This is a genomic window from Roseateles asaccharophilus, from assembly GCF_031458115.1.
GTDB classification, from domain to species: domain Bacteria; phylum Pseudomonadota; class Gammaproteobacteria; order Burkholderiales; family Burkholderiaceae_C; genus Pelomonas; species Pelomonas asaccharophilus_A.
Map to the genome: position 1 here is coordinate 57,079 of NZ_JAVDXV010000002.1, position 55,965 is coordinate 113,043.

General features: G+C 69.7%; 47 protein-coding genes, 1 tRNA gene and 1 pseudogene (2 of these 49 cut by a window edge). 19 read left to right on the plus strand and 30 right to left on the minus strand.

What is annotated here, in order from left to right:
* The 3 genes in view from serB to mfd are tightly spaced (at most 59 nt apart) and all read right to left on the minus strand, a layout consistent with a single transcriptional unit that may run on beyond the window.
* A protein-coding gene (gene serB, locus J2X21_RS04800) for a phosphoserine phosphatase SerB (RefSeq protein WP_310325584.1) crosses the window boundary here: on the minus strand, positions 1–551 show its 5' portion. Its footprint begins 157 nt before the window's first position; the window shows 551 of its 708 coding nt (coding positions 1–551); the start codon lies at positions 549–551; the stop codon falls past the left edge of the window.
* Between the two features lie 50 nt (positions 552–601).
* The gene (locus tag J2X21_RS04805) at positions 602–1,135 is read right to left on the minus strand and encodes a PEP-CTERM sorting domain-containing protein (protein ID WP_310325587.1); all 534 of its coding nucleotides are present in this window, start codon (positions 1,133–1,135) and stop codon (positions 602–604) included.
* Between the two features lie 59 nt (positions 1,136–1,194).
* Complete coding sequence (gene mfd, locus J2X21_RS04810; RefSeq protein ID WP_310325590.1) at positions 1,195–4,662, minus strand: transcription-repair coupling factor; 3,468 nt, start codon at positions 4,660–4,662, stop codon at positions 1,195–1,197.
* 128 nt (positions 4,663–4,790) lie between these two features.
* Here mfd and J2X21_RS04815 point away from each other — a divergent pair, with 128 nt between their 5' ends.
* The 4 genes from J2X21_RS04815 to J2X21_RS04830 all read left to right on the plus strand — a co-directional run bounded on the left by J2X21_RS04815 (position 4,791) and on the right by J2X21_RS04830 (position 8,207).
* The gene (locus J2X21_RS04815; RefSeq protein ID WP_310325593.1) at positions 4,791–6,566 is read left to right on the plus strand and encodes a DUF885 domain-containing protein; all 1,776 of its coding nucleotides are present in this window, start codon (positions 4,791–4,793) and stop codon (positions 6,564–6,566) included.
* Between the two features lie 54 nt (positions 6,567–6,620).
* Positions 6,621–7,244, plus strand: a complete 624-nt coding sequence (locus J2X21_RS04820) for a TetR/AcrR family transcriptional regulator (RefSeq protein WP_310325595.1) — start codon at positions 6,621–6,623, stop codon at positions 7,242–7,244.
* Positions 7,245–7,256: 12 nt separating this feature from the next.
* Positions 7,257–7,556 carry a YciI family protein gene (locus tag J2X21_RS04825; protein WP_310325598.1) on the plus strand — a complete coding sequence of 100 codons (300 nt, stop codon included), beginning with the start codon at positions 7,257–7,259 and terminating at the stop codon, positions 7,554–7,556.
* A 126-nt stretch (positions 7,557–7,682) separates the two neighbouring features.
* A complete protein-coding gene (locus tag J2X21_RS04830) occupies positions 7,683–8,207 on the plus strand; it encodes a hypothetical protein (RefSeq protein WP_310325600.1) in 525 nt (174 codons plus the stop codon).
* Here J2X21_RS04830 and J2X21_RS04835 read toward each other — a convergent pair.
* The 6 genes from J2X21_RS04835 to J2X21_RS04860 all read right to left on the minus strand — a co-directional run bounded on the left by J2X21_RS04835 (position 8,204) and on the right by J2X21_RS04860 (position 16,061).
* Positions 8,204–11,311 carry an efflux RND transporter permease subunit gene (locus tag J2X21_RS04835; protein ID WP_310325602.1) on the minus strand — a complete coding sequence of 1,036 codons (3,108 nt, stop codon included), beginning with the start codon at positions 11,309–11,311 and terminating at the stop codon, positions 8,204–8,206. The two genes, J2X21_RS04830 and J2X21_RS04835, sit on opposite strands and share 4 nt — an antisense overlap.
* Positions 11,312–11,320: 9 nt before the next feature.
* On the minus strand, positions 11,321–12,625 hold the full coding sequence (locus J2X21_RS04840; RefSeq protein ID WP_310325604.1) for an efflux RND transporter periplasmic adaptor subunit: 1,305 nt from the start codon (positions 12,623–12,625) through the stop codon (positions 11,321–11,323).
* A 3-nt stretch (positions 12,626–12,628) separates the two neighbouring features.
* Entirely contained in the window at positions 12,629–13,840 is a 1,212-nt protein-coding gene (locus J2X21_RS04845; RefSeq protein ID WP_310325606.1) for a TolC family protein, read from the minus strand.
* Positions 13,841–13,947: 107 nt separating this feature from the next.
* Complete coding sequence (locus tag J2X21_RS04850; RefSeq protein WP_310325609.1) at positions 13,948–14,277, minus strand: hypothetical protein; 330 nt, start codon at positions 14,275–14,277, stop codon at positions 13,948–13,950.
* Between the two features lie 46 nt (positions 14,278–14,323).
* On the minus strand, positions 14,324–14,917 hold the full coding sequence (locus J2X21_RS04855; protein WP_310325612.1) for a chalcone isomerase family protein: 594 nt from the start codon (positions 14,915–14,917) through the stop codon (positions 14,324–14,326).
* 103 nt (positions 14,918–15,020) lie between these two features.
* Positions 15,021–16,061, minus strand: a complete 1,041-nt coding sequence (locus J2X21_RS04860; protein WP_310325615.1) for an RNA methyltransferase — start codon at positions 16,059–16,061, stop codon at positions 15,021–15,023.
* Between the two features lie 71 nt (positions 16,062–16,132).
* On the opposite strand from J2X21_RS04860, the gene J2X21_RS04865 reads away from it, so the two are divergent.
* Together J2X21_RS04865 and ispD are read left to right on the plus strand one after the other, a co-directional pair.
* A complete protein-coding gene (locus J2X21_RS04865) occupies positions 16,133–16,912 on the plus strand; it encodes a class II aldolase/adducin family protein (RefSeq protein WP_310325618.1) in 780 nt (259 codons plus the stop codon).
* A 19-nt stretch (positions 16,913–16,931) separates the two neighbouring features.
* The gene (gene ispD / locus J2X21_RS04870; RefSeq protein WP_310325621.1) at positions 16,932–17,645 is read left to right on the plus strand and encodes a 2-C-methyl-D-erythritol 4-phosphate cytidylyltransferase; all 714 of its coding nucleotides are present in this window, start codon (positions 16,932–16,934) and stop codon (positions 17,643–17,645) included.
* Here ispD and J2X21_RS04875 read toward each other — a convergent pair.
* The 7 genes from J2X21_RS04875 to J2X21_RS04905 form a co-directional block, all read right to left on the minus strand.
* Positions 17,611–20,658, minus strand: coding sequence for a hypothetical protein (locus J2X21_RS04875; RefSeq protein WP_310325623.1), 3,048 nt, complete (start codon positions 20,656–20,658; stop codon positions 17,611–17,613). The genes ispD and J2X21_RS04875 overlap by 35 nt on opposite strands.
* A 23-nt stretch (positions 20,659–20,681) precedes the next feature.
* On the minus strand, positions 20,682–21,521 hold the full coding sequence (locus J2X21_RS04880; RefSeq protein WP_310325625.1) for a fimbrial biogenesis chaperone: 840 nt from the start codon (positions 21,519–21,521) through the stop codon (positions 20,682–20,684).
* Between the two features lie 78 nt (positions 21,522–21,599).
* Positions 21,600–22,061, minus strand: a complete 462-nt coding sequence (locus J2X21_RS04885) for a DUF4402 domain-containing protein (protein WP_310325628.1) — start codon at positions 22,059–22,061, stop codon at positions 21,600–21,602.
* Between the two features lie 16 nt (positions 22,062–22,077).
* On the minus strand, positions 22,078–22,518 hold the full coding sequence (locus tag J2X21_RS04890) for a hypothetical protein (RefSeq protein WP_310325631.1): 441 nt from the start codon (positions 22,516–22,518) through the stop codon (positions 22,078–22,080).
* A 34-nt stretch (positions 22,519–22,552) separates the two neighbouring features.
* Positions 22,553–23,122, minus strand: coding sequence for a DUF4402 domain-containing protein (locus J2X21_RS04895; RefSeq protein WP_310325634.1), 570 nt, complete (start codon positions 23,120–23,122; stop codon positions 22,553–22,555).
* Between the two features lie 110 nt (positions 23,123–23,232).
* Complete coding sequence (locus J2X21_RS04900) at positions 23,233–25,431, minus strand: patatin-like phospholipase family protein (RefSeq protein ID WP_310325637.1); 2,199 nt, start codon at positions 25,429–25,431, stop codon at positions 23,233–23,235.
* Between the two features lie 91 nt (positions 25,432–25,522).
* The gene (locus J2X21_RS04905; protein WP_310325638.1) at positions 25,523–26,221 is read right to left on the minus strand and encodes a substrate-binding periplasmic protein; all 699 of its coding nucleotides are present in this window, start codon (positions 26,219–26,221) and stop codon (positions 25,523–25,525) included.
* A 69-nt stretch (positions 26,222–26,290) separates the two neighbouring features.
* Between J2X21_RS04905 and ispF the strand changes: the two genes are divergently transcribed.
* Positions 26,291–26,782: a 2-C-methyl-D-erythritol 2,4-cyclodiphosphate synthase gene (ispF, locus tag J2X21_RS04910; RefSeq protein WP_310325641.1), complete on the plus strand. Its 492-nt coding sequence runs from the start codon at positions 26,291–26,293 to the stop codon at positions 26,780–26,782.
* On the opposite strand, the gene J2X21_RS04915 is transcribed toward ispF, so the two are convergent.
* The 4 genes from J2X21_RS04915 to ompR form a co-directional block, all read right to left on the minus strand.
* A complete protein-coding gene (locus J2X21_RS04915) occupies positions 26,771–27,469 on the minus strand; it encodes a substrate-binding periplasmic protein (protein ID WP_310325644.1) in 699 nt (232 codons plus the stop codon). The two genes, ispF and J2X21_RS04915, sit on opposite strands and share 12 nt — an antisense overlap.
* Positions 27,470–27,479: 10 nt before the next feature.
* Entirely contained in the window at positions 27,480–28,190 is a 711-nt protein-coding gene (locus J2X21_RS04920; RefSeq protein ID WP_310325647.1) for a substrate-binding periplasmic protein, read from the minus strand.
* Positions 28,191–28,204: 14 nt separating this feature from the next.
* Positions 28,205–29,524: an ATP-binding protein gene (locus J2X21_RS04925; RefSeq protein ID WP_310325649.1), complete on the minus strand. Its 1,320-nt coding sequence runs from the start codon at positions 29,522–29,524 to the stop codon at positions 28,205–28,207.
* Positions 29,525–29,589: 65 nt separating this feature from the next.
* Positions 29,590–30,324 carry an osmolarity response regulator transcription factor OmpR gene (gene ompR / locus J2X21_RS04930; protein ID WP_310325651.1) on the minus strand — a complete coding sequence of 245 codons (735 nt, stop codon included), beginning with the start codon at positions 30,322–30,324 and terminating at the stop codon, positions 29,590–29,592.
* Positions 30,325–30,471: 147 nt separating this feature from the next.
* On the opposite strand from ompR, the gene J2X21_RS04935 reads away from it, so the two are divergent.
* The gene (locus J2X21_RS04935) at positions 30,472–31,161 is read left to right on the plus strand and encodes an SIMPL domain-containing protein (RefSeq protein ID WP_310325653.1); all 690 of its coding nucleotides are present in this window, start codon (positions 30,472–30,474) and stop codon (positions 31,159–31,161) included.
* Between the two features lie 56 nt (positions 31,162–31,217).
* Here J2X21_RS04935 and J2X21_RS04940 read toward each other — a convergent pair whose 3' ends face one another.
* Positions 31,218–31,988, minus strand: a complete 771-nt coding sequence (locus tag J2X21_RS04940; RefSeq protein WP_310325654.1) for a 3-hydroxybutyrate dehydrogenase — start codon at positions 31,986–31,988, stop codon at positions 31,218–31,220.
* A 45-nt stretch (positions 31,989–32,033) separates the two neighbouring features.
* Between J2X21_RS04940 and J2X21_RS04945 the strand changes: the two genes are divergently transcribed.
* The 3 genes from J2X21_RS04945 to J2X21_RS04955 all read left to right on the plus strand — a co-directional run bounded on the left by J2X21_RS04945 (position 32,034) and on the right by J2X21_RS04955 (position 35,295).
* Positions 32,034–32,915, plus strand: coding sequence for an alpha/beta hydrolase (locus J2X21_RS04945; protein ID WP_310325657.1), 882 nt, complete (start codon positions 32,034–32,036; stop codon positions 32,913–32,915).
* Positions 32,912–35,173 carry a RelA/SpoT family protein gene (locus tag J2X21_RS04950; RefSeq protein WP_310325659.1) on the plus strand — a complete coding sequence of 754 codons (2,262 nt, stop codon included), beginning with the start codon at positions 32,912–32,914 and terminating at the stop codon, positions 35,171–35,173. Before J2X21_RS04945 ends, J2X21_RS04950 begins: the two co-directional genes overlap by 4 nt.
* A 45-nt stretch (positions 35,174–35,218) precedes the next feature.
* A tRNA-Val gene (locus J2X21_RS04955) sits at positions 35,219–35,295 on the plus strand.
* 82 nt (positions 35,296–35,377) lie between these two features.
* Here J2X21_RS04955 and J2X21_RS04960 read toward each other — a convergent pair.
* Entirely contained in the window at positions 35,378–36,373 is a 996-nt protein-coding gene (locus J2X21_RS04960) for a substrate-binding domain-containing protein (protein WP_310325662.1), read from the minus strand.
* 267 nt (positions 36,374–36,640) lie between these two features.
* Here J2X21_RS04960 and J2X21_RS04965 point away from each other — a divergent pair, with 267 nt between their 5' ends.
* The 3 genes from J2X21_RS04965 to treF are packed head-to-tail and all read left to right on the plus strand — an operon-like array spanning position 36,641 to position 42,029.
* Positions 36,641–39,160 carry a TonB-dependent receptor gene (locus tag J2X21_RS04965; RefSeq protein ID WP_310325665.1) on the plus strand — a complete coding sequence of 840 codons (2,520 nt, stop codon included), beginning with the start codon at positions 36,641–36,643 and terminating at the stop codon, positions 39,158–39,160.
* A gap of 41 nt (positions 39,161–39,201) precedes the next feature.
* On the plus strand, positions 39,202–40,455 hold the full coding sequence (locus J2X21_RS04970) for an MFS transporter (RefSeq protein WP_310325667.1): 1,254 nt from the start codon (positions 39,202–39,204) through the stop codon (positions 40,453–40,455).
* A complete protein-coding gene (gene treF / locus J2X21_RS04975) occupies positions 40,452–42,029 on the plus strand; it encodes an alpha,alpha-trehalase TreF (RefSeq protein ID WP_310325668.1) in 1,578 nt (525 codons plus the stop codon). The genes J2X21_RS04970 and treF overlap by 4 nt, the downstream gene beginning before the upstream one ends.
* 17 nt (positions 42,030–42,046) lie before the next feature.
* Here treF and J2X21_RS04980 read toward each other — a convergent pair whose 3' ends face one another.
* From J2X21_RS04980 to J2X21_RS05005, 6 genes and pseudogenes are all read right to left on the minus strand, one after another.
* Entirely contained in the window at positions 42,047–43,501 is a 1,455-nt protein-coding gene (locus J2X21_RS04980; protein WP_310327206.1) for an aldehyde dehydrogenase, read from the minus strand.
* Between the two features lie 267 nt (positions 43,502–43,768).
* Positions 43,769–44,260, minus strand: a pseudogene (locus tag J2X21_RS04985) (ABC transporter ATP-binding protein); the annotation flags it as partial.
* Complete coding sequence (locus tag J2X21_RS04990) at positions 44,257–45,003, minus strand: ABC transporter ATP-binding protein (protein ID WP_310325671.1); 747 nt, start codon at positions 45,001–45,003, stop codon at positions 44,257–44,259. The gene J2X21_RS04990 and the pseudogene J2X21_RS04985, both read right to left, overlap by 4 nt.
* Positions 45,000–45,905 (minus strand): branched-chain amino acid ABC transporter permease, encoded by a 906-nt coding sequence (locus tag J2X21_RS04995; protein WP_310325674.1) that lies wholly within the window; start codon positions 45,903–45,905, stop codon positions 45,000–45,002. The genes J2X21_RS04990 and J2X21_RS04995 overlap by 4 nt, the downstream gene beginning before the upstream one ends.
* A gap of 1 nt (position 45,906) precedes the next feature.
* Positions 45,907–46,785 (minus strand): branched-chain amino acid ABC transporter permease, encoded by an 879-nt coding sequence (locus tag J2X21_RS05000; protein WP_310325677.1) that lies wholly within the window; start codon positions 46,783–46,785, stop codon positions 45,907–45,909.
* A 4-nt stretch (positions 46,786–46,789) separates the two neighbouring features.
* On the minus strand, positions 46,790–47,983 hold the full coding sequence (locus J2X21_RS05005; protein ID WP_310325680.1) for an amino acid ABC transporter substrate-binding protein: 1,194 nt from the start codon (positions 47,981–47,983) through the stop codon (positions 46,790–46,792).
* Between the two features lie 189 nt (positions 47,984–48,172).
* Here J2X21_RS05005 and J2X21_RS05010 point away from each other — a divergent pair, with 189 nt between their 5' ends.
* The 5 genes from J2X21_RS05010 to J2X21_RS05030 all read left to right on the plus strand — a co-directional run bounded on the left by J2X21_RS05010 (position 48,173) and on the right by J2X21_RS05030 (position 53,392).
* Entirely contained in the window at positions 48,173–49,132 is a 960-nt protein-coding gene (locus J2X21_RS05010; protein ID WP_310325682.1) for an AraC-like ligand-binding domain-containing protein, read from the plus strand.
* A gap of 221 nt (positions 49,133–49,353) precedes the next feature.
* Positions 49,354–49,845: a Csu type fimbrial protein gene (locus tag J2X21_RS05015; RefSeq protein ID WP_310325684.1), complete on the plus strand. Its 492-nt coding sequence runs from the start codon at positions 49,354–49,356 to the stop codon at positions 49,843–49,845.
* 12 nt (positions 49,846–49,857) lie between these two features.
* Positions 49,858–50,595 (plus strand): fimbrial biogenesis chaperone, encoded by a 738-nt coding sequence (locus J2X21_RS05020; protein WP_310325686.1) that lies wholly within the window; start codon positions 49,858–49,860, stop codon positions 50,593–50,595.
* 116 nt (positions 50,596–50,711) lie between these two features.
* Positions 50,712–52,901 carry a fimbria/pilus outer membrane usher protein gene (locus tag J2X21_RS05025; RefSeq protein WP_310325688.1) on the plus strand — a complete coding sequence of 730 codons (2,190 nt, stop codon included), beginning with the start codon at positions 50,712–50,714 and terminating at the stop codon, positions 52,899–52,901.
* Positions 52,898–53,392, plus strand: a complete 495-nt coding sequence (locus J2X21_RS05030; protein ID WP_310325690.1) for a Csu type fimbrial protein — start codon at positions 52,898–52,900, stop codon at positions 53,390–53,392. Before J2X21_RS05025 ends, J2X21_RS05030 begins: the two co-directional genes overlap by 4 nt.
* Here the strand turns inward: J2X21_RS05030 and J2X21_RS05035 are convergent.
* Positions 53,367–54,539 carry an alginate lyase family protein gene (locus J2X21_RS05035; protein ID WP_310325691.1) on the minus strand — a complete coding sequence of 391 codons (1,173 nt, stop codon included), beginning with the start codon at positions 54,537–54,539 and terminating at the stop codon, positions 53,367–53,369. The two genes, J2X21_RS05030 and J2X21_RS05035, sit on opposite strands and share 26 nt — an antisense overlap.
* 2 nt (positions 54,540–54,541) lie before the next feature.
* On the minus strand, positions 54,542–55,965 hold the 3' portion of the coding sequence (locus J2X21_RS05040) for a TonB-dependent receptor (protein ID WP_310325694.1). Its footprint extends 1,153 nt past the window's final position; the window shows 1,424 of its 2,577 coding nt (coding positions 1,154–2,577); the start codon falls outside the window, past its right edge; it ends in the stop codon at positions 54,542–54,544.

Here is a 55,965-nt window from a genome sequence, read left to right on the forward strand (position 1 = left end):
TCAGGTGTGCAGCCGATCGCTTCGCAGCAGGCCAGCAGCATCAGCCGCTTTTGCTCGCCGTCGCAGATGTCGCCCCAGTCCTGCATGAGGACGCGGCCGGTGAGGGCGCCGCCTTCGATCTCCAGCTCGTTGCTGCGCACGAAGTCCATGCCCAGCTCGGCGGCGACAAACCGCGTGAAGAACGTGAAGCCGCCGGAGACCAGCACCAGCTTCAGGCCGGCGGCCTTCAGCGCCGCGCACAGCTCGCGGGCACCGGGGTTGAACGTGAGGCGCTCGGCCAGCACGCGGTCAAGCACCGTGGCCGGCACGCCGGCCAGGATGGCCAGCCGGCGGCGCAGGCTGTCGCGGAAGTCGGTGATCTCGCCTCGCATCGCGGCCTCGGTGATGGCGGCGACTTCTTCACCCTTGCCAGCCAGCGCGGCGATCTCGTCGATGCACTCGATGCTGATCAGCGTCGAGTCCATGTCGAACGCGGCCAGCTTGAAGTGGGACAGCGGGGGCAGGGCGGGGCCGTCGCGCAGGACGAGGCCGTCTGGAAGGGAAGCAGTCACGGGATCGGGAGTCAGGGCCGGTGGAGGCCCTGATTATCCCGTTGCAGCTCTCAGCGGCGGCGCCGCCGCCGGGCCGCCAGCAAGGCCAGGCCGCCCAGCAGCAGCGCGGCACTGGCGGGCTCGGGCACCGGCGCGGTCTGCAGGCTCAGCTCGAAGAAGGCCTCGCTGCCGACCGACAGATCGCGCATGTCCACCTGCACGCCGTGCGACGTGAACGTCAGGCGAGATGCGGTCAGCCCGGCGATGTTGGTGGCGAGGTCCACGCCGGTGATGGCCACGTCGCCGCCGTACAGCGACTGGAAGCTGAAGCGGTTGACGGGCGTGTCGGTGAAGTCGGTGCCCGCACCGACGTAGAAGTAGCGGATGCTGTTGTCGCCGATGTCCACGGTCTGCGCCGGCACCGTCAGCGCGCTGCACAGCTGCGCGGTGCCAGGGCAGCTCAGCTCGGCGCCGGCACCGACGAGCACGCTGTCCAGCGTGCTCAGCGAGTCCAGGTGGTAGTTCACGCTCACCGTCGTGCCCAGCAAGCCGGCGGCGCTGGCGAACGTGGGCAGCAGGGTGGCGGCGAAAGCCAGCTTCTTCATCGCGGGTCTCCGGTCGGCAGGTGGCGCAGTCTAGGAAGGCGCCGAACGATGCGCAGTCCCTAGCTTTCCTTCACCGGCTGACCCAGCAGACGCAGCACCTCGCGCACCGCCTGCGCGCGGTCCTGCGGGCTGGACAGCGCCTTCTCCACGCGCAACTTCTCGTTGCCGACCAGCTTGATGTTGCGGTTCTTCTGCACCAGCTCGATGACACGCATGGGGTCTATGGGCGGGTTGGGGCGGAAGTTGATGTTGATGATGCTGGGCGCGGCGTCGACCTTGATGACGCCGTAGGGCTTGGCCAGCACGCGCAGGCGGTGCAGGTCGAACAGGTTCTGGCCCTGCGCAGGCAGCTTGCCGAAGCGGTCGGTGATCTCCTCCAGCATGGTGTCGATCTGCTCGGACTTCTCGGCCGTGGCCAGGCGCTTGTAGAGACTCAGGCGCACCTGCACGTCGCCGCAGTAGGCGTCGGGCAGCAGCGCGGGGGCATGCAGGTTGATCTCGGTGTTGGTGGAGAACGCGCCGGTTGGCGACAGCAGGTCGGGCTCGCGGCCGCTCTTCAGCGCGCGCACGGCTTCGCTGAGCATGTCGTTGTAGAGCTGGAAGCCCACCTCCATCATGTTGCCGCTCTGGTTGTCGCCCAGCACCTCGCCGGCGCCGCGGATCTCCAGGTCGTGCATCGCGAGGTAGAAGCCGGAGCCCAGTTCCTCCATCGCCTGAATGGCGTCCAGCCGCTGCGTGGCCTGTTTCGTCAGACCTTGCAGGTCGGGCACCATCAGGTACGCATAGGCCTGGTGGTGGGACCGGCCCACGCGGCCGCGCAGCTGGTGCAGCTGCGCCAGGCCGAACTTGTCGGCGCGGGCAATGATGATGGTGTTGGCGCTCGGCACGTCGATGCCGGTCTCGATGATGGTGGAGCACAGCAGCAGGTTGTGCTTGCCGGCCACGAACTCGCGCATGACACGCTCCAGCTCGCGCTCGGGCATCTGTCCGTGGGCGATGACGATGCGCGCCTCGGGTACCAGCTCCTCCAGCTTCTGGCGCCGGTTCTCTATGGTCTCGACCTCGTTGTGCAGGAAGTAGACCTGCCCGCCGCGCTTCAGCTCGCGCAGCACGGCCTCGCGGATGGTGCCGCTGCTCTCGGCGCGGACGAAGGTCTTGATGGCCAGGCGGCGCTGCGGCGCGGTGGCGATGACCGACAGGTCGCGCAGCCCCTCCAGCGCCATGCCGAGCGTGCGGGGAATGGGCGTGGCGGTCAGCGTCAGCACGTCCACCTCGGCGCGCATGGCCTTCATCGCCTCCTTGTGGCGCACACCGAAGCGGTGTTCCTCGTCGATGACGAGCAGGCCCAGGCGGTTGAACTTGACCTCGGCGGACAGCAGCTTGTGCGTGCCGACGACGATGTCGATGGTGCCGTCGGCAATGCCTTCCATCGCCGCCTTGATCTCCTTGGCGGAGCGGAAGCGGCTCATCTCGGCCACCTTCACCGGCCAGGCGCCGAAGCGGTCGGCGATGTTCTGGTAGTGCTGTTCGGCCAGCAGCGTGGTGGGCGCCAGGATGGCGACCTGCTTGCCGCCCATGACGGCGACGAAGGCCGCGCGCAGCGCCACTTCGGTCTTGCCGAAGCCCACGTCGCCGCAGACCAGGCGGTCCATGGGCTTGGGGCTGATCATGTCCTGGATGACCGCGTGGATGGCGGCGCGCTGGTCGGGCGTTTCCTCGAAGCCGAAGCTCGCGGCGAAGGCCTCGTAGTCGTGACCCGAGTAGCGGAATGCATGGCCTTCGCGCGCGGCGCGGCGGGCGTAGAGGTTCAGCAGCTCGGCGGCCGTGTCGCGCACCTGCTCGGCGGCCTTGCGCTTGGCCTTTTCCCACTGGCCCGAGCCCAGCTTGTGCAGCGGCGCTTCCTCCGGGCTGACGCCGGTGTAGCGGCCGATCAGGTGCAACTGCGCGACGGGCACGTACAGCGTCGCCTTGTCGGCGTACTCCAGGTGCAGGAACTCGCTCTTCTGGCCGTCGCCGACGTCGATGTTGACGAGGCCGCAGTAGCGCCCGATGCCGTGGTTGATGTGCACGACCGGGTCGCCCACCTTCAGTTCGGACAGGTCCTTGATCAGCGCGTTGACGTCGCTGACCTGCTCCTGCTTGCGGCGCCGGCGCGTGGTGGGCGTCGTCGCGAACAGCTCGGTCTCGGTGATGAGCTGGACCGGCCGCTCCGCATCGACCCAGAAGAAGCCGGCAGCCAGCGGCGCGGCCGTGATGGCGTACTTCTCGTCGCCTTCCCAGAACTCTGCCAGGCTTGAAACAGACGGCGTGTCGATCTTGTGGTCGCGCAGCTGCTCCAGCAGGCTTTCGCGCCGGCCTTCGCTTTCGGCCAGCAGCAGCACACGGTGTGGCGTGGCCTTCAGGTGGGCTTCCAGCCGCGCCAGCGGTTCCTGCGCGCCGCGCTCCACGCTGACGTCCGGCAGCGGGCGGGCGAAGTCCACCGGCTCATGGCCGCGCATGGCCAGCACCGCATGCGGCTTGGTCAGGCCGAAGAAGTCCTCGCTGGTCAGGAAGATCTCGGCCGGCGGCAGGATGGGCCGCTCTGGGTCGTGCTGCAGGAAGCGGTGGCGCTCCTTGGTGTCGGTCCAGAAGCGCTGGATGGCCTCGTCCACCTCGCCGTGCAGCACCAGCGCGGCGGTGTCGCCCAGATAGTCGAACACGGAGGCCGTCTGCTCGAAGAACACCGGCAGGTAGTACTCGATGCCGCCCGACGCGACGCCCTCGCCGATGTCGCGGTAGATGCGCGCCTTGGTCGGGTCGCCGTCCATCTTCTCGCGCCAGCGGTTGCGGAAGGCCTTGCGCGCCGCCTCGTCCATCGGGAACTCGCGGCCGGGCAGCAGGCGAACGTCGGGCACGGGGTAGAGGCTGCGCTGGCTGTCGGGGTCGAAGGTGCGGATGGAGTCGACCTCGTCGCCGAACAGGTCCACGCGGTAAGGCACGGCCGAGCCCATCGGGAACAGGTCGATCAGCCCGCCGCGCACGGCGTACTCGCCGGGCTGCACGACCTGGCTGACGTTGTTGTAGCCGGCCAGCGTCAGCTGCGCGCGCAGCGAGGCCTCGTCCAGTCGCTGCTTCTGCTTGAAGTTGAACGTCGTCGCGGCCAGGAAGCTGGGCGGCGCGAGCCGCACGAGGGCCGTCGATGCCGGCATCAGCACGACGTCGATGCTCTTGGTCTTCTTGGCCTGCAGCAGCTCCCACAACGTGGCCAGGCGTTCGGAGATCAGGTCCTGGTGCGGGCTGAAGCTGTCGTAGGGCAGCGTCTCCCAGTCGGGGAACACGGCCACCTTCAGCTCGGGCGCGAAGAACTTCAGCTCGTCTTCCAGCCGCTGCGTGTCACCGGGCTCGGCCGTGAAGATGGCGGCCATGCGACCCGCGTCGCGCTGCTGCTGCACAAAGCGGGCGAGCAGCAGGGCATCGGCGGAGCCCAAGGGGCGGGCGTGGGTGAACTTCTTGCCCGGTTGGATCACCGGCAGCGAGGACAACGTCATACGGACCTACAAACGACAACAGCCCCGAAGCGGGGCTTGGCGGGATTCTAGGGAGCCCTGCCTGCCCCTGCCTTTTGGCCTGGTGACAACGGCATGGCAGCATCGCGCCTCTTCCTACCGGAGATTCCATGCGCCGTCGTCACGCCCTGAGCCTGCTGGCCACCAGCCTTGCCCTCAGCCTTCCTGCCTTTGCCGCTTCTTCTGAGAGCCAACGCTTCCATCAATGGCTGGATGCCGAATGGGAGCTGGTGCTGCAGCGCCAGCCCGTGCTGGCCACGTCGCTGGGCGACCCGCGCTACAACGACCGCCTTGTCGACACCACCACGGCCGCCTACCGCGCCCAGGCCAAGCGCGACCTGCAAGGCCAGCTGAAGGCGCTGGCCGGTTTCGACAAGGCCAAGCTGGAGCCCAAGGACCGCGTGTCGTACGCGATGCTGAAGCTGGATCTGGAGCAGAACCTCGCGGCCGAGCGCTTCCCCGAGTGGATGCAGCCCATCAGCCAGATCGGCGGCATGCCCAGCTTCCTGGCGCAGATGGGCACGGGCCAGTCCATCCAGCCGTTCAAGACCACCAAGGACTACGACGACTGGCTCAAGCGCCTCGCGCTGGCCGTGCCCATCTTCGACGGCAGCATCGCCAACATGCGCTACGGCCTGAAGGCCGGCGTGACCCAGCCCCGCGCCGTGATGGACAAAGTGCTGCCGCAGCTGACCGCGCTGGCCGTCACCGACCCCGAGCAAAGCCTGTTCTGGGGCCCGATCAAGAACTTCCCCGACGCCGTGCCGGCCGCCGACCGCGAGCGCATCACCGCCGCGATGCGTGAGCTGCTGTCTTCGAAGGTGCTGCCCGCCTACGCCCGCCTGCTGGCCTTCGTTCGCGACGAGTACACGCCCAAGGCGCGCACCAGCACGGCCTGGTCGGCGCTGCCGGACGGCAAGGCCTGGTACGCGCACCGCGTGCGCCAGTCCACGACCGTGGCGTTGTCGGCCGACGAAATCCACGCCATCGGCCTGAAGGAGGTCGCGCGCATCCTGGGCGAGATGGAGGGCGTGCGCAGGCAGGTGGGCTTCCAGGGCGACCTGAAGGCCTTCTTCAAGCACCTGCAGGACGACCCCAAGTACTACTTCACCAAGCCCGAGGACCTGCTGGCCGGCTACCGCGACCTGCAGAAGAAGATCAACAGCCTGACGCCCAAGCTGTTCGACATCTCGCCCAAGGCCGACTACGAGGTGCGCGAGGTCGAGGCCTTCCGCGCCGAGAGCGCGGCGGGCGCCTCGTACCAGAGCCCGTCCACCGACGGCTCGCGCCCCGGCGTGTTCTACGTGAACACCTTCAACCTGAAGGCCCAGCCCATCTTCGGCATGGAGACGCTGTCGCTGCACGAGGCGTCACCGGGCCATCACTTCCAGGTCGCCATCGCGCAGGAAGACCAGAACCTGCCCAAGTTCCGCCGCTACGGCAGCTTCTACGTGGCCTATGTGGAAGGCTGGGCGCTGTACGCCGAGAGCCTGGGCAAGGAGCTGGGCCTGTTCACCGACCCCTACCAGTGGTATGGGCGCCTGTCGGATGAGCAACTGCGTGCGATGCGGCTGGTGGTGGACACCGGCCTGCACCACAAGGGCTGGACCCGCGAGCAGGCCATCAAGTACATGCTGGACAACTCGTCCATGGCCGAGAGCGATGTCATCTCCGAGGTCGAGCGCTACATCGTCTGGCCCGGCCAGGCGCTGGGCTACAAGATCGGGCAGCTGGAGATCACCAAGCTGCGCGCTGAGGCCGAAAAGGCGCTGGGCAGCAAGTTCGACATCAAGGGCTTCCACCGCGTCGTGCTGACGGCGGGGCAGGTGCCCATGCCCGTGCTGCGCGAGCTGGTCATGGAGTGGGTCGCCCAGCGCAGGCGTTGACGCCTCTAGGTCGCCTGTCCTACGATGCTAGGACAGATGACCTAGGAGTCGCGCATGCCGCGCAGCAAAGCCGCCTCGGTGCCCGCACCCGAAGCCACCACGCGGGATCACATCGTCGAAGTGGCCGACGCGCTGTTCTACCAGCGCGGCTTCGACCGCACGTCGTTTGCCGACATCGCCGCGCAGGTGCAGATCTCGCGCGGCAACTTCTATTACCACTTCAAGAGCAAGGACGACATCCTTGCGGCCGTCATCGAGCGGCGCGCTGCGGGTACGCAGGCGATGCTGGAAGCCTGGGCCGGCGAGTCCGATGAGCCGCTGGAGCGTCTGCGCTGCTTCGCGCGGATGCTGATCGTCAACCGCAAGGACATCCAGCGCTACGGCTGCCCGGTGGGCAGTCTGTGCACCGAACTGGCCAAGCTGGAGCACCCGGCGCAAGGGCAGGCCGGCATGATCTTCGGCCAGTTCCGCGACTGGCTGCGCGAGCAGTTCGAGGCGCTGGGCCATGCAGACGACGCCCACGCGCTGGCGCTGCACCTGCTGTCGCGCAGCCAGGGCGTCGCCACGCTGGCCAATGCGTTCCGTGACGAAGCCTTCATCCGCCACGAGGTGGCGCTCATCGACGCCTGGCTGGCGTCGCTCGTACCACCCGCGCGCGCGCGTCGGCGCGCATCTTGACCTGGAGTCCGCATGTACATCGTCTTCCTTCGATTCGGCGCCCAGCGCGCGCAGGCCGGCCAGTGGATGGCCCAGCATGGCCAGTGGCTGAAGCAGGGCCTGGACGACGGCGTGTTCCTGATGGCGGGATCTTTGGGCGAGGGGCAGGGCGGCGTCGTGCTGGCGCGTGGCCCTGACCGCGACAGTCTGCTCGCGCGCGTGGCGCAGGATCCCTTCGTCGAGCACGGCGTGGTTGACGCCGAGGTGCACGCCGTGTCGCCATCGCGCTGGGCACCGGGTATGGCTGAACTGTTTGCGCCTGCCGCCGCCTGAAGGCCGGCGTCGCTGCTTCTGTCGGCGTTCGCTGCGGCCTGTCCGTGCCGTCGTGCAGACTGTCGCCCGCGAGTGGGCGAGGCTAGGCGCGCCTCTTAGGCTGCGGTCTTCGACAAGGAGATTGCGATGAACAACGCGAGAACGACGCGCGCAGCCTGGTTGCTGGCTGCAGGGCTGCTGGCCGTACCGGCCTGGGCCGGTGACGACGCCAAGAGCTTCAGCATCGGCTTTGAAGGCAAGGAGCGCGCATCGCTGGCCGATCTGGGCCTGCCGGCCTACCCCGGCGCCACGCCCTACAGCGAGAGCCAGGGCGACAAGTCGGCCGTGACGCTGGGCGCCTGGGCCGGGTCGTTTGGGCTGCGCGTCAGCGCGATGAAGTTCCAGGTGGCCGACTCGCCCGCCCGCGTGGCGGCTTTCTATGCCCAGGCCTTGAAGCAGCACGGCACGGTGCTGGACTGCCGCGAGCCGGCCGCCCGGGTCAAGCCACCCCAGGGTGACAAGACGGAGCGGCTGAGCTGCGAGGAAGGCGCGTTGCCGACCGGTGTCTACGAGTTCCGCGTCGGCACCAGCAAGCGTTTTCGCGTCGTGAAGGTGACGCCGCACGGCGACGGCGCCCGCTTTGACATGGCGCGCGTTGCCTTGGGGAACTAGCCTGCGCGCCGGTGCGCCCACCGGTACAGCAGCGGCAGCACCAGCAACGTCAGCGCGGTCGACGACAGGATGCCGCCAATGACCACCGTTGCCAGCGGCCGCTGCACCTCGGCCCCGGTGCCGGTGGCCAGCGCCATCGGCACGAAGCCCAGCGACGCCACCAGTGCCGTCATCAGCACCGGCCGCAGCCTTGAGACGGCGCCGTCGCGCACCGCATCAGCCAGCCGCTTGCCCTCGTCGCGCAGCGCGCGGATGAAGGCCAGCATCACCAGCCCGTTCAGCACCGCCACGCCCGACAGCGCGATGAAGCCCACGCCCGCCGAGATGGACAGCGGGATGCCGCGCAGCCACAGCGCCACGATGCCGCCGGTCAGCGCGAACGGCACGCCGGTGAACACCAGCAGCCCGTCGCGCACGTTGCCGAACATCGCGAACAGCAGCACGAACACCAGCCCCAGCGCCACCGGCACGACGACCTTCAGCCGCGCGGTGGCGGACTGCAGTTGCTCGAAGCTGCCGCCCCACTGCATCCAGTAGCCGGCGGGCACCTTCACGCGCTCGGCGAGCTGGCCTTGCGCCTCGGCCACGAACGAGCCCACGTCGCGCCCGCGCACATTGGCCGTCACGACGACGCGGCGCTTGCCGTTCTCGCGGCTGACCTGGTTGGCGCCGGGCTGCAGGTCGAAGGTGGCCACTTCGCCCAGCTGCACATGGCCGCCCGAGGGCAGTTTCAGCGGCAACCGCTTCAGCGCGTCCAGGTCACCGCGCAGGCTTTCCGGCAGCCGCACCAGCAGGTCGAAGCGCCGGTCACCCTGGTACACAGCACCGGCCTCCTGCCCGGCGATGGCCGTGGACACGGTCTGCTGCACGTCCGCCAGGCTCAGGCCCAGCCGCGCGATGCGGTCGCGGGCGATGTCCATCGTCAGCACCGGCAGGCCAGTGGTCTGCTCCACCTTCACGTCGGCGGCGCCGGGCACGTCCTGCAGCACCTTGGCGATCTGTGCGGCGGTGCCTTCCATCGTCGCCATGTCGTCGCCGAACACCTTCACCGCCACGTCGGCCCGCACGCCCGAGATCAGCTCGTTGAAGCGCATCTGGATGGGTTGCGTGAACTCGTAGTTGTTGCCGGGCAGCTTCGCGGCCAGCTCCTGCAGGTCGGCCATCACCGCGTCGGTGGTCTTCTTCGGGTCGGGCCACTCGGCGCGCGGCTTGAACATCACATACGTGTCGGCCACGTTGGGCGGCATGGGGTCGGTGGCAACCTCGGCCGTGCCGATCTTGGAGAACACGCGTGCCACCTCCGGTGCCTGCAGCAGCGTACGCTCCAGCTCGCGCTGCATCTCCACCGCCTGGCCCAGCGCCGTGCCGGGGATGCGCATCGCGTGCAGCGCCACGTCGCCTTCGTCCAGGCTGGGAATGAACTCGCTGCCCATGCGCGTGGCCATCAGCGCGCTCAAGCCGACGGTCACGCCGGCGATGGTCATCACCAGCGCGGGGTTGGCGAAGGTCCAGTCCAGCAGTGGCGTGTAGCCGCGCCTTGCGGCGGCCATCAGCCGGTTGTCCTTCTCCTCGACCTTGCCGGTGACGAGCATCGCCACGGCCGCCGGCACGAAGGTGACGGACAGCAGCATGGCGCCCAGCAGCGCGATGACGACCGTGAACGCCATCGGGTGGAACATCTTTCCTTCCACGCCGCTCAACGCAAAGATGGGCAGGTAGACCACCATGATGATGAGCTGCCCGAACAGCAGCGGCCGGCGCGCCTCGCGGGCGGCGGCGAACACCTCGGCAAAGCGCTCCTTGCGCGTCAGCAAACGGCCGGCCGATGCCTGCGCATGCCCCAGCCGGCGCAGGCAGTTCTCGACGATGACGACGGCGCCGTCCACGATGATGCCGAAGTCCAGCGCGCCCAGGCTCATCAGGTTGGCGCTCACCTTGTTGGCCACCATGCCGCTGAACGTGAACAGCATGGACAGCGGGATCACCGCCGCCGTGATGACGGCCGCGCGCAGGTTGCCCAGGAAGGCGAACAGCACCGCGATCACCAGCAGCGCGCCTTCAATCAGGTTGGTGCGCACGGTCTTGATCGCCTTGTCGATCAACGTCGTGCGGTCGTACACCGTCTGCGCGATGACGCCAGCAGGCAGGCTGCGGTTGATCTCTTCCAGGCGCTTGTCCACGGCCAGCGACACCTGCCGGCTGTTCTCGCCCATCAGCATGAACACCGTGCCCAGCACCACCTCGCGGCCGTTCTCGGTGGCCGCGCCCGTGCGCAGCTCCTGGCCGAAGCCCACATCCGCCACGTCGCGCACGCGCACCGGCGCGCCCTGCGTGGTGGTGACGACGATGTCGGCGATGTCGTCCAGGCTCTTCACCTGGCCCGGCGCGCGTATCAGCACCTGCTCGCCGCGCCGCTCGATGTAGCCGGCGCCAACGTTGGCGTTGTTGCGCTCCAGCGCGTTCACGACGTCGGCCAGCGTCAGGCCGCGCGCGGCCAGGCGGTCGGGCCAGGGCGAGACCTGGTACTCCCGCGCAAAGCCGCCGATGGTGTTGATCTCGGTTACGCCGGGCACCGTGCGCAGCTGCGGCTTGACGATCCAGTCCTGGATCTCGCGCAGGTCCGTCGGCGTGTACGGCGTGCCGTCGGGCTTCAGTGCGCCGGGCTTGGCCTCCACGGTCCACATGTAGATCTCGCCGAGACCCGTGGAGATGGGGCCCAGCGTCGGCGTCAGGCCGGCCGGCAGCGCTTCGCGCGCCTGCTGAATGCGCTCGCCGACGAGCTGGCGGGCGAAGTAGATATCGGTGCCCTCCTTGAAAACGACGGTGACCTGCGACAAGCCGTAGCGCGACAGCGAGCGCGTCTGCTCCAGACGGGGCAGGCCGGCCATGGCCGTCTCGATCGCATACGTGACGCGCTGTTCGGCTTCCAGCGGCGAGTAGCCCGGCGCCTCGGTGTTGATCTGCACCTGCACGTTGGTGATGTCGGGCACGGCGTCGATGGGCAGGCGCTGGTAGGCGAACACCCCCAGCACCGCCATGCCGAACACAGCGAGCAATACCAGCCAGCGCTGCGCGATGGCGAAGCGGATGAGTTTTTCGAACATCTCGCCTCCTCAGTGCTCGTGCGCCGCTTCGCTCTTGCCGAGCTCGGCCTTCACGATGAAGCTGTTCTTCGCCGCATAGCGCTCGCCCGCGGGCAGACCTTGCACGATCTCGATGTGCTTGTCGTCGGCACGGCCGGTCTTCACCACCACGGTCTCGAACTGCTGCGCGCGCCTGACGAACACGACCGAGCGGCCTTCCAGCGTCTGCACCGCATCCAGCGTGACGGCCACCGGCACGTCCACCTCTCCGTGCGTCAGCGTCACGCTGACCGGCAGGCCCGGCCGCCACACGCCCTGCGGGTTGGCCAGCACCACGCGCGCCGTCGCGCTGCGGCTTTGTTCGCCCACCAGCGCGCCTACGTAGCTGAGCTTGCCTGGGGCCTCGGCATCGAACGCCGTGGCTTTCACGCGCGTGTGTGCGCCCGGCTGCAGCCGGGCCAGGTCTTGCGCCGGCACCACCAGCTCCACCCAGACGCTGCTCAGGTCGGCCAGCTGGAAGATGGCGGCGTCTTCCTTCAGCGCCTCGCCCACGCTGATCTTCTTGTCGACGACAACGCCGGCGATGGGTGCGCGGATCTCCAGCTGCGCCAGGCCTTGCGTGCCGCTGCCGCCGGACGCACCCAGCGCGGCCAGCTTCTGGCGCTCGCGCTCGACGGTGATCTCGGCCTCCTGCAGCGCCTGGCGCGCGGCCAGGTAGTCCTGCTGGGCGGAGATCTTGTCCTCCCACAGCTTCTTCTCGCGGTCGTGCGTCTGGCGCGCCAGCGCCAGGCGCTTCTCCGCCGCCAGCGCTTCGGCGCGCTGGTCGGCCAGCGCCGGGCTGGTGACGACGGCCAGCACTTGGCCGCGCTGCACGCGGTCGCCTGCGCTCACGCGCACGGCCTGCACTACGCCGGCCAGGCGCGGCGTGACGACGACGCTGCGGTCCTGGTTCAGCTTCACCTCGCCCATCAGCTCCAGCGTGCCGGCGATGCGTTGCGGCCCCGCCGTTGCGAGCTTGATGCCGTTGTGGCGCAGCTGCTCGTCGTTGAAGCTGGCGCGCGGTGCGGGCTCGGCGTGTGCCGCGGGGGCCGAAGCGGCGGCAGGCGCTGCGGGCTTGTCGTGATCGTGATCGCCGTCCTTGTGGTCGTGGCCGTCCTTGTGGTCATCGGACTTGGCCGCGGGCTTTTCGTGCTCGTGGCCATGGTCGCCATGGCCTTGTTCAGCGTCGTGGTCGTGTCCGCCGGCGGCTTGCTTGCCGCTGCGCAGGATGAAGGCGCCCAGCACGACGGCGATGACCAGCACGGCCGCGATGGCCAGCTTGTTTTTCTTGTCCATGGATCAGTCCTTTTGGTCTTGTGTGTTGCGGCCGAGCAGCCGGTCGAGTTCGGCAGCGGCGCGGTGGGCATCGGCACTGGCCTGCAGCTGCTGGCGGCGCAGCTGGAACAGGCTGCGCTGCGCGTCCAGCACGTCCAGGAAGGCGAACTTGCCCAGCTCGTAGCCCTTCAGCGCGGTGTCAAACGCCGTCTGTGCGACGGGCAGCGCGTCATCGGCCAGCAGCCGCGCCTGCTCGCGGCTGGCGCGCAGGCGCTCGGTGGCGGCGGCCACGTCGGCCTGCAGCTTCAGCGTGGCGGCGGTCAGCGCCTCGCGGGCCTGGTCCTCGCGCCGCAGCGCTTCCAGCAGGCCGCCCTGGTTGCGGTCGCTCACCGGCAGCGGCAGCGAGAAGCCGATGACGGCCTGCGTGCGGCCCAACTCGGCGTCGCGCTTGGCGCCCACCGTGAAGGTCAGGTCGGGCACGCGCTTGGCGCGCTCGCCTTCGGTCAGCGCCTGGCGGCGGGTGATGTCCAGCTGCGCCAGTCGCAGCGCGGGCGCGTCGGCCGTCCACGCGGCCAGCTGCGCCTCGGTGGGCGGCGCGGGCAGGGCGCCGGTGCCGCCTTCAAGGGCGGTGACCGCCTGCGGGCCTTGCGCCCACAGCGCGGCCAGCCGGGCGCGGGCCTGCAGCGCCTCGCTCTGCGCCTGGGCCAGCTCGGCGCGCGCCTGCGCTTCGGCGACGCGGGCCTTGGCCAGCTCCAGCGGCGGCACCTTGCCCGCCTGCAGACGTTTGTCGGCGGCGTTCGTGGCGCTGCCCGCCAGCTCGACGGACGACGTGGCGAGCCTGGCCTGCGCCTCGGCGCCCAGCAGCTCGAAGAAGGCCGCGGCCACGGCGGCGCGCACCTCGGCCTGCTTGGCCAGCAGCATCACGGCGGCCTGCTCGCGCGCCTGGGCGGCGGCGGCCTGGCGGGCGGTGCGCTTGCCGCCCAGCTCGATGGCCTGGCTGAGCTGCACGGTGGACGTGCGCGTGGCGGCGCGGGTGTCTTCCAGCAGCACGCCCAGCTCGGGATTGGGCCGCGCGCCGGCCTGCAGTTCGGCGCCTTGCAGCGCCTGCAGCTCCAGCCGCGCGTGGGCCAGGTCGGGGTTGTGGGTCAGGGCCAGGGCTTGCGCCTCGGCCAGCGTCAAGGCGTCGCAGACGCCAGGGGCCAGCGCCAACAGCAGCGCCGGTAACAGGGATCGCATCGAACTCTCCGGTGGTGGAACAACGGCGGACGGTTCGGCGCGCGGCCGGCACCCGGCGGGTGCCTCGCTTCAGCGATGAAGGAAAAGAGGGGAAGCGGCGCGCCGAATCAGGCGCGCTGCCAATTGGGGCGTTCCAGCCCGGCGGGGATGTGCGACTTGGGCCGCGCGGCGACGCCCGGTTCGGGCGGGGCGGCTTGCGTCAGCGGCAGGCCATCGGCCTGGTCAATGGGCGTGGCACAGCCCGCGTGATGGCAGTGGCAGTGGCCGGTCTCGCAGACCGCATGGGGCTCACCGGCCTTGTCGGCACGGGCCGCCTCGTTCGCCTGCATCGTGCTGGCCTGCTCGGCCAGTTCGTCCACGCAGCACAGCTGCGCGCCCGCCCAGCTCATCTGGGCGGCGACCAGCAAGGCCATGAGGGCAAGGAACCAGCGACGCATGGCGGCGGATTCTAGGGACGCTGCGAGCAGGTCGCAGCCAAAGACCTTATTCCTTGCCGCCGTCCAGCAGCGCGTCGCGCAGCTGCTTGTCGGCCGGCGAGTCGCCGAACCAGATCTTCAGCACCAGCGTGAAGAACTCGTCGTCGCCCACGGGCTCGCCCTGGGCCTGGCCCGAGATGTAGAACTGCGTGCCCTTGCCGGGGATGAAGTCCATCGCGAAGGTGTCGCCGGGCATCAGCTTGGGCTTGCCGGAGAAGATCTCGATGAGGCGCGTCGTCGACAGCGTGTGGCGCGTCATCTGCGCGCTGGGCGTGTTGTCGCCCATGCCGCGCAGGAACAGCCGGCCCAGCTCCGTGCCCTGCAGTTCGCGCAGCGCGGTGAACTGCAGCCGCTTGGGGCCGGGCAGCGCCAGCAGCTCGGCCGGCGTGGAAGCGCGCTTGGCGGTGTACAGCCCCATGTCGTAGGCCTTGAACACCAGGCGCACGCGCGTGCCCTTGCCGTTGAGCAGCAGCGCGCTGCCGCCCAGCTGGGCCGTGGGCTCGAACTTGTTGACGGTGGGTGCCGCGCCAGCCTGCAGGCACAGGGCCAGGCCAGCTGCGGCCATCGCGATGCGACCGCGTGCGGTCCAGGGCTGAGTCATGTCTTCTCCGATGGGTGTTCTTCTCGCCGCCTCGCTGCGGCTGGCGCATTCTGCGGGGCGGGAAGGGCCCGGGCGTCACCGTTTCTGGTGGCAGTTCCCTCCGTCAGGCGTGAATCCTCACGACACGGGCCGGCCGGCCCTTGGCCTCGCGGGCGCGCAGCTGGCCGCAGCCGCCTTCCACGTCCTGGCCGGCGGAGTCGCGCAGCTTGGTCAGCACGCCGCGCGCGCTCAGCTCGGCGGCGATGGCGCGGGCGCGTTCCCAGCTCGGGCGCGTGAAGGGCAGGCCCTCGTTGCTGTTGAACGGGATCATGTTCAGCAGACCGTAGCGGCCCTTCAGCAGACGCACGATGCCGTCCAGCTCGTCGGCACCGTCGTTGACGCCGTCCAGCAGCGTCCACTGGTACTGGATGGGGTAGCCGCTTGCGCGCGCATAGGCGTCGGCCGCGTCGACCAGGTCTTCAGGCGAGATGCGCGGCGCACGCGGCAGCAGGTCGGCGCGCTTGGCTGCATCGGTCGTATGCAGCGACAGCGCCAGCGCGGGCTTCACGTCGGCCTCGTTCAGCGCCGCGAACGCGCGCTCGTCGCCCACCGTCGAGAACACCAGCTGCTTGTGCGCGAAGCCGCCCTCGCGGCCCAGCAGCGTGATCGCATCCAGCACGTTGGCGAGGTTGTGGGCCGGCTCGCCCATGCCCATGAAGACGACCTTCTTCAGCCTGGCGTTCTTGCGCCGCGCCAGCACCACTTGCGCCACGATCTCGGCGCTGCCGACCTGGCGGATCAGTCCATCCACGCCGGTCATGCAGAAACGGCAGCCCACCGCGCAGCCCACCTGGCTGGACACGCAGACCCCATCGCGCGGCAGCAGCACCGTCTCCACGGTCTGGCCGTCGTTCAGGCCCAGCAGCAGCCGCGCCGACAGACCGTCGCCGCCGGCGTGTTCGCTCCTCACCGCCAGCAGCCCGTCCAGCTCGGCGAACAGGCCCGGCAGCGCCTCCATGACCGCCTTGGGCAGCCAGCCCTGCAGCGGCTGCTTGCCGGCGTCCAGCGGCAGGTTCTGCACCCAGTGGCGCAGGATGCGGCTTTCATGGGCGGGGTTGGCGCCCAGCGCGCGCAGGCGCTGGCGGACATCGGAAATCAACTGCATGGCACGGCGATTGTCCCCGAGGCGTCAAAAAGCCAGCGCCCAGGTGACATGCCGCGCTGCAGGGCGGGACTATGCTGATCCGGCACCAGAAGGAGACAAACATGGCACCACCCGACTCCATCGCCCGCGACGAATGGCAGGTCCGCTGCGACCTCGCTGCCCTGTACCGCCTGGCCGCGCTGCACGGCTGGGACGACCTGATCTTCACGCACATCTCGGCCCGTGTGCCGGGGCCGGAGCATCACTTCCTGATCAACCCCTACGGGATGATGTTCGAGGAGATCACGGCCAGCAGCCTCGTGAAGGTGGACCAGGCCGGCGCCAAGGTCGGGCCCAGCGAGTTTGACGTGAACCCGGCCGGCTTCATCATCCACAGCGCCGTGCACGAGGCGCGCGACGAGGCGCATTTCGTCATGCACCTGCACACGGTGGCCGGCGTTGCGGTCAGCGCGCGGCGCGAGGGCCTGCTGCCCATCTCGCAGCACAGCCTGTTCCCGCTGGCGTCGCTGAGCTATCACGACTACGAGGGCGTGGCGCTCAACCCCGACGAGAAGGCCCGCCTGGTGAGTGACCTCGGCAAGACTTCGCTGATGATGCTGCGCAACCACGGCCTGCTGACACTGGGCCACAGCGCGGCCGACACCTTCCTGAAGATGTTCATGCTGCAGCGCGCCTGCGAGATCCAGATCGCGGCGCAGGCCGGTGGTGGCGAGCTGATCCGCATCCCGTCGCAGATCCTCGCCGGCATCCGTGCGCAGAGCGACAAGGTCATGCGGGGTTCGGGCGCCGAGTTGGCCTGGCCGGGTTTGCTCAGAAGGCTCGCGCGCCAGAACCCCGGACACGACGCCTGACCGGCTGACAATGGGCGGAATGACTTCCCGCCCCACCCGCTTCTTCGCCCTCGTTCCCGCCGCCGGCATCGGCGAACGCTCCGGCGCTGGCATGCCAAAGCAGTACGTGTTCATCGCCGGCCAGCCCATGCTGGCCCACACGGTGGCCGCGTTGGCGGCGGTGCCACGCATCACGCAGACGCTGGTGGTGCTGTCACCGGCCGACGATCGTTTCGAGGCCGCGCTGCCGGGCTGCAAGGCGTGGGTCGCGCGTGCGGGCGGTGCGAGCCGTGCGGAAACGGTGCTGGGCGGCCTGGCCGAACTCCGCTCCCGCGGCGCGACCGACGGCGACTGGGTGCTGGTGCACGACGCCGCGCGCTGCCTGCTGCGGCCCGAGTGGGTGGATGCGCTCATCGACGCCTGCGCGGACGACGCCGTCGGTGGCCTGCTGGCCCAACCCGTGGCTGACACGCTGAAGGCGGGCGACGCGCAAGGCCGGGTCACCGCCACCGTGGACCGCCGCGACAAATGGGCTGCCCAGACGCCGCAGATGTTCCGGCTGGGCCTCGTCGAGCGCGCGCTGCAGGCCATGGGCGCCGCGGCCACCGACGAGGCCAGCGCCGTCGAGGCGCTGGGCCTGGCGCCTCAGCTGGTGCGCGCGTCGATGGCCAACTTCAAGGTGACCTGGCCCGAGGACTTCGCGCTCGCGGAACGCCTGCTCACTGCAGCTTCAGTTCCAGATCCTGCCCGCTGAGAAAGTCGCCATTGCTCGGCACATCCAAATCCCGCTCCAGCGCCCCCTGCAGCTTCAGCTTGGCCGCCTGATCGGGCGCGATGCGCAGCCGGCGCAGGCCCGGTGCGACCTGGTGGAAGAGGTAGTAGCCGTCGGCCGAGCTGGTGGTGGTGGCGACGACCTGGCCGTCGTGGTCCACCAGTTCCACCTGCGCCGCGCCGATGCCGCGCTTGCGGCCATTCCCCTCCACCAGCCAGACCGTGCCTTCCACCTCGGAGGTCACGATGACCGGGAACTCCAGCATCTCCACGCGGCCCGGCCGTGGCAGCACGCGGGCGCCCGGCGTCAGCGGGCGCCATTGCGGGTCTTCCAGCGTGGTCGGGTCCAGCGCGATGTCGGCATAGCGGCCCGGCGCCAGGCGGTTCAGCAGCGCGGTGCCTTCGGCGCCCGTGAGCCGTGGGTGGCGGCCGCCGCCGTTCAGGATGAAGCCGGCGTTGGGCACCAGCTCCTCGTCGGCGTCGCGGATGCCGTTCATGTTGCGGTCCACGAAGGCGCGCGCCGACACGGCGCCGCTTCCGGCCAGCGGCTGGCCGTCGAAGTTCCAGCGGCCGTTGCGCGGGTCGCGATCCAGCGCGACGAACAGCTGCAGGCCCAGCGCCAGCTCGCGCTGGTTGGTGTAGCTGGCGCTCAGCGCGAGCCCGAAGGTGCCGAGGTTCTTGCTGAAGCCGGCCGAGGCCAGCGTGAGGCCCGTGTCGATCGCGCGCAGCAGGCCGGCGCTGAGCTGGTAACCGTCGCCCAGGCTGCGGTCGGCGCTGACGGCCACGGCCTGCAGGCTGGCGCCGGGCTGCACGCGGTAGTTGAACTGGGCGGAGAAGCCGATGTCGGCCATGCGGCGGCTGAGCTGCAGCGCACCGTCGGTGCGGGCGTCGTCGCCGGTGCGCTGCCAGCGCAGGCTGTTGGACACGGCCGTGCCCCACAGCATGGCCGAGGTGCGCAAGGCCAGTTGTGTGCTGCTGAAGCCGCCATCCAGCGCGCTGCGCTGGGCGTTGAAGTCCAGCACCAGCCGCGGCAGGCCGAACAGCCGCCAGCCGCCTTGCAGGCGCAGCTCGCTGCGCTGGCGTACGCCGGCGAGCAGGTCGTTGACAAAGCCGCCCTGGCGCTGCGTGTGCAGCAGGTCCACGGCCATGCCGGCCAGCCGCGTCTTCACGCCCAGCTCGCCCAGCAGGCCGCCGCCGCGCATGCCGGTCAGCTGCGAGCTGACGATCATGCTGTCGAAGTAGGCCAGCAGGCCCAGCTGGCCGTAGTCCAGCGGCTCACCGCTGACGAAGCCGCCGGGGCTGCCCACCATGCGCGGTCGGCGCACCAGGCCGAATTGACCCGTGAGCCGCTGGCCCAGTCCAAGTTCGGCCTGCGCGACGCTGCGCACGGAGCCATCGTCGGCCACTTGCGAGGCCAGCGTGTAGTGCAGCTCGCCGGCTTTCAGGCTGGCGCGATCCAGCATGAAGTTCTGCTTCTCCACGCGCAGCTGGCCCAGCGGGCCGTGGAAGACGAGTCGGAACTCGTTGGCGCCGAATGACAAGGGCAGGTCGTCGAACGCGTATTGGCCGTCGGCGCGCGAGCTCTGGAAGCCCAGCAGCTGGTCGTTGTAGTACAGCGTGACGTCCCAGCCGGGCGGCAGGTCGCCGCGCAGGCTGTGGCGGTCGAAGCTGTTGGGCTGGTCCAGCGGCCGGTTGCTGACCGACACGCCGTTGCCCGTGGCGCTGCCGGGCATGACGTTGCGCACGCTGGGCAGCGCCAGGTTGCCCAGCGCCACCGAGCGCGCGCGCAGCGGGCCCAGCAGCTCGGCGTCGGGGTCGTGGCGGGCCAGCGTCATGCGCAGATCGGGCCGGGTCTTGTCGCGCGTCTTCAGCAGGTAGGCCGAGCCTTCCATGCCCAGCAGGTCGCTGGTCAGGTAGGCGGTGTAGGCCGCCTTGTACTGCCGCGAGCCGCGGCCGAAGCGGGCGTCGGCGCCGAAGGACTGGTCGATGCTGGGCACGCCGATCAGCCCGGGCGACGAGGGCGTGTAGGGATAGTTGGGCCGCGTGTCCGCGGCGGTCAGGCCGGCCAGCGCCGCGGCCAGGCGCTCGCGTTCAAGCCGAGCCTGCAGCGGCAGCTTCTCGCGCGGCACGACCTTGAGCTGCAGCGCGGCCAGGTCCAGCTGCAGGTCCACCGGCAGCCAGCGGCTCAGCAGCCGGCGCGACACATAGATGTCGTCCCCCACGACGCCGGCCAGCCGCGGCTCGAAGCCCTGTTCGCGGCCGGCCACCGTGACCTGCGCGTCGGCGAGGTTGAGTCCGAAGGTCTTGTCGCCGGGCAGCGTCCCGCTGGCGCTGCCGCGCTCGGGCTGCACCTGCACGGCCAGCGTCAGCAGCCTCGAGAGTTCGCCCAGCGGCAACAGCGTCTGGCCGCCGTCCTGGTAGGCGGTGAAGCTGTCGGACAGCACCATGCCGTCCAGCTGCACTTCCAGCACGAGCAGGTTGCTGTCGTCCAGCCGCCGCGTGACGGCGACAGGCGAGGAGGGCGGTGGCGGGGCAGAAGCGAAGGCCGTGCCGTCCGGCGTGCGCAGGCGCAGCTGCCAGTGCGGCAGGTCCACCGCCAGCTCCAGCTTCAGCCAGCGCGACAGCAGCTGCGTGGACACATAGATGTCGTCGCCGATGACCTGGGCCAGCCGTGGCTCGAAGCTGGAGCGGCGGTCGCCCACGCGCATGCTGGCGTCGTTCAGGTCCAGGCAAAAGGCCTCGCCGCTGCCCGGCAGCGTGCCGGCGGCGCGGCCATGTGCGGCCTGTACGCGCGTGTCCATGCCCAGCAGGCGTGACACGGCCGCCAGCGGCAGCAGCACCTGGTAGTCGGTCTGGTAGAGATCCAGCGGTTCCTGCAGCTTGCGGCCGTCAACCTGCACATCGAGCTTGCGCAGCGGCGACACGCTGTCGTCGGGCGCGGCGTGTGCGCTCAGCAGCGCACAGGCAAGGGCACAGGCCGTGAGCAGCCGGGCCATGGTGGGTCGCGGCGCGGGGCCGCTTACGGGAGGTTGAGGCTGGCTTCCGCCAGCAGCTTGCCGCCGGACTCGGGGCGTTCCTTGAAGCTGACGCGCAGCACGCCCGCCGGCAGCTTGCCGCCCGCTGGCATCTGCAGCGGCAACTGCACGCGTCGCGCCGCATTGGGCGTGTAGACGGCCACGCCGCCGGCCCGCGCGACCTCGAAGGTCACGCCCGCCGTGGTGGTGAACGTGGCGAGCAGATCGCCGTACACCGAGCGGTTGCCTTCGCGGCGCATCTGGAAGCTCAGTTGACCCGCGGCGCTGCCGGCGGCGGGCGGCTGCACGGCGATGTCGGTCAGCTCCAGCTTCGCGTGCGTGTCGCCCTGGCGCACGATGACCGGAATGGACGCGCCCACCAGCGCCTGGATGGTCACGCCCACGGCCTTCTGGTCGCGCCGGGCGAGGTCTTCCACGCTGCTGCTGCCGCTGGCTTCGGCCACGCGGTCGAACTGCAGGTGCGAGCGGTACTCGCCCTCGGCCAGGCCGTCGGGCTTGCGCAACAGGATGCGCACGATCTGCGAGCCGCCGGGCGGGATGGTGACCTGGCGCGGCGAGTAGCGCAGCATGGGCTCGGCGAACTGCTCGCCGGGGCCGGGACTGTCGATGGCGATGAACTCGCCGTTGGGCCCCATGCGGCGGTGGACGAGATTGATGCGGTAGGTCTCGGCCGTGCTGCCCTGGTTCATCAGCTCGACCTGCGCGGCGCGCTGCTTGTCGAACACGATGCGGGTGGGGAACAGCATCAGGTCCGCCAGTGCCGGGCGGCACAGCAACAGCATGACCAGGGCGGCCAGCCGGGGGGCGGAGCGGATTGCAAGCATGCCGGCATGGTGACCGCCGGGCGATGCACCGAAAGTTACAAAAGCGGCGGAGTTCCGGTGCTGTTCGTCACCGGGCGGCTACTGGTAGTTGACCGTCACGATGAAGCTGCCGCTGTAGCTGCCCGGCGTCTGAGCGCTGTTCACGGTCAGCGTCGCGCCAACGGTGATGGTCTGCGTGCCGCCGCCCGACAGCATGCCGCTGACCGAGGGGCTGCTGGTGAAGTTGTTCAGCGCCATGCTGCCGGCGGCGCCATCGCTGAGGAAGATGGTGCCGTTGGCCGGCAGCGTGATGTCGAACAACGCGCTGGGCGTGCCGCTGATCGTGAATTGCGCGCCCGCAGCGGGGGCGCCCTGATTGACCAGGATCACGGAGCCGGTCTTGCCACGTGCGCCGGCGGGGCTGACGCTGACCGTGCCGCCGCTGCCGGCCGTGAAGGCGCCGAAGGACAACGCGGTGTTGTTGGTCAGCGTCTGCGCTGGCGCGGCAGAGCCGACGGCCAACAGCAGCGCGGCCCCGACCGGGCGCAGCAGACGCAGCATGGGCGGCTGGCCCTGGTTAGTTGAACGCGACGGTGATGACCAGCGGGCTGTCGCCGTCGTGGTCGGCCGCCGCAGACACCGCAGCCGCCGGGCCGCGCGCCAGCGAACCTGCGCTTTGCGCCATGTCGATCGCGAATGGCGAGCGTGACTCGACGGCGCCGAGGATGGTGGCCGCGGGCAGGCGTGGCAGCGGGGGTGGCGGGCTGGCCGCCGGCATTCTGGGCACGAGGTCGCCGGTGGCGGGGCCGGCCGGTGCGTCACGCGCGAGCAGCAGGTCTTGCACGCTGACCGGCGTGCCCAGCCAGGCCGTGATGGCGACGGGCTCCACGACCCGGGCGCTGGCCTGCGCCATCGCGCTGCCGCTGCGCGCCGCGTCCGCGGCCAGCAGCAGGGCCAACAGCGCCGGGAGGCCCACACGCCACAACGGCGATGGATGGGGCAGGGTGGCGGGCTTCATGGCGGCCATGGTCGCACGGACTTCGGCGCGAGCTTCAGTTGTAGGCCACCGTCACCTTGACGACGCCGGTGTAGGTGCCGGCCGCCTGCGCGCCGCCCACGGTCAGCTTGCCGCCCACGTAGATGTAGGCCGCGCCCGAGGCCAGCGTGCCGGTGGCGGCATCGGTGGTCTCGTCGGTCTTGCCGGTGGGCGTGGTCGTGGTGACGGACTCGGTGATCCAGTCCACTGCCATCGTGTTGCTGCTGGCGTCGGTCAGCACCGTGTCGCTGCCGGTGTAGTCGATCCCGAAGGTGGCGCTGCCGGTGCCGGTCACGTCGAAGCGCGCGGCCACGGCCGTGACGCCGGTGGGCAGCGCCGTGGCACCCGCCTTGGTGCGCGTGCCGTCGGTCGCGACGGTCACCACGCCGTTACCGGCCACGACGTTGCCGAACACCAGGTCGTTGTTCTTGGTGACGGCAATGGGTTGCAGCACCTCGGCGGTGGCGCTGGCGGTGGCGTTGTCGGCGGCCTGCGCGACGCGCAGGCTGGCCAGCGCCACCAGGGTGAACATGACCGCCCCCAACAGGGTCGGCAGCAGCATCGGGCGTTGGGTTCTTGTGTTCATGGCAATCTCCAGTCGCTCTGGGCGAGCCCCGTCGGGCCTGTGCCGTGGCGGCGCAGACCCTCCCGGACCTGTTATCGACCGCGGCGGCTGGAGCTTGAATTGAGCCGCGTCTACCAGGTCGGCCCCAGCAGCAGATAGGCCGCCGTCTCGCCGCCGCGCGTGGCGCCCAGCGCGAGGAAGAACGGCCCGAAGCGCGTGTCCACGCTGAGGAAGCCGCTGACGGCCTGCTGCCAGCCATGGCGCGGCAGGTTGGACAGCTTCAGACCTGACCCCGCGCCGATTGCCCCCGTCTCCAGCGAGAAGCCCACGCGCACCGCGCCGCCCAGGCCCACCGGCATCTCGCCGATGCGCCTCGCCATGACGAGGCGGGCTAGCGCCATGTTCTCGCCCACCAGCGAGCCGTCCGGCGTGCCCGACAGGCGCAGGTAGCCGCCCAGCGACCGCGCCTGGCCGCGCTCGGCATGCGCCAGCTCGCCGTAGACCTGGCCGGCCCATTCGCCGAGCCGGAAGGCCTTCAGCCCCAGCAGCGACGCGTTGATGACGCTGGGCTCGCCGCGCGGCTGCAGCCATTCGATGCGTGCGGTGGTCCACTGGCCGCGGCTGGGGAAGGCCAGCGAGTCCAGCGAGTCGGTGTGCAGCTCCAGGTATTGCTGCCCGTACAACTGGGACCGGCGGCTGCCGCCCGGCACGACGGGCAGCACCACCTCGTCGCTGGCGCGCAGCCGGCCCACGCCGAAGCGCAGGTCGCCCAGGCCGGCCACGCGATGGCCCAGTTCCAGCTGCGCGCTGGTGAGGCTGCTGGCCAGGCGCAGCGCGCGCTGGCCCTGGTTGAAGACGTCGTTGCTGCCGGCCTCGTAGCTCAGGCGCGCAGCGCCAAACCAGCGCGAGCCGGCGCCCAGCGGCTGATGGAACTCCGTGTTGAGGCCGCGTGTGGAGCCGATGCGGGCGACCGTGCGCAGCTCGGCTCCCCAGGGGTTCAGCCAGTTGGCGACGTGCATACCCACCAGCGAATAGCGGTTGGCGTCGGCGAAGTTGCTGTACAGCTCCAGCCCCAGCCGCACGCGACTGGCGGCCCAGTCGGCCTCGGTGACGCGCAGCTCCACGGTGCGCTGCCCATCGCGGTCCTCCACGTCCAGCTCGATGCGTTCCAGGTCGCCCATGCCGTCCAGCCGTTCGGCGGCCAGGTTCAGCTCGGCGCGGCCCACGCGGTCGCCGGGCAGCAGCGCCAGCTCGGCGCGCAAGGCCTCGGCGTTCAGCCGCTTGGTGCCGGTGATCTTCAGTTCCGCCAGCGGCAGGGCCTGCATGGCGGCTTCGGGGTTGGCGCGGCGCTGCTGCTGCAGCGCGGCCTGCGCCGCGGGGTGGGCCAGCGCGTCCAGGCGCTCGCCGGCCGCCAGCGCCGCGCGGCGGCCGGTGGCCATGGCCTCGTCGGCACGGAAGAAGTCCATGAAGCCCATGCCCGGCAGGTCGGGGTCGATGACGATGTCCTGCGGCCGCAGTTCCTGCAGCGAGCGCTGCACGTTCTGCTCGGTCAGGATCTGCAGCATCTGGTTGGCCACCATGACGGCGCTGGTGATCTCGCGGTCTTCCAGCAGCGGAGTGCCCACGTTGACCGCGATGATGATGTCGGCACCCAGGTTGCGCGCCAGGTCGATGGGCAGGTTGCGCACCAGCCCGCCGTCCACGCGCGGCCGGCCGTTCACGCGCAGCGGCGCGAACACGCCCGGCACGGCCATGGAGGCGCGCAGCGCCAGGAACAGCGGCGTGTCGGCCTGGTCCAGCATCGCGCCCGACAGCAGGTCGGTAGCGACCGCGCGGAAGGGCAGTGGCAGCGTGCGGAGCGGATCCTCGGCGCGCGTCGTGGGCAGCAGCGACGACAGCGTGGCCTCCAGCTGGCCGTTGCCGGCGGCCCCGCTGGGCAGCGTGGCGCCGCGCTGCAGGTCGAAGCCGAACTCGATGCGCGAGGGCAGGCGCTCGTCGTCCTCGCGCCGGCGTATGGACAGGCGCTCGCGCGCGGGGCGGTCGGCCAGGATGGCGTTCCAGTTCGCGCCCTTCACCAGCGCCTCGATCTCATCGAGGCTGCGGCCCGAGGCATAGGCACCGCCCACGACTGCACCCATGCTGGTGCCCACGATGAGGTCCACCGGCACCTGCTTCTCCTCCAGCACGCGCAGCACGCCGATGTGCGCCAGGCCGCGCGCGCCGCCGCCTGACAGCACGACGCCGATGCGCGGACGGGGTGGCGGCGTGCGCGCCAGCACCGTCGTGGTGGCGATCAACAGGAGCAGGGCACAGAGCAGGGGGCGTCGCATGGCGCGGCACCATAGCAGTGTTCTTTTCGCGTTCGCGGTGCTTCCAGCACGACGGGCCGAGCGCCGGGCCGCCCCCAAGCCGCGAGGGGCCTCACTTCAATCCGAAGTGGGCCAGATCGCCTTGGCGGCGCATCTTCTGCAGGGCCTGATGCAGCCGGGCGGTCAGCTCGGCGGGCGTGCCGGGATGGCAGGCGATGTAGGCGTCGATGCGCATCACCACCAGATGGGCCTTGATGGCGTTGCCGCCTTCGGCCTGGATGGCCGGCGCGGCGCTGAGTTCGTTGGCCAGCCAGAAATCGATGCGGCCCGCCTGCAGCATGCGCAGCGCGGTGACCGGCTGGCTGACCTCCTGGGCCGTGATGCCTTGCTGGCGCAGCCAGGCCGCAGGCGCCGAGTCGCGCTGCACCACCACGCCGTGGCCGCGCAGGTCGGCGGGCGTTTGCAGCAGGCGCGTGTCGTCGCCGCGGGCATAGACGACGAGGGCTCCGCTGGCCAGCGGGCCCGCCCACTGGAACTGGGCCTCGCGCTCGGGCGTGCGCGTCATGCCCACCAGGCAGCTGCCGGGCGTGGCCGCGCCGGTGCTCAGCGCGCGCGGGATGGGCATGGCCTGCAGGTTCAGCGTCAGGCCGCTGACGTCGGCCAGCTTGTGCAGCAACACGGCGCCTCGACCGCCGATGGACTGGTCGGCCTCAACCTCGAACAGGCCCGGGTTGGGGAACACAACCAGATTCAGCCCCAGCGCCGTGGCGGGGCCGCAAACGAACGCAAGCGAGAGGAGGAACCTGCGCATGGCTGGGTTAGCTTGTTGCAACGGATTGTGGACGAGGCCGGGCGCAACGGGGTGTCCGACAATTCACGTATGACAGCCTTGACTTCCCTGCGCATCGGCGAGGGCTGGGACACCCACCAGCTCGTCACCGGCCGGCCGCTGATCCTCGGCGGCGTCACCATCCCGCACACGCACGGCCTGCTGGGCCACTCCGACGCCGACGCGCTGGCGCACGCCATCACCGACGCGCTGCTGGGCGCCGCCGCCCTGGGCGACATCGGCAAGCTGTTTCCCGACACGGCGGCCGAGTTCAAGGGCGCCGACTCCATGGTGCTGCTGGCCGAGGCCTACCGCCGCGTGGGCCAGGCCGGCTGGCGGCTGGTGAACCTGGACGCCACCATCATTGCGCAGGCGCCCAAGATGGCGCCGCACATCCCGGCCATGCGCGCACGGCTGGCCGAGGTGCTGGGCGTGGATGTGGGCCAGATCAACGTGAAGGCCAAGACGGCCGAGAAGATGGGGCCGGTGGGCGAAGGGCGTGCGATGGAAGCGCGCGCCGTCTGCCTGCTGTCAGCGGCCTAGGCCGAATTCCACCAGCTCGCCGCTGCGGCGCAGCTGTTCGATGCCAGCGTGCAGCCGCTCGACGATGGCGGCCGGCGTGCCCGGGTGGCAGGCCATGTGCAGGTCGATGCGGCCGAAGCTGTAGAGCACGCGGGGCGCGGGCACGCCCGAGGCCTTGACGGCGAAGCGCGCCACGACGTCGCTGCCCAGCCAGTAGTCGACGCGGCCGGCGTGCAGGATGCGCAGGCCGGTGGCCACGTCGTTGACCTCATGGCTGGCCAGTCGGTGCTCTTTCAGCCAGGCCGCGGGCAGCGCCTCGCGCAGCACGCCGGTCGTTGCGCCGCGCATATCCTCAGGGCCGTTGACCTGGCGGGTCTCGCCGGGGCGGCCGTACAGCGTGATGGTGCTGCTGGACCAGGGGCCGGCCCAGCGGAACGCGGCTTCGCGCTCGGGCGTGCGCGGCAGGCCGACAAGGCAGGCGCCGGACTTCAGCATGCCGGGCTGCAACGCGCGTGCGATGGGCATGGACTGACCGTTCATGCGCACGCCGCTGATCGTCTCCAGCCTGGCGAGCATCGGTGCGCCGGGGCCGGTGAAGCGGCCGTTCTCGATCTCGAACAGGCCGGCGTTGGGATAGATGACCATGTCCACGGTTTGCGCCTGGGCGGTGCATCCCAGCAGCAAGGCAAGCGCGGCGGCTCGTGGCATGGCAGCCAGATTAGCGCATGCCGAACTCGGTGAGTTCGCCGTTGCGGCGCATCTGGGCGATGCCAGCGTCCAGCGCCGCGACGGCGGCCGGGTCGGTGGACGTGTGGCAGCCCATGTAGAGGTCAATGCGGCCGAAGTTGTAGACCTGGCGCGGCGCCGGCCCGCCGTCGGCGCGGATGACGAAATGCGCGGCCAGGTCGTTGGCCAGCCAGAAGTCCACGCGCCGCGCCTGCAGCATGCGCAGGCCGGTGGTGTTGTCCTTGACCTCCGTGGCCGGGATGCTTTGCGACTTGAGCCAGTCCGACGGCGCCGAATCGCGCAGCACGACGATGCTGCCACCGCGCACTTCCAGCGGATCGTGGACGCGGCGCGGGTCGTCGCCGCGCACAAAGATGGCCGTGGCGCCGCGCGCCCAGGGACCGACCCACAGCAGCGTCGCCTCCCGCTCGGGCGTGCGCGACACCGCGACCATGCAGTGGCCCGGCTTCTGTTTCACGGTCAGCAGCGCGCGCGGGATGGGCATGAGCTGCTGGTTGAGCTTCACGCCACTGAGCGTTTGCAGCCGTTGCAGCATCGCGCCACCGGGGCCACCCGCACTCTGGCCGGGCGCCGACTCGAACACACCGGCGTTGGGGTAGACAAGCATCTCCAGCACCGGTGCCTGGGCCTGGGCGGCGGCGTGCATCAGCAGCAGAGAGAGCAGCAGGACGGCCCGTGGCATGGCCGCAGGTTAGCTCAAGCGGCCTGCAGTTTCAGTATGGTCAGCAGCCCGCCGTCGGGCGAGTTGCTGATGGACAGCTGGCCGCCCAGCCGTTGCACCGACTTCTCTACGATGGCCAGCCCCAGCCCCGCGCCGCTGGCCGCCGTGCGTGCGGCGTCGCCACGGTAGAAGGGCACGGTCAGGCGCTGCAGCCGGTCGGGCGGCACGCCGGGGCCGTGATCGCGCACGCGCAACTCCACCCAGGCACCCTGGCGCACGGCGCTGACGTCCACGCGCGCCGGCTCGCCTTCCGCATGGCCGTAGCGGCGCGCGTTCTCGAACAGGTTCAGCAGCACGCGGCCCAACTCGGTGTCGTCGACAAAGACCTTCAGCGCCGAACTGACCTGCACGCGGAAGCGGATCTGGTCGGGGTCGCGGAAGCCCTGCACCTCGCGCTCGACGAGTTCGCCCAGCCGCGTCTCGCGCAGCTGCGTCTCGTTGGGCCGCGCATAGTCCATGAACTTGCTGATGATGGCGTCGAGCTGATCGATGTCCTGAGCCATGAAGTGGCGGGCCTGCTCGTCGCTGACGCTCATCTCGGTTTCAAGGCGCAGCCGTGCCAGTGGCGTGCGCAGGTCGTGCGAGATGCCGGCCAGCATGACGGCGCGGTCTTCCTCCAGCTTGGCCAGCTCTCGGGCCATGCGGTTGAAGCCCATGTTGACCTCGCGGATCTCGCTGGTCATCGTGGTCTCGTCCAGGCGCGAGTCGTATTCACCGTCGCGGATGCGGCCAGCGGCCTCGGCCAGCTCGCGCAGCGGCTGGTTGATGAGGCGCGCGATCAGCGCCGAGCCCACCGCCGTGGCCAGCAGCGCGATCGCCACCCACCACCAGTTGCTGGCCAGCGAGATGGACAGCGGCGCCGGGCTGGTGCGCAGCCAGAAGGCATCCTCACCGACGATGTAGCGCACCCACAGGCCAGGCTGCTCGTTGACGCTGCGCGCGACGATGGTCTCGGGCCCGATGGACTGGCGCAACTCGGCGGCCAACCGCTTGGAGAAGGGACTGGTTTCGTACGGCAGCCAGCGGTCGGTCTGCTCGGCCACGCGCACCTGCACCGTGTCGCCCCGCGCCATGGACGTGATGACGGCCACGCGGTTGATGGGATCGGTGTGCTCCAGTGCGATGCGGCTGAGCTTGACCAGGCCGGCCAGCTGCTCGGCGGCTTCGAGTGCGCGCGGCTCGGCCTCCAGCAGCTTGAAGGTGTATTGCCAGGCCAGCACCGCGCCGGCCAGCAGCAGGGCCAGCCAAGCGAAGGTGCGCCAGAAAAGATTGAGCGCCAGATGGGGTCGGGCCATGCCTCAGACTCGGTAGGGGACAGCGCCATGCGCGGCGCTCGGGGTGGTGCTGTCCCGCGGTTTTATCAGCTGTTCTCGTCGGGAACGAACACGTAGCCCACGCCCCACACGGTCTGGATATAGCGCGGCTGGGCCGGGTCGGCTTCCAGCATCTTGCGCAGGCGCGAGATCTGCACGTCCAGGCTGCGGTCGAAGGGCTCGAACTCGCGGCCGCGGGCCAGCTGGGCGAGCTTGTCTCGCGACAGCGGCTGGCGCGGGTGTCGCACCAGCGTCTTCAGCATGGAGAACTCGCCGGTGGTCAGCGGCAGCTGCTCGCCGTTCTTGGTCAGGCGGCGCAGCGCCAGGTCGAACTCGAACGGGCCGAAGGTGACCGTCATCGGCTCCTTGGACGGCGCCCCCGGGGCTTCCGGCGGCGGGCGGCGGCGCAGCACGGCGTTGATGCGGGCCAGCAGCTCACGCGGGTTGAAGGGCTTGGCCAGGTAGTCGTCGGCACCCACTTCGAGGCCCACGATGCGGTCCACATCCTCGACCTTGGCGGTCAGCATGATGATGGGCGTCTGATCATTGGCGGCGCGCAGGCGGCGGCAGATGGTCAGGCCATCTTCACCGGGCAGCATCAGGTCCAGCACGATGAGGTCCACGGTTTCCCGGGTCAGCTGCTTGTTCAGCGCGCGGCTGTCTTCCGCCAGCAGCACGTCAAAGCCTTCCTGCGTCAGGTAGCGGCGCAGCAGGTCACGGATACGGGCGTCGTCGTCGACGACGAGGATACGGTTCTGGCGGGTAGACGCGCTGTTGTTCATCGCGGTTCCTGAATTTGTAACAGCGCCATTGTGTTCAGGTTTGAAACCCGGCTTTGTAGGACATGACGCAGCGGTTACAGCTCGTTGCCATGTGGTGCCTGTGTCCCCGGGATAACCTGAGTGCCTGTACCTTGAAAAGGAAAATCCATGCGAGCGCTTTTGATGTTGTCCACTCTGGCCCTGGCCACGGCAGCTCATGCCGCGGAGCCTCCAGTCGACCGGCTGAACCTGTCGGCCAGCGCCAGCGTCGAGGTGACGCGCGACGTGCTGGGCATCGCGTTCTCCACCACCCGCGATGGCGCGGACGCCACCGTCGTGCAGAACGGCTTGAAGCAGGCGCTGGATGCGGCGCTGGCGGAAGCGCGCAAGGTGGCCAAGCCGGGCCAGGTGGACGTGCAGACTGGCAGCTTCGCGCTGTATCCCCGCCACGACCCCAAGACCGGCAAGATCAACGGCTGGCAGGGCAGCGCCGAACTGCAGGTGGAGGGGCGCGACACAGCGGCCGTGGCGCAACTTGCCGGCCGCATATCGACGCTGACGGTGGCGCGCGTGGGCTACAGCCTGTCGCGCGAGGCCCGCGAGAAGGCCGAGGGGGAGGTCACGGGCCAGGCCATCGCCCGCTACCGCGCCAAGGCGACGGACTACGCCCGGCAGTTCGGCTACGGCGGCTACACGCTGGGCGAGGTCAGCATCAACAGCGAAGAGCCGGGGCCGCGGCCCATGATGGTCAAGGCCATGCGCATGGGGGCCGAGATGTCCGATGCGGCCCTGCCCACCGAGGCGGGCAAGGCGACCGTGACGGTCAATGTCAGTGGTTCTGTGCAGCTGAAGCGTTGACGGGTCTTTGACTGTGGGGGCGCGCCGGGCCGCTCCCAAGCGGCCCGGCAGCTCACTCAAACCGCGGTCCAGCCGCCGTCCATTGCCCAGGCCTGGCCGCGCACGTTGATCGCGGCATCCGAGCACAGGAACACGGCCAGCGCGCCCAGCTCGGCGGGTGTGGTGAACTGCAGCGAGGGCTGCTTCTCGGCCAGCAGGCGGCGCTTGGCCTCGTCGTTGCTCACGCCCTCGCGTGCGGCCAGCGCGTCGACCTGCTTCTGCACCAGCGGCGTCAGCACCCAGCCCGGGCAGATCGCGTTGACCGTGACGCCGGTGGTGGCCGTCTCCAGCGCGATGCTCTTCGTGAAGCCCACCAGGCCGTGCTTGGCCGCGACATAGGCCGACTTCTGCGCCGACGCGACCAGGCCGTGCGCCGACGCGATGTTGACGATGCGGCCCCAGTTCTTCTTCAGCATGCCGGGCAGCGCCAGCCGCGTCGTGTGGAAGGCCGAGGTCAGGTTGATCGCGATGATGGCGTCCCACTTCTCGACCGGGAAGTCCTGCACCGGCGCCACATGCTGGATGCCGGCGTTGTTGACCAGGATGTCGATGCCGCCGAACTCCTGGTCGGCATAGGCCACCAGCGCTGCGATGTTGTCCGGCTTGCTCATGTCGGCGCCGTGGTAACCCACCTTGACGCCCAGCGCCGTCACCTCGGCCCTGGGCGCTTCTGCATCTCCGAAGCCGTTCAGGATGACGTCGGCGCCCTGGCGGGCCAGCTCCAGCGCGATGCCGAGGCCAATGCCGCTGGTGGAGCCCGTGACCAGGGCGGTCTTGCCTTTCAACATGGGAGGCCTTTCTTGATTGCTAGGATGAGTTCAAAGGATTGAACCATGACCCAGCCCACCCTGCGCTCCGTCACCTGCCTGGACCCCACCGGCCTGCACCGCATGGCCTATTGGGAATGGGCCGGCCCGCGCGCGGATGCGCCGGTGCTGATGTGCGTGCATGGCCTGTCGCGTCAGGGCCGCGACTTCGATGCGCTGGCACGTGCGATGAGCGACCGCTACCGCGTCATCTGCCCCGATGTGGTGGGCCGTGGCCGCTCAGACTGGCTGCGCTCGCCGGCGGGCTACCAGATCCCCAGCTATGTGTCCGACATGGTGGCGCTGCTGGCGCGGCTGGACGTGGAGCAGGTGGACTGGGTGGGCACCTCCATGGGCGGGTTGATCGGTCTGGGCCTGGCGTCGCTGGCGCGGCCCGAGGGGGTGGCCAGCCCCATCCGCCGGCTGGTGCTGAACGACGTGGGCCCGGCCATCCGCTTCGAGGCGCTGCAGCGCATCGGCAGCTATCTGGGCAAGGCGCTGCAGTTCGGCTCGCTGGCAGAAGGTGCGGCCTATCTGCGCACCATCTCCGAGGGCTTCGGCCCGCACACCGAGGCGGAATGGCTGGCGCTGTGCGAGCCGCTGTTCCGCGAGGAGGGCGGCAAATGGGCGCTGCGCTACGACCCCGCCATCGCGCTGCCCTTCGGGGCCGTGACACCCGAACTCGCCGCCGCTGGCGAGGCCATGCTGTGGGCCGCCTATGACACGCTGCGCTGCCCCACGCTGCTGATACGCGGCGCCGAGTCCGACCTGCTCAGCGCCGAGACCGCCCGCGCGATGACGCAGCGCGGCCCCGGCGCCCGGCTGGTCGAGCTGCCCGGCGTGGGGCACGCGCCCACATTGATCCATGACGACCAGATCGCCATCGTGAGAGATTTCCTGAGTTCATGAAGACAGGCTTGATGGCCGAGGGCGCCGCTACCGCGCCCATCGTTGCGCTGCTGGATGCCGGCGCCCACCATTCCCATGCCGAGGTCGTTCGTGCCCGCTCGTTCGCCGAGCCGCTGCTGAACGGCGAGACGCTGGACACCGGCGAGAACGCGCTGGCCCATGCCGACGGCGTGGCGACCATCCTGCACGGCATCGGCGCCGCGCAGGAGCTGCAGGCCGCGGCCTACCTGGTCTACGCGGCCGACTTCCTGACCAAGCCCGAGGAGGTCGTCGCCAAGGCCTTTGGCGACAGCTATGCCAGCCTGGTGGAGCACACGCGCCGCCTGGTGCAGCTGCAGCGCGCCGCGCGCGGCGCCAAGCTGTCTGCAGACAAGAAGTCCGACCAGCGCGCCGAGCAGACCGAGCGCGTGCGCAAGATGCTGCTGGCGTTCTCGCGCGATCTGCGCGTGGTGCTGCTGCGTCTGGCCTCGCGGCTGCAGACGCTGCGCTGGTTTGCCGCCAGCAAGACGCCGTGCCCGCCGGAGCTGGCGGCCGAATCGCAGGCCGTGTTCGCGCCGCTGGCCAACCGGCTGGGCATCTGGCAGATCAAATGGGAGCTGGAGGACCTGTCCTTCCGCTTCCGCGAGCCCGAGACCTACAAGTCGCTGGCCAAGGCCTTGCACGAAACCCGCGTGGAGCGCGAGCAGCGCGTGGAGGCCGCGCGCGTGGCGCTGCAGGCCGATCTGTATGCGCAAGGCATCGCCGCCGAGGTGCAGGGGCGGCCCAAGCACCTCTACAGCATCCACAAGAAGATGCAGGGCAAGGACCTGGCGCTGGAGCGCGTGTTTGACCTGCGCGCGCTGCGTGTCATCGTTGCCAGCGTGGCCGACTGCTACGCGGCGCTGGCACGTCTGCACGAGCTCTACACGCCTGTGCCCGGCGAGTTCGACGACTACATCGCCAAGCCCAAGCCCAACGGCTACCAGTCGCTGCACACGGTGGTGTTGGGCCCGGACGACCGGGCCATGGAGGTGCAGATACGCACGCGCGAGATGCATGACCACGCCGAGCATGGTGTGGCCGCGCATTGGGCCTACAAGGAGGCCGGCGCGCGCGGCTATGCGGGCGTCACTGCGGCCGGCGAATTCGAGGAGCAGGTGGCGCGCGCCCGCAAGGCGGTGCTGAACCAGCTGCTGGCCTGGGAGCGCGACACCGTGCAGGCCGATGGCGGCACGGCGAGCTTCGACGACCGCATCTACGTCTTCACGCCGCAGGCCACCATCGTGGAGCTGGGGGCCGGCGCGACGCCGGTGGACTTCGCCTACGCGGTGCACACCGACCTGGGCCACCGCTGCCGCGGCGCGCGCATCGACGGCCACATGCTGCCGCTGAACACGCCGCTGCAGAGCGGCCAGACGGTGGAGATCACCGCGGTGCGCGAGGGCGGGCCGTCGCTGGACTGGCTGAACCCCGAACTGGGCTATCTGCAGAGCCAACGGTCGCGGGCCAAGGTGCGCGCGTGGTTCAACGCGCTGCAGCAGGCGCAGACCATCGCCAAGGGGCGTGACCTCGTCGAGAAGCTACTGCAGCGCGAGGGCAAGACTGCACTGAAGCTGGACGAGCTCGCATCGCGCTTGGGTTTCAAGGGTGCGGATGCGCTGTTCGAGGTGGTCGGCAAGGACGAGTACTCGCTGCGCAACATCGAGCTGCTGCTGCGCCCGCCCGAGCCTGTCGCCGACGAAGACGAGTTGCTGGCACAGCGGCACACGCGCAGCGCCAGCAGCGGTGCGCGCAGCGGTGTGCTGGTGGTGGGCATCGATTCGCTGCTGACGACCTTGTCGCGCTGCTGCCGTCCCGCGCCGCCCGACGCGATCTCCGGTTTCGTCACGCGCGGCAAAGGCGTGGCCATCCACCGCAGCGACTGCAGCAATCTCGCGGAGATGAAGCGGCGCTCACCTGAGCGCGTCATCGCCGTGGAATGGGGTGGCGGCGAGGCGACGGGCAAGAACGCGCCGGTCTATCCGGTCGACGTGCTGGTCGAGGCGGGCGACAGGCAGGGCCTGCTGCGCGACGTGCTGGAGGTGTTCGCGAAGGAGAAGATGAACGTCGTGGCCGTCAACACGCAATCGCTGCAGGGCGGCGCGGCCAAGCCCCGCACCGGCGGTGGCGAGACGGCATGGATGAGCTTCACGCTGGAGCTGTCAGATGCGTCCAAGCTGACCAAGGTACTGCGCGATCTTTGCGCCATGCCGGGCGTCCGTTCGGCACGCCGCAAGTGAATCTGGACGAGCCTGAAAAATCCATGCTATAGTGCGCAGCTCTTCAGGCGCGTAGCTCAGTTGGTTAGAGCACCACCTTGACATGGTGGGGGTCGTTGGTTCGAATCCAATCGCGCCTACCAAATTTGGTAGGTTAGAAATGCCTCAGATCTTCACGGATCTGAGGCATTTTTCATTGCCGCCAGTAAAGGCGGTTGCTCTCTGCTAGGTTGCCCTGACGACCAGTTCGGTCGGCATGATCTCGCTGGCCGAATCCTGACCGGCGATCAGGTCCAGCACCTTGCGGGCCAGCAGCACGCCGCCGTGATGCCAGTCCTGGCGCACGCTGGTCAGCGGCGGCGCGAAGCTCTGCGCGGCTGGTGAGTCGTCGTAGCCGATCACCGAAACCTGATCTGGCACGGGCAGGCCGGCATCCGTGAACGCGCGGACGGCACCCATGGCAAGCAGGTCGCTGGCAGCAAACAGGCCGTCAGGCAGCTTCGCACCCTTGGGAAGGCGCGCGAGATGGGACTGCACGGCCGTGAATCCGGCGCCGAAGGTGAATGCTGCCGGCGTCAGTGACTGCGCCTTCAGTCCGGCCTTCTTCAATGCCTTGGCGAACCCCTGCTGACGGTCCCGGATTTCGGCGTGGCGCACATCGCCCAGAAACAGCAGTTCGCGCCGACCCAAGGCGACCAGCCGTTCGGCTGCGCAGGCGCCGCCATGAGCGTTGTCTCCCCCGACGACGACCGCGTTGCCGCGACCGTGCTCGGCGCCCCAGACCACCATGGGCAACCCCATCGCCGCGGCCGACTTGACGGCCGAGCCGTTGGCACCCTGGCCGAGGAGGATGACGCCGTCTGCCGACGCTGCCATGCCCTGGCCGGGGCTTTGCATGGCCGACAGCAGCACGCTGTAGCCGCGCGATGTCAGCTCCTGCGTGATGCCGCCCAGCAACTGCAGCGGGTAGGCATCGGTCATCGGCCGGTCGGTGTCGGGCTGCATCTCCAGCATGACGGCCACCATGTGGCTGCGGCGCAGTCGCAGGTTGCGGGCGTTGTGGTTGAAACGGTAGCCGGCAGCCTCGGCCAGCGTCTTGATGCGCTCACGCGTGGCCGGCGTGACCGACGGGCTGTCGCGCAGCGCCCGCGAGACGGTGATGGCGCTGACGCCGGCGAGCGCGGCGATCTGTTCCATCGTGACTGGCTTGGCGTCGCTCATCCGTTTCTCTGCTTGATCGTGGCTGGGGGCCGAAGCGGACGCTTCGGGAGCAGCGGATTGTCGCCAACCCCGCACTGCAAGCTGCGATGACGTAAGGCGCCTGGGTGCAGGTGCCTCACGCTCCCTTTATGGCATCGATGTCATTTGTTTGCGACATTGGTGAATACCCAAATGACATCGATAACATTTGCCAGCAAAGTGCGTGCATCGACAGTCGGTGGCGGCCGCGCCGGTTGTCGGAGCACACAACAACCACCGGAGACATCCATGCACGACTTCCCTGCCGCGTCGCGTCGCGGCGACCATGCGTTCCTTCGCCCGCAACTGATTGCCCTGGCCGCCGCCGCCATGTGCGCCGCCGCCTCCGCGCAGGAGGCCGCCAAGCCCGCCGCCCCTGCGCCTGAGGTTCGCGAACTCGAAGCCGTCGTTGTCACCGGCACTGCGCGCCGCGAAGGGGTGCGCAAGCTGGAAGCGGGCTTCTCGATCACGACCGCGACCGAGGAGCAGATCAAGCAGGCGGCGCCAGCCAGCACCGCTGATCTGCTGAAGACGGTGCCCGGCATCTTTGTCGAGACTTCGGGCGGCCAGGCGGGCGCCAACATCCGCGTGCGCGGCTTTCCGACACCGGGCGACGGCCCCTACTCGACCTTCCAGCTCAACGGCGCACCGCTCTACCACCTGCCCACGCTGAGCTTCTTCGAGCATTCCCAGCTCTTCCGCCTGGACGACACCATCGACCGCATGGAGGTGTTGCGCGGCGGACCCAGCCCGGTATTCGGCAGTGGCCAGCCTGGCGTGACCGTCAACTTCATCCAGAAGGACGGGCGCAACCCCGAGGCCGGTTTGCGGGTGACCACCGGTACGGGCGATCTGCGCCGCGTGGACGGCGTCTATGCCGGCAAGCTCAGCGACCAGTGGAATGTCATGGTCGGCGGCTTCTGGCGCCAGAGTCATGGCCTGCGCGACACGCAGTTCCCCGCCGACGACGGCGGTCAGGCCAGCCTGGTGCTCACCCGCAAGCTCGACAGCGGCAGCCTGCAGCTCTACGCCCGCGCGCTGCGCGACCGCAATGCCTTCTTCACGGCCATTCCGGTCGTCGGCGGTGCCGATGGCAAGAGCGTGTCCAGCTATCCCGGATTCGATGCCAGCAAGGATTACTTCTACGGCAACGAACTGCGCCGCATCGTGCTGGAAACCGGCCGCGCGACCGGCCGCACGCTGCCCAATGGCCGCCCGGAGATCCTGCGCGAGACCGTCACGCGGGATCTCGCAGAAGGCCGCGGCGCCGATGTGCAGACCTATGGCGCCAACCTCGACACCAAGCTCGGCGACTGGACGCTGACCAACAAGCTCAGCCACACGCGCGGTGATACGCCGACCTATGCGCTGTTCTCGGGGGCCAATCCGCAGACGCTGTCCAGCTACATCGCGTCGCAGGTCACCGCGGCCAATGCCGAAGCGGCCGTTGTTGCCGCCGCGGGCGGCGTCGCGACAACCGGTACCGCCACGTTCACCAATGGGGGTGGCAGCGTGGCCGGCACCACGCCCGTCATCGTCAACGGCATGTGGGTCGTGGACAAGGCGCTGCGCTCGACGAGCAACGAGACGCGGCTGTCGCGCGAGGTCTTGCCGGGCCACAACCTCACCGTGGGTCTCTATCTGGCCGGCTACAGCTCGCACGATGTCTGGACGCTGGGCCAGGCGCAGCTGATGACGGTGCAACCCCATGCCCGCCTCATCGATGTGCGGCTCGACAACGGCGTGCGTGCGTCGCGCGCAGGTCATGTCTCGCCGCCGTTCTCCTTCAACCTCGATGCGGACTACAGCGGCGATACCCATGCCTTCTTCATCGCCGACGAGTGGCAGGTCACGCCGCAGTTGCGCATCGACCTCGGCGCGCGCCGCGAGACCCAGCGCATCACGGGCAGCATTGCCAACGTCAGCAACGGCGACCTCGATGCCGACCCGACGACGCTCTACAACAATAGCTTGTCCTATTTCAGCGGCACGAGCACGCTGATCGACAGCAAGCTCAGCCGAAGCTCGTTCACGGCCGGTGCCAACTACGCCTTCAGCCGCGAGTTCAGCGCCTTCGTGCGGGCCAACAAGGGCCATCGTCTGCCCGACTTCGACGTGCTGCGCGGCCGGGGTGCCAACGAGACCCGCGACTCCGTCGAGGACATCACGCAGTTCGAGATCGGCCTGAAGACCTCCACCAAGCTGTACAGCGCGTTCCTGACGGCCTATCAGAACCGCCTCACGAACTCGCAGACGCAGCAGTTCACGAACGCGGGCAATGTCGTGCTGCGTCCCAACAGCAAGGCCACCGGTCTGGAGTTCGAGCTGGCGCTGCGTCCCGGCGCCGGCTTCGAGATCGCCGCGACCGGCAACTTCCAGGATGCCAAGTACCGCGACTTCCAGCAGTTCACCGGCAACCGCGTCGAACGCGCCCCCAAATTCCAGGCACGCCTGACCCCAAGCTGGCAGACGCAGACCGGCTTTGGCCAACTGCGCGCCTTCGCCACGCTCAGCCACGTCGGTGAGCGCTTCGCAGATCAGACCAACACGCTGAAGCTGCCGGCCTACCGGACCGTCGATGCGGGCGCCGTGTTCTCCATGGACAACGGCCTGGAGGTGCGCCTCACCGGCACCAACCTGACGAACAAGATCGGGCTGACGGAAGGCAATTTCCGCGTGCCGGGGCAGGGCGTCGGGCAGGACGGCGTCTTCCTCGCGCGGCCGCTGTTCGGGCGTGCGTATGAGCTGAGCGTCGGCTTCCAGTTCTGACGCGCAAGATGGCGAAGCCCGAACTCCCCGCAGCCCTCGACATGACACGACCTTCTTCCCTGCCGGCGCTGCCCCTGTCGAGCGGTGGCCTGCGCATCAGGCTCGCCATCATCCTGACCTATATGTTCTTCGGCGCGCTGCTGAACAGCGTGGGCGCCGTCAACCTGCTGGTCGTGCAGACCCTTGGCGTGGCGCGCGCCGACGCCGCGCTGCTGGACGCGTGGAAGGACCTGCCCATCGCGGTCACGTCCTTCCTGGTCGCCTCGCTGCTGCCGCGGCTGGGGCTCAAGCGCTCCATGTTGCTGGCGCTGGCGGCGGTGGGCGCCGCCTGCCTGGCCATGCCGATGCTGTCGGCCTTCTGGGCCATCAAGCTGCTGTTCTGCACGCTGGGCGCCGGCTTCGCGCTCGTCAAGGTGTCGGCCTATTCCATGATCGGCCTCGTCACGCACGACAAGGCCGGCCACGCGCGCTTCACCAACCTGCTCGAAGGCCTGTTCATGGTGGGCGTGCTGGGCGGCTTCCTGCTGTTCAGCCAGGCCGCGCGCGCCGAGGGCCAGGGCTGGCTGCAGGTCTATCCGCTGCTGGCAGCCGTGGCGGCGGGCGCCTTCCTGCTGCTGCTGGTCAGCCCGCTGGATGAAGGCCCCATCCGTTCGCCCGGCACGACGCTGCGCGAGGACCTCGTCGCGATGGCACCGCTGCTGAAGATGGGCCTGGTCGTTGTCTTCCTGATGTCGGCCTTCCTCTACGTGCTGATCGAGCAGGGCATCTCGACCTGGCTGCCCAGCTTCAACAACGAGGTGCTGCATCTGCCCACGGCGATGAGCGTGGGCCTGGCCGTCATCATGCCGGCCACCACGGCGCTGGGGCGTCTCACCAGCGCCGCGGTCATCGGGCGCCTGGGCTGGTTCGCCGTCGTGTTGGCCTGCCTGGTGGGCATCGCTGCGCTGATCCTGCTCACGCTGCCGCTGGCCCGCAACGTGGCGCCGCTGGGGCCGGACGTGGGCTGGTTCAACGCACCACCTGCCGCCTACCTGCTGCCGCTGACCGGCCTGCTGCTCGCCCCCATCTACCCGGCCATCAACTCCGCGATGCTGAGCGCGCTGCCGCAACGCCAGCACGCGGCCATGACCGGCCTCATCGTTGTCTTCTCCGCCCTCGGCGGCACGCTGGGCAGCTTCATCACTGGCCGGCTCTTCGTTGCCTTCGACGGCACGACCGCCTTCGGCCTGCTGCTGGTGCCCGTCGTGGCGCTGGCCGTCTCCCTCGCCCGGCTGCGCCGGCATCTCTCGCCATGACTTTCTCCCGCCCGCGCCCCGGCGATCTTCTTGCCGCCGCGCCCACCCACGCCGCCGCACCAGCCGCGCACCGCACCGCGGCCACGCCGCGCGAGCTCTACGGTGACCTTTTCGTCGAGGTGCAGATGTCCCGCGTCTTCGGCGATGGCAAGAGCTTTGTCGACGCCCGCCCCCGGAGCTCGCCGGCGCTGATCCGCGCGCGCTTCGACGTCGAACGCCGCAGTGCCAACTTCTCGCTGGCCGATTTTGTGCAGACGCACTTCACGCTGCCCGCGCATGCCGAGGCTCCCACGCCGCAGCGCGGCATCCGCGAGCACATCCGTGCGCTGTGGCCACACCTCGTGCGCGAGCACCGCGACGCCGTCGAGGGGGAGAGCCTGCTGCCGCTGCCGCGCCCCTATGTCGTGCCGGGCGGACGCTTTCGGGAGCTCTACTACTGGGACAGCTATTTCACGATGCTGGGCCTCGTCGCCGATGGCCGGCGCGACCTGGCCGAGGGCATGCTGGCCAACTTCGCCCACCTGATTGAAACCTACGGCTTCATCCCCAACAGCAGCCGCAGCTACATGCTGAGCCGCTCTCAGCCACCCTTCTTCTTCCGGATGGTGGAGTTGCTGCACGCCGACGACCCCGCTGCCGGCTTCGCGGCCTGCCTCGGGGCGCTGCGGGCCGAGCATGCCTTCTGGATGGATGGCGAAACCGACCTCGCGCCTGGCCAGTCGCATCGCCGCGTACTGCGCACGCCCGGAGGAGCGCTGCTGAACCGCTATTGGGACGACCGCTGCACGCCGCGCGAGGAAAGCTGGCGTGAGGACGTCGAGACGGCCCAGGCCAGCGGCCGGCCGCACGAGCAGGTCTGGCGCGACCTGCGCGCGGGCGCGGAGAGCGGCTGGGACTTCTCCGGCCGCTGGTGCGCCGATCCGGCCGACATTTCGACCATAGCGACCACCGCCCTCGCGCCGGTGGACCTCAACGCGCTGCTCGCGGGTCTGGAAGCCGCGATCGCGCGGGGCGCCGCGCGCCTCGGCGATGCGGCTACGGCGCGGGCCTTCGACGCGCGCTCCGTGGCTCGGCGGCAGTCCCTGCAGACGCATTTCTGGCGCGCTGAGGCGGGCCACTTCGCCGACCTGAATTGGCGCGACGCTGCCGATCCGCGCCCACTGACCGCCGCCAGTCTCGTGCCGCTGTATCTGGGCTTTGCCACGCAGGCCCAGGCCGACTCGATGGCGGCCCAGGTGCGGCGCCACCTGCTCGGTGCCAACGGCCTGCTGACCACGTCGCTCACCACCGGCCAGCAGTGGGACGCACCCAACGGCTGGGCACCGCTGCAATGGATGGCTGCGCTGGGTTTGGCACGCTATGGTCAGGCGGCGCTGGCGCGGCAGATCGCGGCGCGCTGGTGCGCCAGTGTCGAGCGCGTCTTCACGGCCACGGGGCGCCTGCTGGAGAAGTACGACGTCGCCCAGGATAGGCCCGGCGGTGGTGGCGAGTACGAGACCCAGGACGGCTTTGGCTGGACGAACGGCGTGTATGTCGGCTTCCAGGATGTCCTGCTGAATGGCTTGCCTGACTGAACGGCGGGCGCGAGCTTCTAGAACGGGTAGTGCCGCGGCTGCGTCTGCACGGTGATCCAGCGCAACTCGGTGAACTCCGCGATGCCGGCCTTGCCGCCGAAGCGGCCCAGACCCGATCCCTTCACGCCGCCGAAGGGCATCTGCGCCTCGTCGTGCACGGTGGGCCCGTTGATGTGGCAGATGCCGGACTCGATGCGCCGCGCCACCTCCATCGCCCGCGCGATGTCGCGGCCGAACACCGCCGCCGACAGGCCGTACTCGTTGTCGTTGGCGCAGGCGATGGCGGCTTCCACGCCGTTCACGCGCACGATGCACTTCAGCGGCCCGAAGGTCTCCTCGCGGTAGACGCGCATGTCGGGTGTCACGCGGTCCAGCACCGTGGCGGGCATCAGCGTGTCGCGGGCCTTGCCGCCGCACAGCAGCTTGGCGCCCTTGGCCAGCGCGTCGTCGATCAGCGCGTTGCAATGCTCCACGGTGCCCATGCCCACCACCGAGCCCAGCACGACGGGCTCGGGCTTGCGTGGGTCGCCCAGCGGCAGCCTGCTCGCCTTGGCGACGAACTGGTCGACGAAGGCGTCGGCGATCCTGTCGTCGACGATGAGGCGCTCGGTGGACATGCAGATCTGCCCCGAGTTCGCAAAGCTGCCGAAGGCAGCCGCGCTGACGGCCTCCGCCAGGTCGGCGTCGTCCAGCACCAGCAGCGGCGCCTTGCCGCCCAGTTCCAGCACGACGGGCTTCAGGTACTTGGCGCAGGTGGCCGCGATGAGCTTGCCGACGCGGGTGCTGCCGGTGAAGTTCACGCGCCGCACGGCCGGGTGGGCCACCATGGCCTCCACCACCGTGGCTGCGTCGGCCGGCGCGTTGGTGAGGTAGTTGACGACGCCGGGCGGGAAGCCGGCGTCCTGCATCGCCTCGATGATGAGCTGGTGCGTGCGCGGGCAGTTCTCGCTGCCCTTGAGCACCACCGTGTTGCCGCAGGCCAGCGGCGTGGCGATGGCGCGCACGCCCAGGATGACGGGCGCGTTCCACGGCGCGATGCCAAGCACGACACCGGCCGGCTGGCGCATGCCCATGGCCAGCGAACCGGGCACGTCGGACGGGATGACTTCACCGCTCACTTGCGTCGTCAGCGACGCCGCCTCGCGCAGCATGCCGGCGGCCAGCATCACGTTGAAGCCGGCCCACATCGCGGTGCCGCCGGTCTCGGCGGACACGGCCTGCGCGAACTGCGGTGCCTTGGCTTCCAGCGCGTCGGCGGCCTTCAGCAGCAGCGCGCGGCGCTCGCCGGGGCCGGTGCGGCTCCAGGTCTTGAAGGCCTCGGCGGCGGCGTCGACGGCGGCGATGGCATCGGCCGTGCTGGCGGCCGGCGCGCGCGTGGCGACCGAGCCGTCCAGCGGGTTGCGGCGCTCGAAGGTGGCGCCCTTCTCGGCGGACACGGCCAGGCCGTTGATCAGCATCGACAAGTCGGACATGGCGGGGTTCTCCTGGGAAGCGGGTGAGGTGGAAGCGCCCTGGCCCAGATAGGCCTGGCGGATGACGCTGGAGCGCGCGAGCAGCGTGGCCGGGCCGCTGGCGACGAGGCGACCGCGCTCCAGCACGTAGCCGCGGTCGGCCACGGCCAGCGCCTTGCGCACGTTCTGCTCCACCATCAGCACCGTCGTGCCGGCATCGGCAATGCGGCGCGCGATGGCCAGCAGCTCGTCGACCATCTTGGGTGCCAGGCCCAGCGAGGGTTCGTCCAGCATCAACAAGCGCGGCGCGCTCATCAGCGCGCGGGCCACGGCCACCATCTGTTGTTCGCCGCCGCTCATGGTGCCGGCGAGTTGCCTGGCGCGTTCGCGCAGCTTGGGGAAGTCGTTGAAGGCCTGCTCCAGCCGGCGTGCGCGCTCGGCCGGTGGCACCAGCCAGCCGCCCAGCTCCAGGTTCTCGGCGACTGTCATCTGGCCGAACAGCTGGCGGCCCTCGGCGACGAGGGCGATGCCGCGCTGGACGATGTCGGAGGTTTTGGTGCCGGGGGCGATGTCTGCACCGTCCAGCTTGAGTGAGCCAACGCGCGGGATCAGCCCGGCGATGGCCTTCAGCAGCGTCGTCTTGCCGGCGCCGTTGGGGCCGAGGATGACGGTGAGGCCGGGGCGGGCTTCCAGCGTCAGGTCGCGCAGCACGAGGAAGGCTCCGTAGCCGGCGCTGAGGCCTTGGACGCTCAGATGGGCGGAGCGGATGTCGTTCTTCATGCGGCCTCCGCCATCTCGTCGCCCAGATAGGCCTCGATGACCTCGGCATTGCGCACCACCTCGGCGGGCGTGCCGTCGGCGATCTTGCGGCCCTGGTGCAGCACCAGAACGCGCTCCACATGGCGCAGCAGCGTCGTCACCGCGTGTTCGATCCAGATGACGGTCAGGTCCAGCTCGTCGCGCAGGCGGCGGATCAGCCGGGCCATCGCCTCGACCTCGCCTTCGGTGAGGCCGGCGGCCACCTCGTCCAGCAGCAGCAGGCGAGGGCGTGTGGCCAGTGCCATGCCGATCTCCAGCAGCCGCTGCTGGCTGGGCGTGATGGCAGCGGCCGGCAGCGCGGCCTGGGGCGCCAGGCCGATGAGCGCCAGGATGGCGGCCTCGTCCTTCAGCAGCGCGGGCGCGGCGCGGTGGCGGCCGGCGAACTGCAGGCCGAAGCCGATGTTGGCCGCCACGCTCAGCTCGGCGAACACGCGCGGCGTCTGGAAGGTGCGCGCGATGCCTTGCTGCGCGAAGCGGTGCGGCCGGGCGCCCGTCAGGCGCACGCCGCCCGCATGCAGTTCGCCGGCCGTGGGCTCGACGACGCCGGACAGCGCGTTGAAGAAGGTGGTCTTGCCCGCGCCATTGGGGCCGATGATGCCCACCAGCTCGCCGGCGCCGAACCCAGCGCTGACGCGGTTCACCGCCGTGAGGCCGCCAAAGCGCACCGTCACGTCGCGGGCTTCCAGCAAGGGGTGCCCGTTCATGTCGCCACCTTCTTCCTCGGCAGGCTCAAGGAGGCCAGGCCGCCCGGCAGGTAGAGCACGCACAGGATCAGCAGCAGCCCCAGCGCCATCATGTAGAGCTGTGGCAGCTGCAGGCGCAGCGTCTCGGCCAGCAGGCTGAAGACGACCGCCGCGATCAGCGGCCCCCACAGCGTGGCCGCGCCGCCGATCAGCGCGATCAGCACGGTCTGGAAGCCGATGAAGGGGTTGAAGACGGTGCTGGGGTCGATGTAGGTCCAGCGCACGCTCATCGCCGCGCCCACGGCACCGGCGAAGGCCGCCGTCAGCGCAAAGCCGGCGACCTTGACCCAGCGCGTGTCGACGCCCAGCGTCTGCGCACGCTGTTCGTCGAAGCCTATGCCCTGCAAGGCCAGGCCGAAGCGGCTGCGCCGCACGAGGATGGACGTCAGCAGCGCCAACACGGCCAGCGCCAGCACGGTGACGTAGATGGTGTCGCGCTCGGGCAACACCGTGAGCACGCGGCCCACGGTGCCGGTGACCTGTTTTTCCCAGTAGGTGATGGCGTGGCGGATCAGCTCCGTCATGCCGAAGGTCAGCACGGCGAAATAGGTGCCGCGAAGGTGCAGCACGGCGGCGCCCATGGCCAGCGCGACGCCGGCCGCCAGGGCCGCGCTGAGCGCGATGGCGGCCCACCAGCCCGTTTGTTCCAGCATCAGCGCGCAGCCATAGGCGCCGATGCCGAAGAAGGCCGAGGTCGCCAGCGACATGTAGCGCGTGCTGCCGCAGAACAGGCTCCAGCTGGACGACAGCGCCGCATACATCAGGCAGGTCAGCGCCAGAGAAACAGCGAATTCGCTGCCGTAGTGCGGCACGGCCAGCGCCCAGCCGGCCAGCGCGAGGAGGATGAGGAGATCGCGCTTCATGTCACTTGCGGGTAAATAGGCCGTTGGGTTTCCAAAGGAGGACGGCGATGAAGATGCCGTAGGACAGCAGCGACTTCAGCGACGGATTCGTGAAGTGCATGCCCAGCGCCTCAATGACGCCCAGCGACAGGCCGCCCAGCAGCGCGCCGCTCATGCTGCCGAAGCCGCCCAGCGTGATGACGATCAGCGCCGTCACCGTGTAGGGCTCGCCCATGCTCGGCGAGATCGTGTAGGTCATGGACAGCAGGCAGCCGGCCACGCCCGACAGGCCCACGCCCACGCCGAACATCAGCGGGTGCAGCCGCTCGGTGTCGATGCCCACCAACTGCGCGCCGGTGGGCGACTGCATCAGCGCGCGCACGCCCTTGCCGTACAGCGTCTTCTTCAGCGTGACGATGAGCGCCGCACTGAAAGCCAGCGCCAGTGCCAGCAGCAGCAACTTGTTGGCGGCGAACTGGGCGGAGCCCAGCGCCACCGGTTGCGTCAGGAAGTCGTAGCCGCGCAGGTCACCGCCCCAGGCCATCTGCGCGAAGTTCTGAACGAGGAACATCAGACCGAAGCTGGCCATCAGGCCGCGCGCCTCGAAGATGTCGACGTTGGCGCTGGTGCGCGTCAGCCGCCGGAACACCAGGCGATGCACGGCCAGGCCCGCGGCCATCAGCAGCGCGAACGCGACCGGGATCATCAGCAGCGGCGACAGCCCCCATTGCGCGGTGGCCATCCAGGTCAGGAAGGCGCCCACCATCAGAAACTCGCCATGGGCGATGTTCAGGATGCGCATCAAGCCGTATTGCAGGTTCAGCCCCAGCGCGACGAGGGCGTAGACACCGCCGGTGATGAGGCCGGAGGCGATCAGCTCGAACCAGGAACCCAGGGCCATCGCATCAGGTCCAGTTCGGCTTCGGCGCGACCAGCGGTGCGGTGGCATTGGCCTTGGGCCACACGACCTCGAACTCGCCCTTCTGCCACTGCCCCACCGTGCCCGGCGTGCCGACGTTCTCGCTGCCCGCGAACTTCACCTTGCCGAGGATGGTGGCGTGCTCCGTGCCGGCCACGTAGTCGCGGATGGCCTTGCGATCCAGGCCGACCTTGGCGACGGCAGCGGTCAGGATCTCCAGCGACGCCCAGCAGGCGCCGCTGGCCCAGCGGTCGGGCTCCTTCTGTGCGCTGAACTTCTTCACATGGGCATCGAAATAGGCCTTGGCGGCCGGGCTGGTCTTGCCGTTCCACGAGCCCATGCCCAGCACGCCCTCGGCGCCGGCCTGCATGACGTTGCGGTACAGCTGGAAGGCCGTGCCCACCGAGCCATAGAAGAACTTCGGGTTGAAGGCTATCTCCTTGGCCTGGCGGCTGGCCAGGATGGTGTCGGGCGGGTAGGTCAGGCCGATGAAGGCATCGGGGGCCTTGTCCTTCATGGAGCGCAGCACCGGCGACAAGTCCTTCACGCCCAGCGGGTAGCTCTTGTCCTCCACCAGGCTGATGCCCGTGCCCTGCAGCGCCACCTTCAGCGCGGCGTAGTTCTCCAGGCCGAAGAGGTCGTCCACATAGATGGTGGCGACCGTCTTCACGCCCTGCGCCTTGAGCAGGTCGACCAGCGCGTTCATCATCGGCGCGGGCTGCTGCAGCACCGAGAAGAAGCAGGGCAGCTTCATCTCGATCAGCCGGCGCGACAGCGCCGTGGGTGCCAGCAGCGGGTAGCCATGGCGGTTGGCCAGCGGCGCGACGGCGAAGTTGGCGTTGCTGCCCCAGGGCGGCAGCACCAGGTCCACCTTGTCGCTGCCCATCAGCTTCTCGTAGGTGCGCACGCAGGTTTCGATGTTGCTCTGGTCGTCGCTGCTGATCAGCTCGATGGGCCGGCGCGTGCCCTTCACGTTCAGGCCGCCGGCGGCGTTCTGCTGCTCGGCCCACAGCAGGTAGTTGGGTTCCTGGCTGACCTGGGCGCCGGTGGTCCACGGCCCCGTGCGGGCGATCGCGTAGCCGATGCGCACCGGCGCGGCCTGGGCGCGGACGACGGGCGGGAAGGCCAGCGCGGCGGGGGTGGCGGCGAGCGCCTGGACGACGGTGCGGCGAGTGCTCATGGGTCTTGTCTCCGTGTTGAGCTTCGGCTCGAGGTGGCCGATGGGGCGAATTCTTCGCAGCCGCCCCCCAGGCCGCTTTGCCGCCTGCGCACCGCGGCTTGTCGATCCGTGCAGACCGTCTAGGGCTTACCCGATCCCGCTGGTTCCCGGCCTTGGCGGGCCGGGGAGGGCCCCGCTACGCTTGGCGCCATGGCCCATCCCGCCGTCACCACGATGAACACCGACCAGGTCTCGCCGGCCGAGCGGCCGGGGTTCTGGGCGGATTGGATCCACCGCCTGTTCCACGGCCTGGACTCGGATTTCTACGGGGACGAAGGCTTCGACGGCCGCATGGCCAGCGTGCGCGCCGGTGACGTGGTGCTGACCCGGCTGGAGGCCAGCCGCCACCGCGTGCTGCGCTCCAGCGCGCAGGTGCGGCAGTCGGAGGTGGGTTACCTGAAGATCGTCGCGCCCTGGGTGGGCTGCGCCGGCGTCGAGCAGAAGGGCCGCGAGGCCTGGGTCAGCGCCGACCAGTGGAGCATCTACGACACCACCGACAGCTATGCCGTGGCCAACCCGGTGCGGGCGGAGCACCTCATCGTCATGCTGCCGCGCGACCGCCTCGTGGAGCGCGGCCTGGCGCTGGACCCGCTGATGGCGCGCCGCCTGGGCGGCAGCGGCGGCGTGGCCCGCATCGCGCTGGAGACGATGCGCAACGCCTACCGCGAGCTGCCCGGCATGTCCGAGACCGCCGCGCGCGGCGTGGGCGACGCGATCACGCAGCTGGTGCACCTGGCCATGCTGGACCTGGCCGGCATCGGCACCGCGCAGACGCAGCGCGAAGCGTTGCGCGAACGCATCAAGCAGCATGTGGGCGAGCGCCTGGGTGACCCGGGGCTGACGGTGGACGGCATCGCGCTGGCACTGAACTGCAGCCGCCGCCAGCTCTACAACGCGTTTGCCGAGGAACCGGACGGCGTGGCCGGCTACATCCTGCACCGCCGCCTGGAGGGCTGCCGCCGCTGCCTGGACGACCGGGCGCAGGCGCATCGCTCCATCACGGAGATCGCCTTCGACTTCGGCTTCTCCAACATGGCGCACTTCAGCCGCGTGTTCCGCGCCCACCTGGGCCTGCCGCCCAGCGACTACCGGCGCGCCGCCGCGGCATAACCGCGTTATTGCTGAAACAGGCCGTTTGGGGCCTCAAACGTGACGGGTTTGGCGCTTGGACAGCCGCGTAGGCAATCTCCCTACATGCGGTTCCTGAAATGGCGGCGGCGACGTGCCGCCTTGTCCGCCTGTTAGACAGACCGCTCAGCGACGAAGATTTGCTCCGTTAGCACACGGGCACGATCCAACGTGCCTCGGACATTCTGTCGGGGAGATTGAAGATGAAAAAGCTGAACGTCCTCGCCGCGCTGCTGCTGCCCCTGCTGGCTCAAGCCGGTACCGCCGGCAACAGCTTCCAGGTCACCGCCACCGTCACCAGCGCCTGCACGGTGTCGGGCACGACGCTGAACTTCGGCTCCGCCATCGACCCCCTGGCCACCGCCACGCCGCTGGACGCCACGTCCACGCTGAGCGTGACCTGCACCAACACCACGCCCTACACCGTGGCGCTGAACGCAGGCGCCAACGCCGGCGGCGCGTCCAACTTCGGCTCCCGCACGATGAAGAGCGGCAGCAACACGCTGGCCTACCAGCTCTACGTCGACGCCGGCCGCTCCTCCGTCTGGGGCGACGGCACGTCCAGCAGCAGCACATCGGCCGGCACCGGCACGGGCAGCGCCCAGACCCTGACCATCTACGGCCGCTTGCCCTCACTTGCCAATGTCGTCCCGGGGAGCTACACCGACACCGTGACCGTCACTGTCAGCTATTGATGGGGGTTAGCCATGAAGCGCTTTTTCAAGCTGCTGGGTATTTACCTGCTGGTGTCCTTGTGGTCGTTCTCGGTGCGCGCCGCCGACGTGACGTTGATGCCCGTCGCCGTCAAGCTCGACCGCGCCAATGACCGCGCCACCGTCCAGGTCATGAACAACGGCCAGGAGCCGGTGCTGATGCAGGCCGAGGCCATTGCCTGGAACCGCGTGGGTGGCATCGACATCGACGGGCCTACCACCGACGTCATCGTCAACCCGCCGGTCTTCACCGTGCAGCCGGGCCAGACGCAGGTGCTGCGCCTGGGTTTGCGCCGTTCGCAACAGCTGGAGCAGGAAGCCACCTACCGCATCGTGCTGCGCGAGGTGCCCATGCCGCGGCCGTCGGACGTGCTGAACGTGGCCGGCAGCGTGCGCGTGCTGGTCGCGCTGCGCGTGCCGGTCTATGTGGCGCCGGCGCAGGTCAAGCGCGGCGAGCAGTGGAAGGTCACCCGCGCGCCCAACGGCGAGCTGCTGGCCCAGGTGTCCAACACGGGCAACGTGCACGTCAAGGTGTCGGAGCTGCGCCTGCAGGGCGAGGGCGGCACCGCGCTGGCGTCGCTGGCCCAGAAGGGCAGCCATTCGGTCATTTTTCCGGGAGAGCAGCGCACCTTCCGGCTGCCCGCCACTGCACAGGCCACGCAGGTGCTGGTGCAGACCGATGAGGGCCAGCAGGTGGTCGCGTTGAACGAGCCTCGGGAGGTCAAGCCCTGAAATCCGCCTGCGCGGCCTCGGCTGCGGCGCTGCTGATCGCCACCGCGGCATCGGCACAGGCGCCCGTTCGCCCCCAGTGGGGCGAGACGCTGCTGCTGGCCCTGCGGGTCAACAGCGTGGCCCAGGACGGCATGCTGCGCGCGGTGCGCCTGGCCGAGGGGCTGGCCATACCGCAATCCAACTGGGACGAGATGCACTTGCGCCTGCCCACCGCCGGAACCCGCCTCATCGACGGCGAGCAGCACGTGTTGCTCGCCACGGCCGGCCCGTTGCGCTGGCGCATCGACGAGGCCACGCAGACGCTGGAGGTCGACGCGCCGGCCTCGGCCTTCATGGGGCAGCGCATGGACCTGTCGTCCACCGCGCCGCGCGTGACCCGGCCGTCGGCCTGGGCCCCCTTCATCAACTACGACGCCCAGTGGCAGCACCGCACGGGCAGCCCCGCCGTGGCCGACGCGCTGTGGGAGCTGGGCCTGTTCGGCCCGCTGGGCGATGTCAGCAGCACCGGCCTGGCGCGCAGCGAGGGCCATGGCGTGCGGCTGGACACGCGCTGGCAGCGCGACGATCCCGCCCGGCTGGCGCGGCTGCGTGTGGGCGACACCATCAGCCAGGCCGGCTCCTGGGGCCGGGCGCTGCGCTATGGCGGCGTGCAATGGGGCACCGATTTCTCGCTGCAGCCCGGTTTCCTGAGTTTTCCGCTGCCGGCGCTGCGCGGCGAGGCGGCCCTGCCGTCCACGCTGGACGTCTACGTCAACAACAGCCAGCGCCTGCAAAGCCGGCTGCAGGCCGGTCCCTTCGACCTCAGCGAGCTGCCGGTCGTCACCGGCCAGGGCGAGATCCGCACCGTCGTGCGCGACCTGCTGGGCCGCGAGCAGGTCGTCATCACGCCGTACTACGTCAGCCCGGCGCTGCTGAAGCCCGGCCTCAGCGCCGTCAGCGTGGATGTGGGCATGGAGCGCGAGGACTACGGCATCGTCAGCAACCGCTACGGGCGGGCGCTGGCCAGCCTCACGCACCGGCGCGGCATCACGGACCGCTTCACGCGCGAGCTGCGCGCCGAGGCCAGCAGCGACCGCCAGGCCGTGGGCGCCGGCGGCTGGATGCTGTGGCCCAGCCTGGGCACGGCCAGCGCCGCCGCCGTGGCCAGCCATGCGCGCGGCAAGGGGGCCGGCTGGCTGTTGATGGCCGGCGTGGACCGCCAGGCGCGCGACTGGAGCGGTGGCGTGCAGCTGCGCCACGCCAGCCGCGGCTTCAGCCAGCTGGGCATGGAGCAGGGCAGCGCGCCGCGCACCGTGCTGACGGCGTCGGCCGGCACGTCCTGGCGGGGTCATTCCGTGGGTGTGAGCTGGGCCGAGCAGCGCGGCGGTCGCTTCGACAGCAAGCTGGCGCAGGTCAACTACGGCCGCGATATGGGGCGCTGGGGTTATCTGGGCTTCATCCTGCTGCGCGATTTCATGCGGGGTGGCAGCGGCACCTCGATGGGTCTGAGCTGGAGCCGGGCGCTGGACGAGCGCCACGGCATGGGTGTCAGCGTGCAACGCCAGCGCGCGCTGGATGGCGGCAACGACAACCTGCTGCAGGCCCAGGTGCAGCGCAATCCGGATTTCGGCGCCGGCCTGGGTTACCAGCTGCTGGCGGAGAGCGGCGGCCGCCAGATGGTGCAGGCGCAGTGGCAGGGCCAGCGTGCGGTGCTCAACGGTGGCGTCGCGCGGCGCAACCAGGATGTCGAGACGCGCGTGGGTGCCAGCGGCGGGCTGGCTTGGCTGGACGGCAGCGTGTTTGCCGGCCGGCGCATCGACGGCGGCATCGCGGTGGTGGACGTCGGCGGGCATGCGGGCGTGCGCGTCATGCATGACAACCAGATCGTGGCCAGCACCGACAAGCGCGGGCGCGCCTTCGTGTCCGGCTTGCGCGGCTACCAGCCCAATCGCGTAGGCGTCATGGCCGCAGACCTGCCGATGGACGTGGAACTGGACGCGCTGGAGATCCAGCTCACGCCGGCGGCCCGCAGCGCGGCGCTGATCGAGTTTCCGGTGCGGCGCGGCCGCGCCGCCGTGCTGCAGCTGATCGACCCCGCCGGCCGGGCCTTGCCGCCCGGCACCTGGCTGCAGGCGGTCGGGCAGACGCGCCAGTTCGCGGTCGGCTTCAATGGCCGCGCTTTCCTCTCCGGGCTGTTGCCGGGGCGCAGCCGCATCCACGCGGCCTGGGCCGATGGCCGCTGCCAGTTTGAATTGGAACTGCCGCCTGTCAGCGGCGATGATCTGCCCGACCTGGGCACGCTGATCTGCCGTTCCTCACCACCATGACAAGACTCATCTTCGTGCTGCTGTTGACCCTGCTGGCCTGGAGTGACCCGGCGCGGGCGCTTTGCCTGCCCGCCGTGTGCAGCTGCGGCGTGGCGACCACCAACGTCGCCTTCGGCACCTACAACCCGCTGGCCTATGGCAACACCGACTCGACCGGCAGCGTGCGCGTCAGCTGCGGCGGCGTGGCGGGGCTGCTGATCCCGTTCAACATCGCGATCAGCCCGGGCGGCGGCGGCAGCTACGCCGGGCGCCGCATGAGCAAGGGCGCCCACTACCTGAGCTACAACCTCTACACCGATTCGTCCTACACCACCATCTGGGGGGACGGCAGTGCCTCGTCGCAGCTGGTCAACGCCGGTGTGACGCTGGACGTGCTGGGCCTGTCGCCCACCCAGGTCTTCTGGATCTATGGCCGCCTGCCGGGCCGGCAGCTGACGGCCGTGCCCGGCGTCTACGCCGACACCATCAACGTGACGCTGACCTACTACTGAGGCCGAACAGCCGGAACGTCGGGTTCGCCAGCGCCGTGCCGGCCTGCGCGTCGTAGGCTTTGCGCAGCGTCGCGTCGTCGCGGTGGCGCAGGTAGGTCGCCAGCAGCGGCAGCATGCTGGCGCGGTCGGCGTCGTGGATGTCCTTCTTCGGCCAGACCTTGGCGGGGTCGGCGTACGGCGCGATGTAGGCCAGCGCGCCGCGCAGGCTGCGGCCATCGGGCGAGACATGGCCCCACCAGTCCACGCCGACGCGGTCGGCCAGCTGCGCGCAGATCAGCAGCGCCTCCAGGTTGAAGACGGAGTAGTCCAGCGAGCGCGTGCGAGCCAGCTCGTGCGGCTGGCTGCCGTCGGGCGCGATGTGGGCCGCGAGGCGCGTCGTCAGGCCGCGCTGCAGGATGGCCTTGGCATCGTCGTTGCGGCCCAGCACCAGCGCCAGGTGGGCCGCCTGCGCGTCGTACCAGCTACCGTGGTTGTTGTGCTCGCCTTCCTCGTCGCGGCCGTTCTTGCTGGTGCGCAGCCAGGTGTAGAAGTCGCCCAGCCAGGCCTTCATCGCGGCACGGTCCTGCGCCGTCCAGGCGTTGGATTCGCCCAGCATTGCCAGGCCCTCGTTGATGTGGATGAGCCAGCGGGCCTCGATGATGCCGATGCCGCGCCCGGTGGTGATGCCGGGGATGGCCTGCGCATGCTGGAAGTTGGCGTTCATGCGCGTGGCCGGGTCCAGGAACCACGCGCGGGTGAGACGAGCAGCCTGCGTGGCATAGCGCTCGTCGCGCGTGAACCAGTAGGCCAGGCCCAGCGTCTCCACCGCCGCGCCCAGGCGGGCCAGCGCGAGACTGTCGCTGCCCCGGGCCATCTCTGGGTTGCGGTCGCCATCGCGGCGGATGTAGGGCAGGCCGTCGGGCTTGGCCGGGTCGGGCCACCAGTAGGGGCCGAAGCTCAGGAAGTCGTGCTTGTCACCGCTGGCCGGGGTCAGCGTCTTGTTCAGCACCGACTCGGGCGTCATCGCCAGGGCCTTGTCGGCCTTGGTGATCAACGCCTTCAATGCGGGTTGATCCTGAGCCGTGGTGACGTCAGTGGGAATGAGCAGCTGCGCCGCCGCGGGCGCGGCGTGCAGCGCCAGGGCAAGAAGGAGAGGAATCAGTTTCATGGTCAGAACTTTGCCCTCACGCCGATGGAGAAGCGTCGTTCCGACAGCGCATAGCTGTTCAGCGCGACAGCGCCGATCTGGCTGAACTCGACGGTGGCGGACTTCTTCGGGTTCAGATTCTGCGCATTGAAGTTGACGGACAGCTGCTTGCTGAACTCGTAGCCGAACTGCACGTCGAGTTGCTGGCGCTTGTCGACATAGTCGGCCCGGCCCTGCGTGAACGCGAACGCCGCCTTGTCGCGTGCGTTGAACGCGATGCGCGCGCTGATGGGGCCGCTCTCGTACAGGCCGATAAGGTTGTAGCTGTGCCTGGACACGCCGATCAGCGGCATGCCGCCGTCGCCCTGGCCGTCGGAGAAGGTGTAGTTGGCGATGACGCCCAGCCCGTTGAACGGCGCGGGCAGGAAGTCGAAGAAGCGCTGCACGCCCAGCTCGAAGCCCTTGACGCGCGCGCGGCCGACGTTGGACGGGCGGGTGTAGGGGATCTCGCCCAACTGCTCGAAGCCGACGAAGGACTGCAGCACGGTGTTGTCGGCCTGCACGTTGCTGACCTTCTTGCTGAACACCGAGCCCGACAGCAGCGCGCTGCGCGCGCCGTACAGCTCGAAGGAGGCGTCCAGGTTGTTGGACAGCGTGGGCTTCAGCGACGCGTTGCCGCCGGTGGCCGTGCGGTTGCTGATGTTGACGAAGGTGGACGGCGCCAGCTCGGCGATGCCGGCCTGCTGCATGGTCTTGCTGGCCGACAGCCGCACCATGAAGTCGCGCGTGAAGTGGAAGACGATGTTGGCGCTGGGCAGCGTGTTGTTGTAGCGGCTCTCGTCGTGCGCAGGGATCAGCGTGGCGCCCTGCGTCAGCGTGTCCACGCCGAAGCGGGTGCGGATGTGGCGCACGCCGGCGTTGGCGGCGTAGGTCACGTCGCCGATCTCGCCTTCGAAGTCGGCCATCAGGTACAGCGCGGTGGCCTTCTCCTTCAGGTTGTAGTCGCGTGCGGCGTTGGGCAGCAGCGGCAGGCCGCCGGAGGCGCGCTGCAGGATGTAGGCGTCGTCGGCGATGGTGGTCAGGAAGGGCCGTGGGAAGGCGACGTCGATGCCGGACAGGAACTCGCCGGGCACGGTGCTCGTCCAGTACGGCCGCACCTCGGCCAGCGTGGGCGTGACCTGGCTGCGGTAGGCGTTGGACACGGCGTGCAGGTCGCGCAGGCGCACGCCGGCGGAGATGCTCTTCAGCATGCCGTCCTCGAAGTCGTAGGTCGCGTCCAGCTTGCCGACCTTCTCGTCCATCTGCGCTTCCAGCAGGTTGGCGCGCACCCCATTGGTGGCGATCTTGTAGTTGGCCGGGTCGGCGGCATTGAATGTGCCCAGGTCCAGGCTGGGCATGGGGCCGGCGCGGTAGTCGAATTTCCCCGGCACATTGGCGTTGATGGAGT

Coding starts and splice junctions, on each gene's coding strand:
- J2X21_RS04965 (WP_310325665.1), top strand. CDS start 36,641: ATGCACGACTTCCCTGCCGCGTCGCGTCGCGGCGACCATGCGTTCCTT.
- J2X21_RS04945 (WP_310325657.1), top strand. CDS start 32,034: ATGACCCAGCCCACCCTGCGCTCCGTCACCTGCCTGGACCCCACCGGC.
- J2X21_RS04845 (WP_310325606.1), bottom strand. CDS start 13,840: ATGCGATCCCTGTTACCGGCGCTGCTGTTGGCGCTGGCCCCTGGCGTC.
- J2X21_RS04925 (WP_310325649.1), bottom strand. CDS start 29,524: ATGGCCCGACCCCATCTGGCGCTCAATCTTTTCTGGCGCACCTTCGCT.
- J2X21_RS04880 (WP_310325625.1), bottom strand. CDS start 21,521: ATGCTTGCAATCCGCTCCGCCCCCCGGCTGGCCGCCCTGGTCATGCTG.
- J2X21_RS04865 (WP_310325618.1), top strand. CDS start 16,133: ATGCTGATCCGGCACCAGAAGGAGACAAACATGGCACCACCCGACTCC.
- J2X21_RS04980 (WP_310327206.1), bottom strand. CDS start 43,501: ATGTCCGACTTGTCGATGCTGATCAACGGCCTGGCCGTGTCCGCCGAG.
- J2X21_RS05005 (WP_310325680.1), bottom strand. CDS start 47,983: ATGAGCACTCGCCGCACCGTCGTCCAGGCGCTCGCCGCCACCCCCGCC.
- J2X21_RS04830 (WP_310325600.1), top strand. CDS start 7,683: ATGAACAACGCGAGAACGACGCGCGCAGCCTGGTTGCTGGCTGCAGGG.
- J2X21_RS04850 (WP_310325609.1), bottom strand. CDS start 14,277: ATGCGTCGCTGGTTCCTTGCCCTCATGGCCTTGCTGGTCGCCGCCCAG.
- J2X21_RS05035 (WP_310325691.1), bottom strand. CDS start 54,539: ATGAAACTGATTCCTCTCCTTCTTGCCCTGGCGCTGCACGCCGCGCCC.
- ompR (WP_310325651.1), bottom strand. CDS start 30,324: ATGAACAACAGCGCGTCTACCCGCCAGAACCGTATCCTCGTCGTCGAC.
- mfd (WP_310325590.1), bottom strand. CDS start 4,662: ATGACGTTGTCCTCGCTGCCGGTGATCCAACCGGGCAAGAAGTTCACC.
- J2X21_RS05030 (WP_310325690.1), top strand. CDS start 52,898: ATGACAAGACTCATCTTCGTGCTGCTGTTGACCCTGCTGGCCTGGAGT.
- ispF (WP_310325641.1), top strand. CDS start 26,291: ATGACAGCCTTGACTTCCCTGCGCATCGGCGAGGGCTGGGACACCCAC.
- J2X21_RS04820 (WP_310325595.1), top strand. CDS start 6,621: ATGCCGCGCAGCAAAGCCGCCTCGGTGCCCGCACCCGAAGCCACCACG.
- J2X21_RS04990 (WP_310325671.1), bottom strand. CDS start 45,003: ATGAACGGGCACCCCTTGCTGGAAGCCCGCGACGTGACGGTGCGCTTT.
- J2X21_RS04855 (WP_310325612.1), bottom strand. CDS start 14,917: ATGACTCAGCCCTGGACCGCACGCGGTCGCATCGCGATGGCCGCAGCT.
- J2X21_RS05000 (WP_310325677.1), bottom strand. CDS start 46,785: ATGGCCCTGGGTTCCTGGTTCGAGCTGATCGCCTCCGGCCTCATCACC.
- J2X21_RS04895 (WP_310325634.1), bottom strand. CDS start 23,122: ATGAACACAAGAACCCAACGCCCGATGCTGCTGCCGACCCTGTTGGGG.
- J2X21_RS04885 (WP_310325628.1), bottom strand. CDS start 22,061: ATGCTGCGTCTGCTGCGCCCGGTCGGGGCCGCGCTGCTGTTGGCCGTC.
- J2X21_RS04995 (WP_310325674.1), bottom strand. CDS start 45,905: ATGAAGCGCGATCTCCTCATCCTCCTCGCGCTGGCCGGCTGGGCGCTG.
- J2X21_RS04935 (WP_310325653.1), top strand. CDS start 30,472: ATGCGAGCGCTTTTGATGTTGTCCACTCTGGCCCTGGCCACGGCAGCT.
- J2X21_RS04940 (WP_310325654.1), bottom strand. CDS start 31,988: ATGTTGAAAGGCAAGACCGCCCTGGTCACGGGCTCCACCAGCGGCATT.
- treF (WP_310325668.1), top strand. CDS start 40,452: ATGACTTTCTCCCGCCCGCGCCCCGGCGATCTTCTTGCCGCCGCGCCC.
- J2X21_RS04815 (WP_310325593.1), top strand. CDS start 4,791: ATGCGCCGTCGTCACGCCCTGAGCCTGCTGGCCACCAGCCTTGCCCTC.
- J2X21_RS04970 (WP_310325667.1), top strand. CDS start 39,202: ATGACACGACCTTCTTCCCTGCCGGCGCTGCCCCTGTCGAGCGGTGGC.
- J2X21_RS04890 (WP_310325631.1), bottom strand. CDS start 22,518: ATGAAGCCCGCCACCCTGCCCCATCCATCGCCGTTGTGGCGTGTGGGC.
- ispD (WP_310325621.1), top strand. CDS start 16,932: ATGACTTCCCGCCCCACCCGCTTCTTCGCCCTCGTTCCCGCCGCCGGC.
- J2X21_RS04860 (WP_310325615.1), bottom strand. CDS start 16,061: ATGCAGTTGATTTCCGATGTCCGCCAGCGCCTGCGCGCGCTGGGCGCC.
- J2X21_RS04920 (WP_310325647.1), bottom strand. CDS start 28,190: ATGCCACGGGCCGTCCTGCTGCTCTCTCTGCTGCTGATGCACGCCGCC.
- J2X21_RS04905 (WP_310325638.1), bottom strand. CDS start 26,221: ATGCGCAGGTTCCTCCTCTCGCTTGCGTTCGTTTGCGGCCCCGCCACG.
- J2X21_RS04875 (WP_310325623.1), bottom strand. CDS start 20,658: ATGGCCCGGCTGCTCACGGCCTGTGCCCTTGCCTGTGCGCTGCTGAGC.
- J2X21_RS05010 (WP_310325682.1), top strand. CDS start 48,173: ATGGCCCATCCCGCCGTCACCACGATGAACACCGACCAGGTCTCGCCG.
- J2X21_RS04835 (WP_310325602.1), bottom strand. CDS start 11,311: ATGTTCGAAAAACTCATCCGCTTCGCCATCGCGCAGCGCTGGCTGGTA.
- J2X21_RS05020 (WP_310325686.1), top strand. CDS start 49,858: ATGAAGCGCTTTTTCAAGCTGCTGGGTATTTACCTGCTGGTGTCCTTG.
- J2X21_RS04950 (WP_310325659.1), top strand. CDS start 32,912: ATGAAGACAGGCTTGATGGCCGAGGGCGCCGCTACCGCGCCCATCGTT.
- J2X21_RS04900 (WP_310325637.1), bottom strand. CDS start 25,431: ATGCGACGCCCCCTGCTCTGTGCCCTGCTCCTGTTGATCGCCACCACG.
- J2X21_RS04825 (WP_310325598.1), top strand. CDS start 7,257: ATGTACATCGTCTTCCTTCGATTCGGCGCCCAGCGCGCGCAGGCCGGC.
- J2X21_RS05015 (WP_310325684.1), top strand. CDS start 49,354: ATGAAAAAGCTGAACGTCCTCGCCGCGCTGCTGCTGCCCCTGCTGGCT.
- J2X21_RS04915 (WP_310325644.1), bottom strand. CDS start 27,469: ATGCCACGAGCCGCCGCGCTTGCCTTGCTGCTGGGATGCACCGCCCAG.
- J2X21_RS04960 (WP_310325662.1), bottom strand. CDS start 36,373: ATGAGCGACGCCAAGCCAGTCACGATGGAACAGATCGCCGCGCTCGCC.
- J2X21_RS04805 (WP_310325587.1), bottom strand. CDS start 1,135: ATGAAGAAGCTGGCTTTCGCCGCCACCCTGCTGCCCACGTTCGCCAGC.
- J2X21_RS04840 (WP_310325604.1), bottom strand. CDS start 12,625: ATGGACAAGAAAAACAAGCTGGCCATCGCGGCCGTGCTGGTCATCGCC.